Here is a 57,671-nt window from a genome sequence, read left to right on the forward strand (position 1 = left end):
GCTGGAGAGCCAGCGCACCGTGCGCATGGCCTCCCGCATCGGCACCCGCGTGTCGCTGCATTCGAGTTCGGTGGGCAAGGCGTGGCTGGCGACCCTGGCCGAGGACGCCCTGGAGCCCCTCCTCGCCCGCGCCACCCTGGTGGCCCACACGCCCCACAGCATCACCAGCCTCGACCGGCTGCGGGAGGAGATCGCCGAGACCCGCCGCCGCGGCCACGCCCTCGACCTGCAGGAGAACGAACTCGACATCTGCTGCTACGGCCAGGCGCTGCGGGGGGCGCACGGCGCGGTGCTGGGCTGCATCAGCGTGAGCCTGCCGCGCTACCGCTTCGAGACCCTGCCGCGCGAGACGGTGCTGGAGGCCATGCAGGCGTGCGTGGATGGGGTCGCGGGGCGGCGGGCGGCGGGGTGAGGGGCGGATGTTGCGCCGGCAGTATGCGTGACATCTCCCTGTCCCACTGCCTCAACAGTCCATATCGACAGAATTGTCCATTCTTTCGGCAAGGCAATCAGCAAGAAAAGTCATCTTTTCAGTAGAGATCATCGCGCGTCGGCATGTAATATCTCGGAGGCGGTGCAAGCCTTGACGGTCACGGATCGGCATGGTCGGCCGATCGATCAGCGGGGCGCCCGGTTGGCGCTGCCGGCACGCGGCAACAAGCAGGGAGGATCAACATGGATCTGGGATTGTCCGGCCGGAATGCCGTGGTGTGCGCGTCGAGCCAGGGCCTGGGGCGGGCCTGCGCCCTGGAGCTGGCGCGGGCGGGGTGCCGGGTCGTCATCAACGGGCGCGACGCCGCTGCCTTGGAGGCCGCCGCGGCGGAGATCCGGGCGGAGACCGGCGCCGAGGTGATCCCGGTCGCCGCCGATCTCGACACGCCCGAGGGACAGCAGGCGCTCCTCGCCGCCGTCCCGCAGGTCGACATCCTGGTCAACAACAACGGCGGACCGCCCTTCCGCGATTTCCGGCAGGTCGATCAGGCGGCCATGGTGGCCGGGCTGACCGCCAACATGATCACGCCGATCACGCTGCTTCAGCGCGTCATCGACGGCATGGTCGAACGCCGCTTCGGGCGGATCGTCAACATCACGTCGAGCTCCGTGAAGATGCCGCTGCCCGGGCTCGACCTGTCGAGCGGCGCCCGGGCCGGCCTGACGGGCTTCCTCGCAGGCGTGGCGCGCTCCGTGGTGCACGCCAACGTCACCATCAACTTCCTGCTCCCCGGCGCCTTCGACACCCGCCGCCTCCAGTCCGGCCAGGAGGCCGCGGCCCGGCAGCAGGGCGTCGATGTGGGCGTCGTGCGCGCGCAGCGGCGCGACGCCATCCCGGCCAAGCGCTTCGGCGAGCCGTCCGAGTTCGGGGCGGCCTGCGCGTTCCTGTGCTCGGCCCAGGCGGGCTACATCACCGGGCAGAGCCTGCTCATCGACGGCGGGGCCTATCCGGGCATCCTGTAGGCGGCGCCCGCCTCAGCGCGGCGTCTCCGCCAGGATCGACTCCACCACCGAGGTCCGGGCCGGCGTCCAGCCGAGTTCCGCCCGGGCCTTGTCGGCGCGCACGCGGCTGTTCGAACTCAGGCCGAACACCGCGAGTTCGCGGCCCCAGCGCGCGATCGCCGCGGCCGGATCCCAGTCCTGCGACGGACCGAGCCCGAGGGCCTGCCCGATCGCGTCGGTGATGGCCTTGAACGACGCCTCGCCGTTCTCCACGAAGTAGAAGCTGCCGGCCGGGGCCTTCTCCAGCGCCAGGGCGTAGAGGTCGGCGACGTCGGCGATGTGGACGTTCGACCAGCGATTGAGCCCGCGCCCGATATGCCGGGCGGTGCCGCTCTCCCGGGCCTGATCGACGAGGGGCGGGATCTGCACGCTGCGCGAGCGCGGCCCGAGCGGGGCGCCGTAGATCATGGTGTTGCACAGGACGACGCTGCGCACCCCCGGCGCGGCCGCGCGGACGAGATCGTTGATCGCGATGCGCGCGACCTTGTCGGGCGCCGGCACGATGGGCGTGTCCTCGGTGAAGATCGCGTCGGACGGCTCGCCGAGCGCCTCGTCCCCGACGAGGCTGCTGCCGCTGGTGTGGAGGAACGGCTTGCCCGACCCGGCGAGGCCGGCGAGCAGCGCCTCGACCGCGCCGCGGTGATCGCTGTCGGCGGCGTTGACGACGGCTTCCGCGCGCCGCGCCTCGGCGGTGAGCAGGGCCGCGTCGTCGAGGGAGCCGATCACGGGCTCGATGCCGAAGCCGCGCAGCTCCTCCGCGCGGGCGGGGTTGCGGATGAGACCGCGAACCGGATGGCCCGCCGCCGCGAAGCGCGCGGCGAGCGACCCGCCGATGAAGCCGCTCGCGCCGGTGACGAAGATCCTCATGTCGTAACCCTCTCGATCCGTGGAGGCGCCGGACGACCGTGTGCCGCCACCGTGGCGGGGCGTCCCTGCCGTGAGGCGCAAGATGGCGGGCGGGCCCGCACGGGAGAACCGGTGCGGCCTCCACAGCACTCGTGAAGCCACTTCACAAATCCGGCGGACGGGCCGATAGCTCCGGCCTCGGGGAGCGCCGCATGGACAACCGGATCGGCGAGATGCAGGTGTTCCTGCGCGTGGTCGAGACCCTCAGCTTCTCGGAGGCCGCGCGCTCGCTGCGGATGACCCCCTCGACGGTGAGCAAGCTGATCGCGCGCCTGGAGGCGCGGCTCGGCGTGAAGCTGATCGAGCGGTCGACCCGCCGGCTCGCCCTGACCGACGAGGGCCGCCTGTTCCACGAGCGCGCGGGCGCGCTCCTGGCCGATCTCGACGCGTTCGAGCGCGAACTCGCCGCGGGTGCCGGCACGCCCGACGGCACCATCCGGGTCAACGCCTCGGTGGCGTTCGGCACCCTGGGGCTGGAGCCGCTGCTGCCGGCCTTCTGGCAGGCCTATCCCCGCATCGTGGTCGATCTCTCGCTGTCGGACGAGATCGTCGACCTCTATCTCGACCGCACCGACGTGGCGTTCCGGGTCGGCCGCCTGTCCGATTCCAACCTGGTCGCGCGGCGGGTCGGCGTGGCGCCGCGCAAGATCGTGGCCGCGCCGGATTATCTCGCCCGGCGGGGAACGCCCCGGTCGATCGACGACCTCGACGGGCACAATTGTCTGGGCTTCAACTTCCGCCGCTCCGCGCCGGTCTGGCCGATCCGCTCAGGGGGACGGATCGTCGACCGGATGGTGACGGGCACGCTGCTCGCCAACAACGGCGAGACCGTGCGGCGCATGGCGGTGGCGGGCGCCGGCTTGGCGCGGCTGGGCGAGTATCACGCCCGCGCCGACATCGCGGCCGGGCGCTTGGTCGAGGTGCTGGCCGGGACCGGCGACGCGGAGGAGATCCACGCGCTCCATCTCGGTGGCCCGCTGGTGCCGCTGCGCGTGCGCGCGTTCCTCGATTTCGTGCTGCCGCGCCTCCAGGCCTTCCTCAGGGCGGGGCCGGCGGGATGAGGCCGGCGCCGCAGCCCATCTCGCCGGACCCGAGGCCGCGCGTCGCGGATCCTCCGGACGCCTCTCGCCTCACCTGCGCGCCTTCCGCCTGAGCCGGCCGGCGGGACAGGGGATCCCGAGCATCGCCGGAACCGCGTCCGCGCGCACGGGCGGGCTGATGAGGAAGCCCTGAACCTCGGTGCAGCCGGCCTCGCGCAGGTGCCGCAGCTGCTCGGGCGTCTCGACTCCCTCGCCGGTCGTGGTGATGCCGAGGCTGGTGCCGAGGCTCGTCACCGCGCGCACGATGGCGACCGCGTCGGGCCGTTCGGTCAGGTCGGCCACGAAGGAGCGGTCGATCTTGAGCTTGTCGAAGCGGAAGGCCCGCAGGTAGCTGAGCGACGAGTAGCCGGTGCCGAAATCGTCCATCGCGATCCGAACGCCCTGCCGCTGCAGGTCGTGCAGGATGGCGAGCGTCGCCGCGCTGTCCTGAAGGAGCACGCTCTCGGTGATCTCCAGTTCGAGCCGGCGCGGATCGAGGCCGGTCTCGGCGAGGATCGCGAGGACCGCCTGGGCGAGCGCGGCGTCGCGGAACTGCACCGGGGAGAGGTTGACCGAGACGCGGATGTCGTCGGGCCAGCGCACCGCCTGGCGGCAGGCGTCCCGCAGCACCCATTCGCCGAGCGGGACGATGAGGCCGGTCTCCTCGGCCACCGGGATGAACTCCGAGGGCGGGATCAGGCCGCGGACCGGATGGCGCCAGCGCACCAGGGCCTCGAAACCGGCGATCCGCTGCGTGGCGAGGGCCAGGACGGGCTGGAAGTGCAGCTCGAATTGCGGAGCGGCCACGGCCAGCCGCAGGTCGAGTTCGAGCGCCCGGCGCGCCTGGATGGCGGTTTCCATCTCGGCAGCGAAGAAGCAGCAGGTGCCGCGCCCGGCCGCCTTCGCGCGGTAGAGCGCCATGTCGGCCGCCCGCAGCAGCGTCGCCGGATCCGTCCCGTCGTCCGGCCCCAGGGCGATGCCGATGCTGAGCCCCACGCTGACGCGCTTGCCGTCGATGTCGTAATCGGGCCTGACCGCATCGATCAGGATCCGCCCGAGGTCGCCCGCCCGGCCGCGGGAGGTCTGCCGAAGGATCAGCGCGAACTCGTCGCCGCCGAGGCGGGCGAGGAGCGCCGTGCCGGCGGGCGCCGCGCGCGCGATCGCGCCGGTGAGCCGCGCCGCCACCTGCTTCAGGAGGAGGTCGCCGACCGCGTGGCCGAGCGTGTCGTTGACGGCCTTGAAGCGGTCGAGATCGAGGCAGAGGACGGCGGTCGCGCCGCCGGCCTGCCCGCAGGCCTCGGACAGGCCCTCGTGGAACAGGGCCCGGTTCGGCAGGCCCGTCAGCGCGTCGTGGCGGGCCATGTGGACGATCTGCGCCTCGGCCCGCTTGTGGGCGCTCACGTCCTCGTGCACCGTGACGAAGCCGCCATCCGGCGTCGGCGCGTGGGTGATGGCGATCGTCCGGCCGTCGCTGAGCGTCTGATCCAGCCGGTAGCAGACGCGGCTCATCAGACGCTTCGACACCTGGGCCCAGACCTCGTCCGGCTCCAGGCCGGGAAAGTTGCCGGCGGCGACGCGCTCGCGGATCAGCTGCTCTGCCGTGATGCCGGGCCGGACCGTCCCGGGCGACAGGCCATGGAGATCGAGGAACTGCCGGTTGACCACGGTGACCCGGTGGTCGGCGTCGAACAGGACGAGGCCGTGCGACATGTGCCGCAAGGCCGTATCGAGACGCCGGTTCTGCTCCGCCAGGCGGGCATCGGTGCGCTTGCGATCGGTGACGTCCTCGTAGAGGGCGAGGGTGCCGCCAGCCGGGATCGGGGCGAGGGTCCGGACCACCGCCCGGCCGCTGGGCAGGATCCGCTCGCGGCGAGCCGGCTCGCGGCGCGCCAACGCGGCCGCCTCCGACGCCCAGGCCTCGTCGGCCGTCATCCCCGGATAATTGCCGAGCGCGGCGCTCGCCCGGACCAGCGTCTCGGCCGTCATGCCGATCTGGAGGGCGTCCTGCGGCAGGTCATGGAGGTCGACGAACCGCCGGTTGAAGGCCGTGACGCGCAGCTCCGCATCCAGCACGACCAGCCCCTCGGCCATGTGGGCCAGCACGGTCTCGATGGACGGCCCGCCACCCGCGCCCTGCGGAAGGCCGCCCCCCTCCGCTTCCGGTGCGCCAGCCGCCGCGGCGCCAGCCGCCGTGATGTCGACGCAGACCCCCTGGAAGCCCAGGAACAGGCCCTCCGGCGAGAGCAGCGGCGCCCCGCCGAAGCGGAACCGCCGGGTTTGCCCGTCCGGGTGCCGGTGAGGCAGGACGATGTCGCGAAACGGCCGCCGGGCCGCGAGCGGGCCCGGATCGGGCGGGCCGGCGCCGAAGCCGGGCCAGGGCTGTCCCAGGCGATCATCGGGGCGCAGGCCGGTCAGTTCCTCGAAAGACCCATGCAGCCGGGTCAGGCAATCCCGGACATCGGTCTGCCAGCACCAATCCGCGGCGACTGAAGCAGGATCGTCGAGAAGCATGGACCGGTCTTCCGTGCGCAACGGAAGGCTGCCACCGATTTCCTGAGATTTCCTTGCTCGCCGAGGGCGGAATGAGCGCAACCCGTCCGCCGGAGCGGACGGGTGCCGGCGGGGCGTCACCAGCGGTAGGTGACCGAGCCGGTGACGCGCCGTCCCTCGCCGTAATTGCAGCCGACGAAGCCGATCTGCTGCGAGCAGGTGCCCACATAGACCCGGTCGAGCAGGTTGGTGGCCGCGACCTGGAAGCGCCAGTTCTCGTACTGGTAGCGGATCGAGGCATCGACCAGGAAGTAGTCGGGCACGCGGATCGTGTTCTGGGGATCGCCGAAGCTGTCCCCGATGTAGCGGAAGCCGGCGCCGAAGCCGAGGCCGCGCAGCGGCCCGCTCTGCACCGTATAGTCGGCCCAGGTCGCCGCGGTGAAGTTCGGCACCTGGATCGGACGTCGGCCCACGGCGCTCGGGAACCCGCTCGGCGGGCTGTCCTTCGTCACCTCGGCGCTGAGGACGGTCACCGAGGAGATCAGCTTGAATCCGGTCGTCAGGTCGACCGTCGCCTCGGCCTCGAAGCCCTTCACCGAGACCTCGCCGACTTGGTAGAAGGCCTGCTGCAGCGGGTCGCTCGGATCGAAGGTCAGGGCGTTGGTCTTCTTGGAATCGAAGACCGCGAACAGCACCGAGGTCGCCGCGCCCGGCGGCTGGAACTTCACGCCCGCCTCGATCGTCTCGCCCTTCTCGGGCTTGGCCGGCAGGATGTTGTAGGCGACCGGGACCGGGCCGATGCCCGGAACGTCCAGCGACGTGCTCTGCTGCACGTAGACCGGCAGCACGTTGAAGGATTGCGCCGCCGAGACGTAGGGGGTCAGGCCGTTGTCGAAGAGATAGGACAGACCGACCCGGCCGCTGAAGGCCTGGGCGTCCTGCTTGGCGCCGAAGGTGGTCGGGATGGCGTTGGGGATGCCGAAGGCGTCGAGCTGCTGGCGCACGGCGTCGATGGCCGGGTTGAGCGAGTTCGTCTTCGTCGTCACCCAATCGTAGCGGCCGTTGAGGCTGAGCACCCAGCGGTCCTCGAGCTTGATCTGGTCCTGGGCGTAGATGCCCACCTGTTCCTGATCGATGCGCGCGAAGCGCGTGCGCGGCAGCGGCACGATGCCCTGGCCGTAGACCGGGTTCAGCACGTTCAGCGGGCCGACGAGGCTCGAATAGCCGAGGAACGCCGAGGTGGGCCCGCCGAACTGATCGCTCTTGTTGTCGATCTTGCTGTAATCGACCCCGACCAGGGCGGTGTTCTTGACGATGCCGAACTGCGAATCGTGCTGGAGCTGCGTATCGACGGTGAAGACGCCGTATTGCTCGAGCCAGGTCTGGGCCGAGCGGCCGATGATGTTGGGCGTCGCCGGATCGCCGCTGGTCGCGTAGACGGCGTTGTAATCCGTCGCGACGTGGGCGTAGCGCAGGTTCTGGCGCACGGTCCAGGCATCGTCGAAGCGGTGCGAGAACAGGTAGCCGCCCTCGAAATGCTCGGCGAGGAAGCGCGAGAAATCGGGCTCGCCGAGGAAGCGGCTGCGCAGCTGCGCCCGGTAGGGGCTGCCGCCGTTGGTGTAGTCGCGCGGGATCGCCCGGAAGGTGTCGCCGGTGCGGTCCTTCTGGTAGTTGCCGAGCAGCGTCAGGCTCGTATCGGTGGACGGCACGAAGGTGATCGCCGGGGCGAAGTAGATCCGGTCCAGCGGCGTGTGATCGACTTGCGTGCCGCCCTCGCGCACGAGGCCGGTGAGGCGGTAGAGGATCGTCTTCTCCGGGTTGGCCGGGCCGCTCAGATCGAAGCCGAACTGCTTGCGATCGAAGCTGCCGTAGGAGCCGAAGACCTCGCGCAGCTCGATCGGCAGCGGCTTCTTGGTGACGAAGTTGACGAGCCCGCCCGGATCGTTGAGACCGTAGAGACCCGAGGTCGGGCCGCGCAGGATGTCGATCCGCTCGACCCCGTAGGGCTCGATGGGAAAGCCCGAGAAGCTCGTCTGCGGCAGGCGCATCCCGTCCTTGTAGATGCCGCGCTGCGTCTGGTCGAAACCGCGGATGATCAGCTGGTCGAAGCGCCCGTCCTGGCCCTGCGGAGCGGCGACGATGCCGGCGCTGTAGCCCAGGGCGTCGGAGAGGTTCTGGACGCCGCGATCCTCGATCTGCTTGGCGGTCACGATCGAGATCGATTGCGGGATCTCGCGCAGCGGCGTGTTGGTCTTGGTGCCGGTGCTGGAATCCGGCACCACGTAGGAGTTCTCCGCCGTGACCCCGCTGAGGTTGAAGCTGGCACCCGGCCCCGCACCCGGCCCGGCGCCCGCTCCGGCGACCGAGATGGTGTCGAGCGCGATCGTGCCGCCCCCGCCCGCATTCTGCGCCCGCGCCGGCCCGCTGCCGAGACCGGGCGCCAGGATGACCAGGGCCAGCGCCGAGACGCTCGTCGCCGCAGCCCGCGCGAGCCGTGCCGTCCGGGCACGGGCGGTGACGTCATGCTCTCCTGGGGGCTGCATGTCCTCGATCATGGGCGGCTTTCCGAAGGTCGGGTTTCAACGAACAGGGCGGCGGGGCCGGCGGGTTCCCGTGGGAGAACGACATGGCGGACGCGCTCCGGAAGTCCGGACCGCGTCCGCCATCGCTCTTCACTCTGCGTTGTCCTTCGTACACCGTCGGGCTGACGCAGCAATCCGACTGAGGTTTGCGGAGGCAGACTCTGGGGAATAGTTGCGGAGTCAGCACACAGCTTGATTATAATAACTAAAAATCGGAGCCCGCTCTTCGGCGGAGGAGCTGCATCATCAGGTAAGGTGCGCCGACGAGCGCCGCCACGAGGCCGGCCGGCAGCTGGTAGGGGAAGAACGCCATCCGGCCGGCGAAATCCGCCGCCACCATGATCGCGGCGCCCATCAGGGCGGATCCGAGGAGGTGCGGCCCGGCCCGGGAGAGTCCGGCGAGCCGCGCCATCTGCGGCGCCACGAGGCCGACGAAGCTCAAGGGACCGGCGACCAGGGTCCCGCCCGCGGTGAGGATGGCGGCGATCGTCAGGATCGCGAGCCGGCTCCGGGCGAGCCCGAGCCCGAGGGCCCGGCCGACGGGATCGCCGAGCGTCAGCAGATCGAGCCAGCGGAGCAGCGGCGGCAGGCCGACTGCCGCGAACGCCAGGACGGCCAGCGCCGCCCAGGCATCCTCCGGCGTGACCCGGGCCGTGGAGCCGGCGGCCCAGCCCCGCAGCATCACGATCGAGGGATCGCCGCTGACCATCAGGATGGTCAGGATCGCGCCGAAGCCCGTGGTGAGGGCGACGCCCGTGAGCAGCATCTGCTCGGGCACGAGCACCGCCCGCCGCCCGAGGGCGAGGATCGCGGCAAGCGTCAGCACGGCGCCGAGGCTGCCGGCGGCGAGCAGGATCGCGCGATCCGGCACGGGGATCGCGAGACTCGCCGCGATGAGGCCGAGCGCGGCGCCGGCGCCGATGCCCAGCATCTCGGGACTCGCCAGGGGGTTGCCGCTGAGGCGCTGGACCAGGGCTCCGGCCAGGGCCAGCATGGCCCCCGCGGCGAGGGAGGCGGCGACGCGCGGCAGGCGCCAGGGCATCGCCGCGTCGAACCGATCCCCGAGGCTGAGATGCCATCCGGCGGCGTCCTGGCCGAGGACGAGGGCGGCCCCCGCGATCAGGGCGAGAAGCGCTGCGCCCGTCAGGACGAGCCGCCAGGGCCGGGCGGAGCGGATCTCGGGCGCGCCGGCCGGCCGCGGGCTGCCGACGCCGCGCAACCGTGGCAGCAGCCAGAGCAGCAGCGGCACGCCGAGCAGGGAGGCGAAGGCGCCCGTCGGCAGCTGCACGAGGGGACTCAGCGCCTGCACGGCCGCATCCGTGAGCCAGAGCATCGTGCCGCCGAGGAGGGGCGCCGCCACGAGCCGGTCGCGCAGGCGCCGCGTGCCGGTGAGGCGCACGAGCACCGGTGCGGCAAAGCCGATGAAGCCGATGACGCCGACCCCGCTCACCACGAAGCCGCCGAGGGCCACCGCGACGGCGACGGCCATGAGCCGCACCGGCCCGAGGGCGAGCCCGAGGCTGCGCGCGCTCGCCCCGTCGAGATCGAGGAGGGCGAGGGGGCGCACCATCAGGGCGATGAGCCCGGCGGCGAGGGCGAGGCGCGGCGCCAGATAGGCCGGCGCGCTCCAGTCGTTCATGGCGAGCGAGCCGGCGCCCCAGACGAAGAGGCCGAACAGGCGCTCCTGATGCAGGACCACCAGCAGCGTCTCCACGGATCCGCAGAACAGCTCGACGACCAGGCCGGCGAGCAGCAGGCCGAGCGGGGCGAAGTCGCGGCCGCGGTTCAAGGCGAGCACGACGAGCACCGCCCCGGCGGCGCCGGCGAGCGCCACCGCCTCGCGCCCCTGCGCGAACAGGCCCGGCGCGAACAGCGAGGCGAGCGCCAGGGCGAGCTGCGCCCCGGCCGAGATCCCGAGCGTCGAGGGCGAGGCGAGGGGGTTGCGCAGCACCTGCTGCAGCACGGTGCCGGCGAGGGCGAGCGCCGCCCCCGCGAGCCACGCGGTGACGGCCCGCGGCAGCAGGCTCTCGTGCAGGATCACCTGGCGAAGATCGGCCCAGTCCGGGTTCCACAGGGCGGGGAGCGCCTGCGAGAGCGGAAGCAGCCCGGCGACCGCGTGCAGGCTGAGCAGGGAGGCGAGCAGCACGAGGCCGCCGACGAGGAGCGCCGTGCCTCCGGCGCGGCGGGGGGCGGACGGCACGGCCAGGGCTGCCTCACTCATGCGGGCAATCCTTCGTTCGCAGGTCGGCCATCAGGGTCGCGAAGCGCGCGATGGCGGGCAGGCCGCCATAGAACCAGACCGCCGGGATCGCGGCGAAGCGGTGCTCGCGCACGGCCGGCAGGCTCCGCCACAGCCGGCTCGCCGCGAGCGCCCGGGCGGCGTCCGACTGGATCGGCCCGACATGGACGATGTCGGCCCCGGCCCGGCCGGCGGCGAGCTGCTCGACCCCGATCACCGAGAAGCCGTAGGCGTTGCTGGGACCGCTCCAGGCATTCTCGACGCCGAGGCGGTCGAGCACCGTCTGGAACAGGCTGGTGCGGCCGTAGACCACGAGGTTGCGGTGGTCGATGATCCAGACGAGGTAGACCGGCCGCCGGTCGCCCGGGCAGGCGCGGGCGGCCGCGCGATCGAGCACGGCCTCGGTGCGCGCCTCCAGGGCCCGCGCAGACTCGGCGCGGCCGAGCCGCGTGGCGATCCGCATGGTCTCGGCCCGGGCCTGCGCATCGGGATGGCCGGACTGGGAATAGATCGACACCGCCTCCGTGGGCGCGATCCGCCGGAGGGAATCGCCCTGCGCCGCCACCTGGAGCGGGTTGGCCAGGATCAGGTCCGGCTTGAGGCTCGCCAGCAATTCGAGGTTGGGTTCGACCACGAGGCCGAGATCCACCACGCCCGCGGGCAGGGCGGGCTCGATCACGGCGCGGTTGTAGCCGTCCGGCTGCGTCACGGCGACCGGCACGATCCCGAGGCCGAGCAGCAATTCGGCAGCGCCCCAGTCGATGGCCGCGACGCGGGGCTGCGCCGGAGCGTCCGCCGCCCGAGCCGGCAGGGCGGCGAGGAGCGCGAACAGGAGCAGGCCGGCGAGCCGCCCCGTCCGAGGGCCCCATCCTCTAGCGCGCATCGGCGCTCACCAGCGCGGCGCCGGGGGCGGCGACCGTCTCCGGAGCGAGGCTCGCCCGGCGCAGGCTCGGCACCAACCCCGCGAAGGCGGCGGTGCCGAGGAGGGCGAGACCGCCGCCGGCCACCATGGCGAAGCGGGGCGAGGTCCAGTGCGCGGTCGCCCCCGCCTGCATGCCGCCGAGCGCCGGCCCGATCGATTCCTCGAGCACCCACAGGCTCGACACCCGGCCGAGCACCGCATCGGGGGTCGCGCGCTGGATCAGGGCCGCCCGCAGGATGCCCGCGAGGCTCGCCGCCGCCCCGAGGAGCGCGAGGCAGAGGAGCGCCTCGGCGAGGCCCCGGCTGAGGCCGAGGCCGAGGCAGGCGAGCGCCCAGACCGCCACGCAGACGAGGAGCCAGCGCCCCGCATGGGGGCTCGCGCCGGCCCGGCCCGAGCCGAGGGCGCCGATCAGCGCCCCGACCGAGGGAGCGGCGTAGAGGAGGCCGATGCCGTCGATGCCGGATCCCAGGTCCTGCGCGGCGAATTCCGGCAGCAGCACGTAGGGCACCGCCAGGACCAGGGCGACGAGATCGATGAGGAGCAGGCCGAGCACCAGGGGCGAGGCGGCGAGGAAGCGCCAGCCCTCGGCAGCCCCCGCGGGCGCGGCGGCCTCTCCGGATGGGGACGCGGCGGGCGGAAGGGGCGGCAGCAGGGCGAGGAAGACCGGCGGCAGGGCCGAGAGGGCGGCGACCACGCCGTAGGACGCCGTCAGGCCCGCCCGCGCGGTGATCGCGCCGGCGAGGAAGGGGCCCGCGATGGCGCCGATCTGGGCGGCCACCGCCGTCAGGGCGGCGGCGCCCGCGAGATGCGCCCGCCCGACGAGGACCGGGGTGACGGCCATCATCGCCGGCATGCCGAAGCCGAAGGTCGCGCCCCCGACCACGGCCGCCGCGTAGATCGGCCCGATCCCCGGCTCCGCGCGGGCGGCGTTGCCGGCCAGGATCAGGCTGGCGAGGAGATGGACGCCGCGGGACCAGACCATCACCGCCCGCCGGTCGAACCGGTCGGCGAGCCAGCCGCCCACGATCAGGGCGAGCGCCAGCGGCGCGGCGACGGCGGCGTTCAGCAGCGCCACCTGAAGGGAGGATTCGGTGAGCGTGTACATCTGCACGCTGACGGCGACGCCCAGGATCCCGAAGGCGAGGAACGAGGCCGCCCGGGCCGCGTAGAGCAGGCGGAAGCCCCGGCTCGCCCGCAGGGGCGTCAGGTCGATCAATCCGAAGGCGGCGCTCAATCGTGCTCCTCGTCCTCGCTCGCGCCGCGCCGCCAATAGGCCACGGCGAGGTGCCGGTCGCGCGGGAGGCCGCAGGTCCGGCGCCAATGCGCCCGCAGGGCCTTGAAGGTCTCGAATTCCGCCCCGGCCCAGGCGAAGACCGTGCGGTCGACGGGAAGCGGGATCGCCCGCACCGCGTCGGCGAGGAGCGTCGTGGTGCCGGGCGCCGCCCCGTTGCGGTGGAGCCAGCGCAGGGCGACGCCCTCGGGATGCACGAGGGCCTGCTCGTCGGCGGCGTCCTCCACCTCGATCACCGCCACCCCGGCGGCGGTGGCGGGCAGCCGGGCGAGGATCCGGCCGATGGCGGGCAGCGCGGTCTCGTCGCCGGCCAGGAGATACCATTCCGCTTGCCCGACGCTGCGCCCGCCGGGGCCGAGCAGCGCCACCACGTCGCCCGGGCGGGCCCGGTTCGCGAAGGCGGCGCCCGGACCGGCATCGGCGTGCATGACGAAATCGATGTCGATCTCGCCCGCCGCGACGTCGACCCGCCGGATCGTGTAGGTGCGCATGGCGGGAGCCGCCGGCCCCTGCGGCCAGACCGGGATGCCGTTCGCCCCCGGGACCGGCCATTGCGGCGGCTGGCCCTCCGGCGGGATCAGCAGATGGACGTGCATGTCGGCCGCGTCATAGCGCGCCAGATCCTCGCCGCCGAGGGTGATCCGGCGCAGGCGCGGGGTGATGTCGGCGACGCGGCGCACGCGCATCTCGCGCAGGCTCGGCAGGGTGGTGGCGCCGCAGCCGTCCCCCGTCCAGACGATCGCCGCCTCGGCGGCTCCCGGCTGCTCCTGGAGGTGCGAGGCGAGCATGAACTTGATCGCCGCGAGCGCGGTCTCGTCGGCCGCTTCCGCGCGCAGGACCAGCCGGTCGGCGGCCGCATCGAGGAGGCCGGTGCCGATGTCGAAGGCGATCCGCCCGCGTCCCGGGGCTTGATCGACCGGGAAATCGTGCTCGCGGAAATGCGCGCAGAGGTCGTCGACGTAGCGCGCGGCCTCGGCGAGGCGGATCTCGGCTTCGGACGCCAGGGCTGTCACGGCGGACACCTCCAGGTTCTCGCAGCGGACGGCAGGCCGGATCCCGCCGATCACGGCCGCGCCATAGCCGACCGGCCAGCGTTCGACAACCAATCAATCTGATTTTTTATTTATTCTAATCAGCGACATGTTGCGTAACGCTGCGTTCATGCCGGACAAAAGACCGATTTTCGACCGCGCTCTTGTCCGATCGCCGCGGCGGACATATCGGCAATTCGTTCCCGTCCGCCGCCGTCAGAGCCGAGACCGCCCTTGCCGCCCGCGTCCGCCCCCCGGCCGTCCCCGCTCGTCTTCGGGCGCCGTCCCCGCAACCCGGCCGCCGCCGTTCGGCTCGTCTGCCTCCCCTTCGCGGGCGGGAGCGCCACGGCCTATGCCGGAATCGAGGCCGCGCTCGCGGATGTCGCCGAGGTCCGCACGGCGGAGCTGCCGGGGCGCGGGATGCGCTTCGGCGAGGCCTTCGCCACCGACCTCACCGTCCTGGCCGCGCAGATCGCCGCCGCGGTCCTGGCGATGCCGGATCCCGGCAAACCGCTCGTCCTGTTCGGCCATTCGATGGGGGCGCTCCTCGCCCACGAGATCGCGCGGGCGCTGGCGCGGCAGGAGAACCCGCCGCGCCATCTCGTCCTCAGCGGCGCCCCGGCGCCCCAGCGCCGCTCCGCCGCCGCGCGACGGGCGCTGGCGGAGGAGACGCGGACCGATGCCGGGCTGGTGGCGCGCATGCGGCGCCTCGGCGGCACGCCGCCCGAGATCTTCGCGCAGCCCGACCTCCTCGCGCTCGTCCTGCCGGTGCTGCGGGCCGATTACGCGCTCGTCGCCGGCTACGCCCCGCCGGCCCTGCCGCCCCTGGCGGTGCCCGCCACCCTCCTCGGCGGCACCGAGGATGCGGAGACGCCGCCCGCGGACCTCGTCGCCTGGGCCGATGGGCTCGCGGGCTCCGTCGCGGTGGAGTTCTGGCCGGGCGGCCACTTCTTCATCCGGCCGAACGAGGCACGGCTCGCGGCCCTCCTGCGCGCCGCGATCCGGACGGCGGCCGGGGGGCCGTGAGACGTCTCATACGGTTTCCGGATGATCGCTTCGCGATGCGGAAACCGGCCTCGCTCAGGCGCCGCGCGGGCTCGTGATACGGTTTCCGAAAGTGATCGTCCGGAAACCGGATCAGGCGGCGGCGGCGCGGCACAAAGCCGTCCCGTCGCGGATCATGACGTTCACCAGGGTCGGCGAGACGCCGATCTCGCGGGCGAGTTCCTTCTGCGGCACGCCGTCGATGCGGTGCGCGAGCAGGACGCGCCGCGTCCGGGCCGGGGTCGCCGAGAGGGCGGCCATCACGGCGCGCAGCGCCTCGCATTGCTCCAGGCGCTCCTGCGGGCAGGTGCAGGGCGCGATCACCGCATCGGCCTCGTCCGTGAAGCGGCAGCCCTCGCGGGCGGTGCGGCGGGCGCAATCGATGGCGGCGTTGCGCACCATGCGGCGCAGGTAGTGGAGCGGGGCGCCGATCCCGCCGCCGCCGCGCGCCTCGCAGAGCTTCACGGCGACCTCCTGAACCACATCCTCGGCGGAGGCCCGGTCCCTCAGGATCCGTGCCGCGTAGTCGACGAGGGTTCTCTGCTCGCGCACCAACGCGGCGAGCAGAGACGCGTCCTCCGGGACGGAGCCAGTCGAAGCGACTGTGCGTGTCATGAGCGGTCTTTCTCGGGCAGTCGGTCTCGTCGGTCGTGGACCGCGGCGATCGCGCCCCGTCTCCCGGCACCGAAAGCACGCGGGATGAGGCCGATTCCGATGGAGCGCCGGACCATGACGCTGACCCGCCATGAATATCAAGGGAAATCTCTAGATTTGATTCTATATTAGAGGAATTAAAATGTCATATTGATGTATTCACATCGTGTCTCGGCCAACTATGTGCATCCCCGACAAGCAAAACGGCCCTGTTGCCGGCGCATCACGAATGAAATCTCCTCCAAAAGGACGAGGGACGGCATGAGACGGTTCGCGTTCGCGGAATTGCTCGAGACCCATCTCCGGGTGCAGGCGGGCTGCTACGTCTCCGGCGTCGAGGCCGGGCCGGCGGGAGCGCGCTACCTGTGGTCGGGCAGGATCGCGGAGCCCGGCCTCAACCTCGCGGTCGGGACGGGCGATCTGGGCTGGGTCCGGGCGGTGGCGGGGCGACACGGCCGTCAGCCCGCCATCCTGGCGGCCGATGCCGCGGAGGCCGGGCGTTTCGACGGACACCCGGCCCTGCGGGCCGCCGTCCCGACCCGCTGGATGATCCGGCCCTGCGCGCCGGCCGGGGCGGCCGCTCTGCCGGGCGGCATGGCTGTCACGGTGGAGTGCGGCCCGGCGCCGGGCGAAGCCTACCTGTCCGTCTGCCGCGCGCTCTATCCGGACCCCGCGATCAACGCCGCAGCCGAGGCGGTCTACCTCCCGGTGCTGCGGGAGGCCCGCGCGGTCGAGGGCGTCGAGACGCACCACCTCACCCTGAGCCGGAACGGCCGGCCGGTGGCCTGCGCCTCGGTCTACCGGAGGGGCGATCTCGCGGGCCTCTACAATGTCGGCACCCGGGCGGAGGAGCAGGGGCGCGGCCTCGGCGCCCTCGCGACCCGCCTCGCGGTCCGGATCGCCGGGGCGGCCGGGGCCGCGGCGCTGATGCTGCAATGCCGAGCCGGCACGCATGTGGAGCGGCTCTATGCCGGGCTCGGCTTCACGGTGGCGGAAAGCCCGAGCCTTCTCGTCTTCGCGGCGGATCGGGAGCCGGAGGAGGGCTGATACGGTTTCCGGACGATCACTTTCGGAAACCGGATCACGAGCCCGCGCGGCGCCTGAGCGAGGCCGGTTTCCGCATCGCGAAGCGATCATCCGGAAACCGTATGAGGCGCCGGCGGGGGCGTCCGGGCGCTCGGCCCGGACCTCACGCCGCCCGGTCCGGCCGCCCGGCCGGTGCCGCCAGACGGGCCGCGAAGCTGTCGTGGAACTGCGCCGAATCGACGATGGCCCGGTGGCTCACGCCGGGGATCACGTCGGTGCTGAGCACGCGCCGCGAGTAGCGCGTCCAGTCGACGTGATTGAGCCCGCGGGCGATCGATTCTCCCGCCAGCCAGACCCGGATCGGGCAGTCGAACGGCTCGGCCCGGTAGCGTCGGTACAGGATCGTGTTGTCGACGAAGGTCCAGAGTTCGTATTCCTTGCTGCCGATGGCGGGGCCGTCGGCGGGCAGCGGGCCGGTCGCCTTCACGTAGGCGAGGAACTGCGCCTCCAGCTCCGCGTCCATGCGGCGGAAGAGATCCTCCCAATCGGCCCGCATGGGCGAGCGTTCGAGCCAGGCCGCCACCGTCTCCTGCAGGTGGCGCGTCTCGCCGGGCGACAGGCCGGGCAGCGCGCCGACCGCGAAGGTCGTGTCGAGGGCGCAGACATCGAGCATGCCGACGAAGCCGAGGTCGATCTCGCTCCCCAGCATCCGGGCCGCCTCGTAGGCGAGGACCCCACCCCAGGACCAGCCGAGCAGGGTGCAGGGCCGGCCCCGGCACTCGTCGCGGATGGTCTCCGCGTAGCGGGCCGCGATGGCCTCCACCGACACGAAGCTCTTGCGGGCCTCCGTCAGCGAGTAGCAGACGAAGCCCGTCACCGGCTGGTCCGGCCCGAGACGGCGCACGAGCGGCGCGTATTCGCGGGTGTTCACCATCAGGCCGGGGAAGCAGTAGAGCATGGGCCGCTCCCCGCTGCGGCTCAGGCGCACCACCTGCGCCGTCCCGACATCGTCCGCCGTGAGGGCCGCGGCCAGGGTCTCGACGGTCTGGTTGTTGAACAGGTCGGCGATGGTGGGGCTGCGGTCCGGAAAGGCGGCGGAGAGGGCGCCGAGAACCCGCAGCGCCAGGAGCGAGTTGGCGCCGGCCTCGAAGACATTCCGGTCGGGCGCGATGGAGGTCAGCCCCAGCGCCTCCGCCCAGATCCTCGCGACCACCGCCTCCGTCGCGCTCAACGCGCGCTGCCCCACCCCCGCATCCTCTTCCCCGGACGGATCCGGCAGCGCTGACCGGTCCAGCTTCCCGTTCGCCGTCAGCGGCAGGCCATCCAAAGCCACGATCCGCCACGGAACCATGTAGTCCGGCAGGCGCCGCGCCAGCTCCGCCCGCAGCGCCCCCGCATCAACCCGCGCCCCCGCCGCCGCCACCACGTACCCCACCAGACGGCCCCCGCCCGGGCCCGCCTTCACCGCAGCCGCCGCTCCCGACACCGTCTCCTGCGCCAGAAGCGCCGCCTCGACCTCCCCCAGCTCGATCCGGAACCCCCGCAGCTTCACCTGCGCGTCCGCCCGCCCCAGATACTCAACCGTCCCGTCCCCCCGCCACCGCGCCAGGTCCCCGGTCCGGTACAGCCGCGACCCCGGCGCCCCGTACGGGTCCGGCAGGAACCGCGCCGCCGTCTGGCCCGGCCCGCCCAGGTAGCCCCGCGCCAGACCCGTCCCCGCGAGGTACAGCTCCCCCGTCACCCCCACCGGCACCGGTTCGAGCCAGGCGTCCAGGATCAGCGCCCGCCGCGACCCCACCGCCCGGCCGATCGGCGCATAGGCGCCCTCCACCGCCGCTTCCGGTCCCACCTTCCAGACCAGGGGCGAGATCACCGTCTCGGTCGGGCCGTAGCCGTTGATCAGGAAGCGCGGCGACAATGCCCGGCTCACCAGCGCCAGGCTCTCGCGCGAGAGCGCCTCCCCGCCGCAGGCATAGGAGCGCGGCGACGGCGCCGGGCCGGCGGCGGCCTCCAGCGCCAGCGCGTGCATGTAGGCGGTGGGAAAGCCCGCATGGGTGACGCCGTGGCGCTCCATGGCGGCGAGCGCCTCGCGGGGCGACCACAGCCCGTCGGGCTTGAGCACGACGGCGCCCCCGAAGGCGAGCGGCACCATCCAGCGCTCGTGGGCGCCGTCGAAGCTCATCGACAGGACGTGCAGCTCGCGGGTTCCGGGTCCGGTCTCGTAGACGGCGCCGGTGGCGCGGACATGCATGGCCAGCGGCCCGTGCGGGACGGCGACGCCCTTGGGCGCGCCGGTCGAGCCGGAGGTGAAGATGACGTAGGCGAGCTGGTCGGGGTGGAGGGGGATGGCGGGTGCGGTGGCGGGCTCGGCGGCGAGGTCGAGGGTGTCGAGTTCGAGGATCTCGGGCCCGTCGGGCAGGCGGGGCCGGGTGGCGGTGTCGGTGAGGAGGAGGGGGGCGCTCGCTTGATCGATGAGGGCGCGGAGACGGGCCTGGGGGAGGGCGGGATCGAGGGGGAGGAAGGCGGCGCCGGCGCGCAGGACGGCGAGGAAGGCGGCGATCTGGGTGGCGGAGCGGGGGAGGGCGACGGCGATGCGGGTCTCCGGGGGGAGGCCGCGGCGGGCGATGATGTGGGCGATGCGGTTGGCGCGGGCGTCGAGGTCGGCGAAGGAGGTGGTGTGGTCGCCGGCGATGATGGCGGGGGCGTGGGGATCGGCGGCGGCGGCCCGGGCGATGAGGTCGGGCAGGAGGGCGTCGGCGAGGGGGAGGGGGCCGGGATGGGGGGCCGAGAGGCGGGTGCGCGCCTCGGCCGGAACCAGCGGCAGCGTCGCGAGGGGGCGGGACGGATCGGCGATGGCTCCGGACACGAGGAGCAGGAACCCGTCGCGCAGGCGCTCCATCGTCGCGCGCTGGAACAGGTCGCGGGCGTAGCCGAAGGTGCCGTGCAGCCCGCCCTCGGCCGTCTCCACCGTCTCGAGGACGAGATCGAACTGGATCCCCCCGGTCTCGCGGCCGAACGGCTCCACCGACAGCCCGGCCACAAGGCGGGGCGAGGGGCCGTCGATCCGGTGGCTGTGCATGACCTGGACGAGGGGCGTGTGGCTGACGCTGCGGCGGGTCTGCAGGGCCTCGACGAGGCGCTCGAAGGGCAGATCCTGGTGCGCCTGCGCGTCGATCATGGCCGCGCGCACCGCGCGAACGAGATCGAGGATGCTCGCCGCCGGATCGACCGCGACCCGGATCGCCAGGGTGTTCACGAACAGCCCGACGAGGTGCTCGGTCTCGGGCCGGTTGCGGTTGGCCACCGGGACGCCGATGCGCAGGTCCCGCTCCCCGGTCAGGCGCTGGAGCAGCAGGGCGAGGGCGGCGAACAGCACCATGGCGGTGGTGGCGCCGGCCGCCTGCGCGAGGGCGCGCAGGCCGGAGGCCAGGGCGGGCTCCACCGCGAAGGAGACGGCCGCACCGCGAAAGCTCTGCACCGCGGGCCGCGGCCGGTCGGTGGGCAGCGGGATCACCGGATCGCCCGTGCCGAGGCGCGCGCGCCAGCCGTCGAGCTGGCGCTCGCCCTCGCCCGCCTCCAGCCAGTCGCGCTGCCAGCGGGCGTAATCCGGATAGGCGATGGGAAGAGGCGGCAGTTCGGCCGCCGGCCCCTCGGCGTAGAGCCGCATCAGGTCGGACAGCAGGATCTCGACGGAGCGCCCATCCGAGATCAGGTGGTGCATGGTGATGAGCAGGACGTGGCTATCCGCGGCGAGGCGGACGAGCCGCACGCGCAGGAGCGGCGGCGCGGCGAGATCGAAGGGCGCCCGCGCCTCCTCGCGCGAGAGCGCCGCCAAACGCTCCTCCTGCGCTCCGGCCGGCAGATCGCCGAGATCGTCCATCCGCAGCGGCGTCGCGACGGCCGCCCGCGTGACCGCCTCGACCCGCTCGCCATCCCCGGCGCGGAACCCCGTGCGCAGGCTCGGATGCCGGGCGACGAGGGCGGCGAGCGCCCGCTCCAGGGCGGCGCGGTCGAGGGGGCCGGCGAGGCGCAGGCCGCCCGCGATATGGAGGAGGGCCGGATCGCCCCCCATCCGACCGATCGTCCAGAGGCGGTCCTGGGCATAGGAGAGCGGGGAGGCCCCATCCTCCGCGGGAACGATCGGCAGGCGCGCGAAATCGATCCCGCGCTCGGCGAGCGCGGCGAGGAAGAGCCGGCGCTTCTCCGGCGGCAGGCGGCTGAAGCGGCGGCTGAGGTCGGCGGCTTGATCGGTCACGCGAGCGTTCACTCAGGTCTCCAGATCGGCGAGGAGATCGTCCATGGCGGCGAGGTCGGCGGCCCGGCTCTCGTCGGCCCCCGTCTCCGGGACGGCGATGGCCTGGGCGAGCCCGCGCAGGGTCTGCGCCTCGAACAGGGTGCGGATCGGCACGCTCGTCCCGAGGCGCTGGCTCGCCCGCATGGCGACCTGCGCCGCCGTGAGGGAATGGCCGCCGAGGGCGAAGAAGTTGTCGTCCCGGCCGATGGCGGGGATGTCCAGCACCTCCCGCCAGATCGCCGCCAGAGCCTGCTCCACCGGCCCCTCGGGGGGGGCGGAGCCGGCCTCCGGCCCCGCCACCGGCGCCGGCAGGGCGGCCGCGTCGAGCTTGCCGTTGGGGGTGAGCGGCAGGTGAGGCACCGCCACCACATGGGCCGGGACCATGTGCTCGGGCAGGCGCCGCGCGAGGGCCCGGCGCAGGGCCGCGCCGTCGAGCCCGGTGCCGACCGCGTAGGCGACGAGCTGCCTGCCCCCCGCGCCATTCCGCAGGAGGACGGCGGCATCCGCCACGCCCGGCTCGGCGCGGAGCGCCGCGGCGATCTCGCCGGTCTCGATCCGGAAGCCGCGCAGCTTCACCTGCCCGTCCGCCCGGCCCAGATAGGCGAGGCTGCCGTCCGGCCGGCGCAGGGCGAGGTCGCCGCTGCGGTAGAGCCGCGCCCCCGGCGGGCCGAAGGGATCGGGCACGAAGCGCGCCGCCGTGAGGCCGGGGCGCCCGAGATAGCCCTGCGCGAGGCCCGCCCCGCCGACATGGATCTCCCCCGGGACGCCGTCCGGCACGGGATCGAGATTCGCGTCGAGGAGGTGCAGGACGAGGTCGGGCAGGGCCTCGCCGATGGGGCTCACCGCCGCGGCGGCATCGGACGCGGCGAGGGGCCGGAGCGTCACGTGCACGGTCGTCTCGGTGATGCCGTACATGTTGACGAGGCGGGGCGCCGCATCGCCGAACCGGGCGAACCAGGGCGCCAGCGCGGCAACATCCAGGGCCTCGCCGCCGAAGATGACCGCGCGCAGGCGCAGGTCCGGCGCCCGGCGCCGGCCGAGGGCGGCTTGCATCAGCGGCCGGAAGGCGGAGGGCGTCTGGTTGAGGATCGTGACCTCCTCGGCGACGAGGAGGTCGAGGAAGGCGTCGGCGGTGCGGGCGACGTCGCGCGGCACGACGACGAGCCGCCCGCCATGGCAGAGCGCGCCGAAGATCTCCCAGACGGAGAAGTCGAAGCCGTAGGCGTGGAAGAGCGTCCAGACGTCGGCCGCGCCGAAGCGGAAGGCCGCTTCCGTCGTCGTCAGGAGCCGGGCCACGTTGGCGTGCGTGACGACGACGCCCTTCGGCCGCCCGGTGGAGCCGGAGGTGTAGATCACGTAGGCCGGCTGATCGGGATGGGGCGCGTCCGGCAGGGCGACGATCTCGGTCTCGTCCGGGAGCGGCCCGTCGAGCCGGATCGCCCGCGGAACCCCCGACGCGGGAGCGGGCAGGAGATCGTGCAGGCCCGCCGCGACCAACACGTGCCGGGCTCCCGAATCCGCCAGCATGAAGGCCAGCCGCTCGGCCGGGTAGCCCGGATCGAGGGGCAGGTAGCCGGCCCCGCTCTCGAGGATGGCGAGCAGGCCCACCACGAGGTCGATGGAGCGCTCGGCGCAGATTCCGACGAGGTCGCCGGGCCGCACGCCCTCGCGCACGAGGCGGCGGGCGAGGCGCGCGGCGCGGGATGCGAGCTCCGCGTAGGTGATCCGCTCGGTCCCGCAGGTCACCGCGACGGCATCGGGGCGGCGGCGCGCCTGCTCGGCGATCCGCCGGTGGATCGCCGGCTCGGCCGGCGCGGGACGAACGGCGCGAGCGCGGGCGCGGGACGCCGCGACCTCCTCCGGCAGGGCGAGACCGAGGGCGCCGAGGGGGTCCCCGGCCCCGCTCACGAGGGCGTCGAGCGCGTGCAGCATCTGCGCGGCGAGCCGCGCCACCTCGGAGCCCGCGATCAGCGCCCGGTCCGCGCTCCAGCTCAGGCGGGGCGCGTCGTCGAGGAGGACCGAGAGCGTCAGCGGGACGTCGGTGGCCTCCAGCGTGGTGACCGGGCCGAGGCGCAGCCCCCCGAGCCTGCGCTCGCGGACGATCGCGTCGAGGGGGTAGTTCTCCACCACCAGCAGGCTGTCGAAGAGCGGCTGCCCGCTGCGTCCCGCCCAGGCCTGGATGTCGACGAGCGGCGCGAGGCCGTGCTCGCGCAACGCCGCCGCCTCGGCCTGAAGGCCGCGCAGCCAGTCGCCCAGATCCGCCTGTCCGGGCAGCGCGACGCGGCGCGGCACGGTGTTGATGAACAGGCCGAGCACCGCGTGCATGTCCCGATCCTCGGGCGGGCGGCCCGAGACCGTGATCCCGAACGCGACGTCCGCGCGGCCGGTGAAGCGACCGAGGGTGAGGGCCCAGGCCGCCTCGAACAGGGTCGCGACGGTCACCCGCTCACGGCGGGCGAGAGCGTGCAGGCGTTCCGCCCGCGCCGCGCCGAGATCCGTCTCGATGACCGCGTGCCCCCTTGCCCCCGCCTCGCCGGAGAGGGCGGGGACGAGGAGGGTCGGCGCGTCGAGGGAGGCGAGGCTGGCGGTCCAGAACGCCGCATCGGCGGTGCGGTCGCGCTGGCTCAGCGCCGCGACGTGGTCGCGGAACAGGCGGGCCGGCGGCGCTACCGCCTCGCCCGCGTAGGTGCGCAGCACCTCGGAGACGAGACGGGCATTGCTCCAGCCGTCGAGCAGGAGGTGGTGGCAGGTCCAGATCAGGTGATGGCGCCCGCGCCCGAGATCCACGAGCAGGAGCCGCATCAGGGGCGGTGCCGCGAGGTCGAAGCCGCGCGCCCGCTCGGTCGCGGCGAGCCGCGCGAGATCCGGCTCGGCCGCGTCCGGGCGAGCGAGCCGGGTGACCGGCAGCTCGGCCGCGGCGTGCACCACCTGGAGCGGCGCGTCGAGGTCGCCGGTCCACAGGAAGCCCGTGCGCAGGATCGGGTGGCGCGCCACGGCCGCCCGCCACGCCGCGAGGAAACGGTCCGGGTCGAGCCCCTCGATGGCGACGCTCAGCTGGTTGACGTAGAGGCCGGATTCCGGCGCGGCGAGGGCGTGGAACAGGATGCCGGCCTGCGTCGGCGTCGGCGGATAGAGGTCGCTCACCGCACGCGGGTCGAGCCGCAACCCGTCGAGCCGGGCCGGGTCGAGGCCGGCGAGCGGCACGTCGGACGGGGTGAGCGCCCCGGCTCCGGGAGCGTCGCCGTGATCGGCCAGGGCGACGAGTTCCGCCCGCAGCCCCTCGGCGAAGGCCGCCATGGTCTCGGGGCGGAAGCGCGCGCCGCTGTAGCTCAGGCGCAGGCTCAGCGCGCCGTCACGGACGAGGCTGTCGATGGTGAGTGCGGCGCCGAGCGGCGCCTCCGGATCGGCACAGAGGCGCATCGCCTCCGCATCGAGCGCGAACAGGCCGCCCGCCCCCGTCCCGGCGACGCTGCCGAGATGGTTGAAGGTGACCGGCGGCACCGGCAGGGCGGCGAGCCGCGCCCGCGCAGCCTCCGGGCCGCCCTGGCGCAGGAGGCCGAAATCCCGCCCGTCGCCGGGCAGCGCGCGCAGCGCCTCCTTCACCGCCTTGCAATCCCCGGCGAGGTCGCCCGCGGTTTCGAGGCGCACCGGCACCAGCGTGGTGAACCAGCCGATCGCCCGGTCGAGGGGCAGGGCCGCGTCGTCGCGGCCGTGGCGCTCCACGGTGACGGACAGCGCCCGCTCCCCCGTCCAGGCCGCGACCGCCCGGGCGAGGCCGGTCAGCAGCATGGCGTCGAGGCGCATGCGATAGGCCGCGCAGGTCCGCTCCAGCCGGGCCGTCAGGCCGGCGTCGAGGTGCAGGCGGATCTCCCGCGCGACGCGGTGCGTGGCGGCGCCGTCGGGATCGTCGGCGGGAAGGAGCGCGCCGGGCCCCGCGAGGGATGCGGCCCACCGCCCGGCGGCCTCCTCCGGCAGGCGCGCCGCGCGTGCAGCGAGGTGCTGCGCCCAGGCCCGGAAGGGCGTCGCGGGGGGCAGCTCCGCCCGCGCATCGGCGTAGAGGCGTTCGAGATCCGCCACCAGGATGCGCCAGGACACGGCATCGACCACGAGGTGATGCGCCGTGAGAAGGAGGCGCGGAGCCGCCCCCGGCACGTGCGCCGCCACGGCGGCGAAGACCCGGCCGCTCGCCAGATCCAGGCTCGCCTCGGCCGCCCGGAAGCGCGCGCGCATCTCGGCCTCCGAGGCCGCCTCGACGAGGCTCAGCGGATCGGGCAGGCCGTCCAGCGGGACCGGGGCCTGCTGCCAGGTCCCGTGCCCGTCGCGGGTGAAGGCGAGGCGCAACGCCTCGTGATGCCCGATCAGGCGCCGCAGCGCTTCGGCCAGCCGGGCGGAATCGAGGGGCGCCGTGGTCGTCAGCTCGATGGACTGGTTCCAATGGTCGCGCCGCGGCACGGACGTGCCCATGAACCAGGCCTGGATCGGCGTCAGCGGCGCCGGCCCCTCCGGCGCGGGCAGGGCGGCGGCTCCCGCGACGGGCCGCAGCACGCGGGCGAGGGCGGCCACGGTCTGGTGCTCGAAGATCTCGCGCGGGCTTGCGGAAAGGCCCGCCTCGCGCAGCCGCGCGACGATCTGGAGGCTGAGGATCGAGTCGCCCCCGGCCTCGAAGAAGTTCCGGTCGGGCGCGATGGAGGTCAGCCCCAGCGCCTCCGCCCAGATCCTCGCGACCACCGCCTCCGTCGCGCTCAACGCGCGCTGCCCCACCCCCGCATCCTCTTCCCCGGACGGATCCGGCAGCGCTGACCGGTCCAGCTTTCCGTTCGCCGTCAGCGGCAGGCCATCCAAAGCCACGATCCGCCACGGAACCATGTAGTCCGGCAGGCGCCGCGCCAGCTCCGCCCGCAGCGCCCCCGCATCCACCCGCGCCCCCGCCGCCGCCACCACGTACCCCACCAGACGGCCCCCGCCCGGGCCCGCCTTCACCGCAGCCGCCGCTCCCGACACCGTCTCCTGCGCCAGAAGCGCCGCCTCGACCTCCCCCAGCTCGATCCGGAACCCCCGCAGCTTCACCTGCGCGTCCGCCCGCCCCAGATACTCAACCGTCCCGTCCCCCCGCCACCGCGCCAGGTCCCCGGTCCGGTACAGCCGCGATCCCGGCGCCCCGTACGGGTCCGGCAGGAACCGCGCCGCCGTCTGGCCCGGCCCGGCCAGGTAGCCCCGCGCCAGACCCGTCCCCGCGAGGTACAGCTCCCCCGTCACCCCCACCGGCACCGGTTCGAGCCAGGCATCCAGGATCAGCGCCCGCCGCGACCCCACCGCCCGGCCGATCGGCGCATAGGCGCCCTCCACCGCTGCCTCCGGTCCCACCTTCCAGACCAGGGGCGAGATCACCGTCTCGGTCGGGCCGTAGCCGTTGATCAGGAAGCGCGGCGACAATGCCCGGCTCACCAGCGCCAGGCTCTCGCGCGAGAGCGCCTCCCCGCCGCAGGCATAGGAGCGCGGCGACGGCGCCGGGCCGGCGGCGGCCTCCAGCGCCAGCGCGTGCATGTAGGCGGTGGGAAAGCCCGCATGGGTGACGCCGTGGCGCTCCATGGCGGCGAGCGCCTCGCGGGGCGACCACAGCCCGTCGGGCTTGAGCACGACGGCGCCCCCGAAGGCGAGCGGCACCATCCAGCGCTCGTGGGCGCCGTCGAAGCTCATCGACAGGACGTGCAGCTCGCGGGTTCCGGGTCCGGTCTCGTAGACGGCGCCGGTGGCGCGGACATGCATGGCCAGCGGCCCGTGCGGGACGGCGACGCCCTTGGGCGCGCCGGTCGAGCCGGAGGTGAAGATGACGTAGGCGAGCTGGTCGGGGTGGAGGGGGATGGCGGGTGCGGTGGCGGGCTCGGCGGCGAGGTCGAGGGTGTCGAGTTCGAGGATCTCGGGCCCGTCGGGCAGGCGGGGCCGGGTGGCGGTGTCGGTGAGGAGGAGGGGGGCGCTCGCTTGATCGATGAGGGCGCGGAGACGGGCCTGGGGGAGGGCGGGATCGAGGGGGAGGAAGGCGGCGCCGGCGCGCAGGACGGCGAGGAAGGCGGCGATCTGGGTGGCGGAGCGGGGGAGGGCGACGGCGATGCGGGTCTCCGGGGGGAGGCCGCGGCGGGCGATGATGTGGGCGATGCGGTTGGCGCGGGCGTCGAGGTCGGCGAAGGAGGTGGTGTGGTCGCCGGCGATGATGGCGGGGGCGTGGGGATCGGCGGCGGCGGCCCGGGCGATGAGGTCGGGCAGGAGGGCGTCGGCGAGGGGGAGGGGACCGGGATGGGGGGCCGAGAGGCGGGTGCGCGCCTCGGCCGGAACCAGCGGCAGCGTCGCGAGGGGGCGCTCGCCATCCCCGGCGAGACCGGCGAGCAGCGCCCGGAAGCCCTCCTCGAAGCGCGCGATGGTCTCGCGATCGAACAAGGCCTCGGCATACGCGAAGGTGCCCGCGAGCGCGCCGTCCTCCTCGGCGACCTCCAGCACGAGGTCGTAGGGCGGTTCGCCGGTATCCTGGCCGAAGGCCTCCAGGGCGAGCCCCGCCGCGTGGCCGAGCGCGCCGAGCCCGGCCGGCTGCTGGCTGATCATGACCTGTGCGAAGGGAGCGCGCCCGGCGACGCGCTCCGGCTGGAGCGCCTCGACGAGGCGCTCGAAGGGGAGATCCTGGCGCGCCTGCACCGCGGTGAGGGCGGTCCAGACCTCCCCCAGGAAGTCCCGCCCGCTCCGCGCCGGATCGACGCGCAGCGGCACCACCAGCGTGTTGACGAAGACGCCGACCAGATCCTCGGTCCCCGGCCGGTGGCGGCCGGCCACCGGCATGGCGATGCGCAGGTCGCGCGCACCGCCGAACCGGTGCAGAACCAGCGCGAAGGCCGCGAAGAGCACCGCGAAGGGCGAGGCGCCGCGGGCGCGCGCCTCCTCCCGCACCCGGCGGCTCATCTCCGCGCCGATGGCGAAGCGGTGGCGCAGCACCCGCCCGCCCGGCGCGCGGGGGCGGTCGCTCAGGGCGAGGTCCGGCTGCGGCCCGCCGAGGCGCTCCCGCCACCACGCGAGATCCTCCGGCGCCTCCGCCTCGGCACGCTGGCGGATCGCGAGGTCCGCGGGCTGGATGGTGAGCGCCGGCAGGGCGGCCTCCCGTCCCTCGGCGGCGGCGGCGTAGAGGGCGGGCCACTCGCGCAGCAGCACCCGCATCGACCAGCCGTCCGAGACGATGTGGTGCATCGTCACGAACAGGACGTGGCGCTCCGCCGCGAGCCGGACCAGCCGGAAGCGCGCCAGGGCGCCGCCGTCGAGATCGAAGGGCTGCGCGGCTTCGTCCCGGCCGATCCCGGCGAGCGCCGCCGCGCGCTCCTCCTCGGCGAGGTCCGCGAGGTCGGTGACGGGCAGGTCCAGATCCGCGGCCGGCGCGATCCGCTGCTCGGCCCGTCCATCGGCGCGCCGCCGCAGCCGCGTGCGGAACGCCTCGTGCCGGGCGACCAGCCCTGCGAGGGCGACGGCGAGGGCGGCGCGGTCGAGGGGGCCGTCGAGGCGAAGGCCGCCGGCGATGTGGTGCCGGACGCCGTCGCCGAACTCCGCCTCGAACCACAGGCGCTCCTGGCTGAAGGACAGAGGCAGCGCCCCGTCCCGGGAGGCGGCCGGGCTGCCGATGGCGTCGGGGGCGGAAGCCGCGAGGCGGTCGACCGCCGCGGCCAGCTCGCCGAGGCGCGGATGGGCGAAGAGCGTCGGGGCCGGCACGACCCGCCCCGTCGCGGCGCGGATCGCCGCGATGAGCCGGATCGCCGCGACGGAATCGCCGCCCAGCGCGAAGAAATGGCTCTCCCGGCCCGGCGCCTCGGAACCCAGGATCTCGGTCCAGAGGCGGGCGAGCAGGGCCTCGGTCGGCGTGAGCGCCGCCGCCGGGACGGGCGCCGGAGCGGGCCCGCCGACGAGCCGGCCGTCCTCGATCACCGCGTAGGAATCGAGGGAGCCGGCCTCCCAGCCGCGCCGGGTCGCCGCGCGCTGGATCTTGCCGCTCGACGTGCGCGGCAGCCCGCCCGGGTTGAGCAGCACGACCACGCGGGCGGTCTCGAGGAAGGCCTCCGCCACCGACTCGGCCACCAGGGCGGCGAGGGCGCGCGGCTCCACCAGCTTCTGGACGGCGCGCGAGACCTCCACGGCGACGCCGATGCCCTCGCGCCCGTCGCGCTCCACCGCGAAGGCGGCGATGCGGCCCTGGCGCAGGATCTCGACGCCCGCCTCGACGGCGGCCTCGACGTCCTGCGGATACACGTTCTGGCCGCGCAGGATGATCAGGTCCTTGGCGCGCCCGACCAGGAACAGCCGGCCCGCATGCAGGAAGCCGAGATCCCCGGTCCGCAGGGTGCGCCGGCCGTCGACGGTCACGAAGGCCGCCTCGGTCGCCGCCGGGTTGCGCCAGTAGCCGCGGGCGAGGCTCGGCCCGGAGACCAGCACCTCGCCGATGGTGCCGTCGGGCAGCGGGCCGCCGTCCGGGGCGGCGATGCGGATCGGGTGGTCGGGCTGCGCGACGCCGCAATCCACGAGGCGGGTGCCCGCCTGCGCCGGCACCGCCCGGCCCCGCGCCAGCGTCGCGGGGTCGAGATCGAGGCTCAGCATCCCCTCGCCGCGCCGGCCCGTCGACACGAACAGGGTCGCCTCGGCGAGGCCGTAGCAGGGCCTGAGCGCGCGCGCGTCGAGGCCGGCGGCGGCGAAGCGCCCGGCGAAGGCGGCCATCGTGCCCGCGCGCACCATCTCGGAGCCCGCGAAGGCGAGCTGCCAGCACGACAGGTCGAGGCGGTCCGCCGCCGCGTCGTCGATCCGGTCGAGGCAGAGGCGGAACGCGAAATCGGGGCCGCCGCTCACCGTGCCGCGGAAGCGGTCGACCGCCTCCAGCCAGCGGATCGGCCGGCCGAGGAAGTGCTTGGGCGACATCAGCACGGCGGGGAAGCCGGTATGGATCGGCTGGAGCAGGCCGCCGATCAGGCCCATGTCGTGGTAGAGCGGCAGCCAGCTCACCATGACGTCGCGGGGCCCGAGGCCGAAGCCGTCGCGGATCAGGCGCTCGTTGGCGATCAGGTTGGCGTGCGTGACCACGACGCCCTTCGGGCTGGCGGTGGAGCCCGACGTGTATTGCAGGAAGGCCGCCGCCTCCGGATCCGGCGCCGTCTCGCGCCACGCCGCCGCCTCCGCGGTGGCGATCGCCTCGACGGCGAGGATGTGCGCCGGGCCGGCGGCCGGCACGCCCGCGACGCCGTCGCGATGCGCGAGGATCACCGCCGGCTCGGCATCGGCGATGACCGCGGCGATCCGGGCCTGATGCTGGGCGCGGCGCGGCTCGGGCGGGAACAGGGGCACGGCGATCAGCCCGGCATAGAGGCAGCCGAAGAAGCCGGCGACGTAGTCGAGTCCGGTCTCCAGCATCAGGCAGACCCGGTCGCCGGGCGCGGCCAGGGCTTGCAGGCGGGCGGCGATGGCCCGGCTGCGCCGGTCCAGGGCCGCGTAGTCGAGCTGCACCTCGCCGGCTTCCGGATCGTCGAGGAAGCGCAGGGCCGGCACCGCGGGATGGTTCGCGGCGAGCCAGCGCAGATGGCGGACGAAGTCCGTCGCGGTCGGGGCCTCGATCGGCTCGCGCTGCACTCCGTCGGTCATCGGGCGTCCTGTCTCGGCTTCGGTCTCGGATGCGGGGCGGGGCGGGCGGTCAGGCCCGCGCGTCGGCGGCGAGGGCGCGCCGCAGGGAGGCCGGGCGCATGTCGGTCCAGACCTCGTCGACATGGGCGAGGCACGCGTCCTTGGGGCCGGAGAAGCCGGTCGCGGTCCAGCCCTCCGGCACCGGGCGGAAGGCCGGCCAGATCGCGTATTGCTCCTCGCCGTTGATGACGACGAGGAAGGTCGTCTCGCTGTCGTCGATCGCCATCGTCTGCTGCTCCCTGCGGGATCGGGTCTCGGAGGGCAGGACGGATCGGGCGGGCGGAAATTTAGGGGTGCGCCGCAAAAAAATTCGGCGCTGCCCCTGAATCGGCGGGCCGCGCCAGCGTCCTGACGGGCAGAAGGCTCCTCCGCTCCCGGGCGGGGAGGGCTCGCGCCAGGGATGACGAGGCCGATGGTGATGAGAGATCCGTTCCGCAGCGGGGAGGCGCCCGGCTGTCCCGTCGAGGTGTTTCGCGACGGCGACCGGCTGAGCGTCGTGTCCGATGGCCGCGTCGGCCTGCGCCTGCGCCTCGGCGAGCAGAAGGGCCGGCCGCGCCTCGTCATCGAGGAGGCGGGCGAGGCCGCCCCGGCCGGTTTCCCGTTCGGGATCGCCGCGGCGCTGGAGGCGCTGACCGCGACGCAGGACGGAGCCGAGCGCATCGACCTCGACCCGGTGAGCTTCGCGAGCCTGGCGCCGCCCCTCTGCGAGCGCGGCTTGGCGCTGCGCGATGCGGACGGGGGGCTGTTCGTCCATTCCGGCATGCTCTGGCAGCGCCCGGAGCCGTGGCTGTCGCACCTCGCCCGCCGGGACTATCCGGCCCTGCCGGTGATGACCGAGGGGCGCCGCCACCCGCGCCGGCCCCCGAAGCCGACCGGCACGCTGTATTCCCGCTTCCTCCCCTGGCTCGGGCTGTCGATCGCCTTCCGGGCGGCGAGCCTCGCCGATCTCGACCAGCTGCACCGCTGGATGAACGATCCCCGCGTCGACGCGGTCTGGGGCGAGGCGGGCCCGCGCGAGAAGCACGCGGCCTATCTGGCGGGCCTGATCGCCGACCCGCACATGATCCCGCTCATCGGCAGCTTCGGAGGCGAGCCCTTCGGCTATTTCGAGATCTACTGGGCCAAGGAGAACCGCCTCGCGCCCTTCTACGACGCCCACGACTACGACCGCGGCTGGCACGTGCTGATCGGGGAGGAGCGGTTCCGCGGCCGGCCCTACGTCTCGGCCTGGCTGCCCTCCCTGATGCACGCGCTGTTCCTCGACGATCCCCGCACCGACCGGATCGTCGGCGAGCCCCGGGCCGACCACGCCCAGCAGTTGCGCAACCTCGAACGCTCCGGCTTCGCCCGGATCAAGACCTTCGATTTCCCGCACAAGCGCGCGGCCCTGGTGACGCTCTCGCGCGAGCGCTTCTTCGGCGAGCGGCTGTGGGCGCCGAACCCAGCCCAGGTCCGGCCTGCGGCCGAGGAACCGGCCCGGCCTGCGGCCGAGGAATCCGGAGCGGCGGCATGACGGACGTGTTCGACAGGGTCGTGCGGCCCTCCCGCCGGCACGAGAGCCCCCCGGCGGATGACGGGCTGCCGGCGGCGCGGGCGCCCCGGCCGGGGCTGGTCCACGACGTCATCGGCATCGGCTTCGGGCCCTCCAACCTCGCCCTCGCCATCGCCCTCGAAGCGGCCGGGCGCGAGGAGGGGCGCCCGCTGCGCGTGCGCTTCCTCGAACGCCAGCCCGAATTCCTCTGGCACGGCGGCATGCTCCTGCCCGACAGCGGCATGCAGATCTCCTTCCTCAAGGATCTCGTGACGCTGCGCGATCCGACCAGCCCCTACAGCTTCATCAACTACCTGCACGTCCACGGCCGCCTGAGCGACTACATCAACCGCAAGTCGTTCTACCCGAGCCGGATCGAGTTCAACGACTATCTGCGCTGGGTGGCGGGCCACTTCGCGGCGCAGTGCGACTACGGGGAGACCGTGGTCGCGGTGGAGCCCGAGGGCGGCGGCGAGGCCGTCCGTCATCTCGTGGTGCGCTCGGTGAACGCGGCCGGCGAGGCGCAGACCCGGCTCACGCGCGCCGTGGTGCTCGCCACCGGCGGCGAGCCGCGCATCCCCGATGCCTTCGCGGCCCTGCGCGACAGCCCGCGGGTGTTCCACTCGGCCTCCTACCTCGCCCGCATCGGCGCGGTGCCGTGGCCGGAGCGGAGCCCGACGCGCGTCGCGGTGATCGGCGCCGGCCAGACGGCGGCCGAACTCTTCCTCGACCTGCAGAGCCGGCTCCCGGACGTCTCGGTCGACATGATCTTCCGCGGCCACGCCCTGAAGCCCGCCGACGACAGCCCCTTCGTGAACGAGATCTTCAATCCCGCCTTCACCGACTTCGTCTACGGGCGGCCGGAGACCGGGCGCAGCGCGATCCTGGAGGAGTTCCGCGGCACCAACTACTCGGTGATCGACGGCGCGCTGCTCACGCGGATCTACGACATCCTCTACCAGCAGAAGGTGTCGGGCCAGCGCCGCCACGCCCTCCATCCGCGCACGACGGTGCGGGCCGTCGAGGAATCCGGGGATCAGGTCCGACTCGACCTCACGGACGCCACCGACGGCAGCACCCGCTCGGCGCGCTACGACGCGGTGATCCTCGCCACGGGCTACCGCCGCGACCGGCTTCACACCCTGATGCCGGACCTGACGCCCCATCTGGCGGAGCGCGGCATCGGCCGGGACTACCGCCTCGCCACCCGTCCGGGCTTCGAGCCCGCGATCTACTCGCAGGGCTTCAGCGAGGAGAGCCACGGCCTCAGCGACACCCTCCTGTCCATCCTGGTTGTCAGAGGGCACGAAATCGCGCAATCGATCCTCCGCCGGGCGGGCGAGCCGCGTGCCTCCCTCTGAGGCTTCGCGTCCGGGAGGGTCGATGATGCGACATGCGCAACCCGAGGCGATCCGCCCGGAGGAGAGCGACGGGGCGAGCTACGCGCTCGACGGCGTCTCCTTCACGGTGGCGGGCCGCACCCTGCTCGCGCCGCTGAGCCTGACCCTGCCGGCGGGGCGCGTGATCGCCCTGATCGGCCATAACGGCTCGGGCAAGTCCACGCTGATCAAGCTCCTGGCCCGCCAGCAGCGCGCCAGCACGGGCGAGATCCGCTTCCGCGGCCGCGCCATCGAGGCCTGGGGCGACCGCGCCTTCGCGCGCGAGGTCGCCTACCTGCCCCAGGCCACCCCGGCGGCGCCCGGCATGCTGGTGCGCGAACTCGTCGCCATGGGGCGCTATCCCTGGCACGGGGCGCTCGGCCGCGTCGGGCCCGAGGGCCACCGGCTCATCGCCGAGGCGATGGCGCTGACCGATGTGCTGCCCTTCGCCGACCGGCTCGTCGACACCCTGTCGGGAGGCGAGCGCCAGCGGGTCTGGCTCGCGATGCTGGTGGCGCAGGATGCGCGCTGCCTCCTGCTCGACGAGCCGATCTCCGCCCTCGACGTCGCCCACCAGATCGAGGTGCTCGCCCTCGTGCGCCGCCTCGCCGACGAGCGCGGCCTCACCGTGGTCGTGGTCCTGCACGACGTGAACGTGGCGGCCCGGTTCTGCGACGAGATCCTGGCGCTCCACCGCGGCCAGCTCATCCGGCGCGGGCCACCCGAGGCGATTCTCACCGAGACGAGCCTGGAGACCATCTACGGGATCCGCATGGGCGTCTTCCGGCATCCCGACACGGGGCAGCCGGTCAGCTTCGTGCGCTGACCGGGGCTGCTCCGTCGTAGACACCGTCAAGTCGTGGACACCGTCAACAGGAGAGTGCGTCCCGGTGGCGGGTCGAGCGTGGCTGCGGTAGCCTCCGCTTCACCAAGCACCCTGCAAGGCTTGGTCTCCGATCCGAGCCCGACCGAGGAGGAAGGATGCCGATCCGTCCCGAGCATCGCTTCTTCTACCCCATCGACTGGCCCCAGCTCTCCGAGGCGATCCGCTTCCGCCGGGCGCGCGGGCGGTGCGAGGCCTGCGCGCGCCCGCATCTTCAGCGGGTCTGCCACCTCGGCGACGGGCGCTGGTGGGATGCCGAGATCGGCGCGTGGCGGGACGGAACGGGGCGGCGGCTGCGCGGCCGTCCGAAGATCGGGGACCTGATCGACCGCGTCCGCACCACCCGGGTGGTGCTCGCGACGACCCACCGGGACCACGATTCGTCGAACAACGCGGACGACAACCTCGCGGCCTTCTGCCAGCGCTGCCACATGCTGCATGTCCGCGAGGAGCATCGGCGCCGGCGGTCGCGGACGCTGTTCCGGTGCCGGGCGGTGGGCGACCTGTTCCAGGGGAGATATCCCGAGGCCGTTTGGCATTGAGGCTTTCGGTCTGCGGGGCCCGCAGGCATCACCGCGATGGTGGCGCTCCCTGCGACCGTCACGGCCCCCGGCGGGCCATCGCGAGCCTGCGGAGAGAGGCGGCTGCGGTGGCCGTTCGGCCCTGGCGAGAGCCTGAGCGCGGAGGGCGGCGACCCGGTCGCGCAGGGGCCCGGTCCGCTCGTCTCCGCGCGATGGAGGCCCCTCGATCCCGGACGCCGCGCATGACGACAACCCACTCCGGAATGCCGTGATGATCAGGGGCGCGTCGCCGTCCTGCAGATCCCGGCGGCATCCCGCTTCCGCTGGCCGGGTCTGGTGGCCGTTCGCGGCGAGCGCGAACGGCCGCGGCGTCGTGGAACGAGCCGCTCGGAAGCCGCGCCGCCCGACGGATGGAAAGCTTCTCAAGCTCTTCGATTTTGCTCGACCACGCGAGGCGGTGCCGCTCGGCATATCGATCGGTCGCTCGGGCACGGTGACCCCCTCTCCCGAGTGGGAGAGGGGGGAGCAGCCCACGGTCACCCTGTCCGGCCAGGGACGACGGATGGTCGGGACCTCACCCTTCGACCGTCCAGGTCGTCGTCCCGTCCTTGTTGTCCTTGAGCGTCACGCCCATCGCCGCGAGCGCGTCGCGCAGGCGATCGGATTCCGCCCAGTTCCTGGCCGTGCGGGCGGCCTTGCGCTCGGCGATCAGCGCCTCGACGGCGGCAACGTCGACCCCGGAGGCCGCCACCGCTGCCTGCGCGCGCTCCGACCGGGTGGAGCCGAGGAGTCCCATCAGCCGGGCGCCCGCCTTCAGGGCGGCCGGATCGTCGAGCCGGTGCAGTTCGCCGAGCGCCGCCGGCGTGTTGAGATCGTCGAGCAGCGCGTCGCGCACCCCTTCCGGCACCGCATCGGCCGGGCCGGCGTCGCCCACGGTCTCGTACCAGCGCTCCACCGTGCGGCCAGATTCCTCCAGGGCGCGCAGGGTCCAGTCGATCGGCTGGCGGTAATGCGTGCGCAGCATCGCGAGCCGCACCACCTCGCCCGGCCAGTCCGCCAGCACCTCGCGCAGGGTCACGAAGTTGCCGAGGGACTTCGACATCTTCTCGCCCTCGACCTGCAGAAAGCCGTTGTGGAGCCAGACATGGGCCATCACCGGCGTGCCGAAGCAGCAGCGCGACTGCGCCACCTCGTTCTCGTGGTGCGGGAAGACGAGGTCGATGCCGCCCGCATGGATGTCGAAGGTCTCGCCGAGATGCTTCCACGACATCGCCGAGCACTCGATGTGCCAGCCCGGCCGGCCCGGGGCGGCGATCCCGCACGGGGAGGGCCAAGCCGGCTCGCCCGGCTTCGCGGGCTTCCAGAGCACGAAGTCGAGGGGCGAGCGCTTGTAGGGCGCCACGTCGACCCGCGCGCCCGCCTCCATCTCGTCGAGCGGGCGCTTCGAGAGTGTGCCGTAATCGGGCATCGAGGGCACGTCGAAGAGGACGTGCTCCTCGGCGACGTAGGCGTGGCCGGAGGCGACCAGCCGCTCGATCATCGCCGCCATCTCGGCGATGTGGTCGGTGGCGCGCGGCTCGATGAAGACCGGCCGCTGCCCCGGCCGGTTCACGTCCGCCGGCATCAGCACGCCGAGCCGGCGCAGGTCCGCGTGGAAGGCGGCCAGCGTTTCGTCGGTGAGGGCACGGATCGTGATCCCCCGCTCGGCCGCCCGGGCGTTGATCTTGTCGTCCACGTCCGTGACGTTGCGGACGTAGGTGACGGCGGCCTCGCCGTAGAGATGACGCAGCAGGCGGAACAGCAGGTCGAAGACGATGATCGGCCGGCCGTTGCCGATATGGGCCGCGTCGTAGACCGTCGGCCCGCAGGCATAGATCCGCACGTTGCCCGCATCGATCGGCGCGAACGGCTCCTTGGCCCGGGTGAGCGTGTTGTAGAGGCGCAACAACGGGGCCATGAAACACCTTCTCGCTCTGGCGGCGGGGCGGCGCTGCCACGCTGTCCCGCCACGCTTCTAACGCGTTGAGCCGCCGCGGATCCCCGCATCCGATCGCACCCGGAGGACGCCCCTGGCCGGGGCGACCGTTTCGGCCCGGTGTTGCAACCGCGAGACGCCGCGGACGGCGGATCCGGGTTAGCCCAATTCGGCGCGGTTTTCGAGGATTCGGAGCGGGCGGTCGCCCTCGCGGGGGCAAGTCCTTCCGCTCGAAGCCGTTTCGGGGCCGCGCGCCGCCTCCGTTGAGGTTTTGTTTACCGACGCCACCCAGTGTCGGTCCCAAAAGCGTTTTGATCCAGAAGGCAGTCCCATGCGACGCTCCCTCGCCGCTCTCGCCCTCGCCGGTCTCGGCATCATCGGCCCCCTCGCGTCGGCGGCTCCCGCTCTGGCGGCGGAACCGACCGCGGCCGGCGTGGAGAAGACCTTCCTGATCCCCTCGAGCGACGGCTACGGCGTGGCCGAGTGCCTGAGCAGCGGCACCGGCGAGTGCGGCAAGGTCGTCGCCGACGCGTGGTGCGAGTCCCAGGGCTATGCCAAGTCGGCCTCGTTCGGCGTCGCCGCGCAGGACGAGTACACGGGCGCCATCGACGCTCCGCCCGCGCCCGCCTCCCGTCCCGCCGACCGGCCGATCCGCATCACCTGCAGCGACTGATCGCAGCGTCCGGCCTTCAGCCCTTGAGGAAATCGCCGCATTTCGGCGGCGGTTCGGTCCCCCAGGGCATCAGCGGCACGGTCGAGGTGGAGTTCTTCGGCGAGCCCTCGATCACCTTGTCGGAATACACCATGTAGATGAGGGTGTTGCGCTTGGCGTCGCAGCCCCGCACGATCTGCATGCTCTTGAAGATCAGCGAGCGCCGCTCGCTGAAGACCACCTCGCCCTGGGACAGCTTGCGCTTGAACTGCACCGGCCCGATCTGCCGGCAGGACAGCGAGATGTCGGAAACCTGCTCGGCCAGACCGAGGGTGCCCTTGATGCCGCCCTTCTCCGGCAACGTGTAGTGGCAGGCCACGCCGGCCACGTCCGGATCATCGATTCCGTACACGACGAGCTTGTCGTTCGGCGTCAGCGGACGCCACACGGTCGACTTGTCGAAGATCCGGTCGGGCTCCTCGGCCAGGGCCGCCGTGCCGAAACCTGCGCACAGCCCCACCACCAGCCCCGCCCACCTGAGACGCCGACGCCACACCATTCCGCGATCCCCGTCAAAACATCGTTAACGTATGTAGGGAGGCTGTCGCGGAACAGCGAGGGCAGGTAGAACGGCCAAGTCCCGCGGCGTCGATGCGGGGCTCCGCCGGCCCGCCGCCCCCGCGGCCGCCTCGTACCAGACCATCGCCGGAACGCCATGACGCTGTCCCGCCTGCTCGCCCGGTGCTTCGCCGGTCTCGCCGCTGCGGTCGCCCTCGTTCAGGGCGCCGCGGCGGAGCCGAACCCGGCTGCGTGCCAGCGCTACCGGGCCGAACTCGCCAACCTGCAGCGGGAGTCGAACCGGGGGCAGGTCGAGGAGATCCAGCGCCTCGTCGCCTACCGCAATTCCATCGGCTGCGAGGGCGGGAAGTTCCTGTTCTTCGACATGCGCCCGCCGCAATGCGCGCAGGTGGAGCAGCGCATCCGCGCCCTGAACAGCGGCTACGGAGCGGGAAACACCCAGGTGGCGGATGCCCGGCGCGAGCAGCTCGTCGCGGCCGTGAAGGATTCCTGCTCCGGCCTGCCGACCACGCCCGCGAAGACGCTCGACGGCTACGCCCGCGGCGGCGGCCAGGTGATCTGCGTGCGGATGTGCGACGGCGCCTATTTCCCGATGCCGAACCTGCCGGACGGCCGCGAGGGCGCCGACGAGATGTGCAAGGCGCTCTGCCCCGGCACGGAGGCGGCCGCCTACTCGATGCCCGCCACCGACAACGGCCTGCACCAGGCCGCCGCGGTCCAGACCAAGCGCGCCTACACGGCCCTGCCGAACGCCTTCAAGTTCCAGAAAGCCTTCGTGCCGAACTGCTCCTGCAAGGGCGGCCAGACCTGGGCCGAGGCGCTGGTGAAGGCCGAGAGCATGCTGGTGCGCCACAAGGGCGACATCTTCGTCACCCCGGCCCAGGCCGAGGCGCTGTCGCGGCCGAAGGTGCGCCTCACCCTGGTCGGCCGGGCCGACCGCTCGGCCGCGACGGTCGCGGCCTCGGCCGCCGCCCGCAACGGCCTGGAGGAGCCGCCCGGCACCGAGGTTCCGGTGACGGCCGCGCATCCGGCCGGACCCGACGAGCGGCCGGCGGTGCGGATCATCGCCCCGACCATCATCCCGGTGCCGCAGCAGGCCCGGATCGATGGCCCACAGGCGGCCACACCGGCCGCGGCCGCGGCTCAGCCGGTCGCGACGCCCTGAAGGTCGTGACCCGCCATCCCGGCACGCCTTCCCGAAAGACCGGGGAGTGATACGGTTTCCGGAAGATCACTTTCGGAAACCGTATCACGAGCCCGCGCGGCGCCTGAGCGAGGCCGGTTTCCGCATCGCGAAGCGATTATCCGGAAACCGTATGAAGTGGAAGGAGATCCGGGAAGGAGAGGAAGCGGATCGCGATCTGTTCCGCGCGATGCGCGGAGCCGCCCCATCATCAAGGCGATGGTCTGATCAAGGCGATGGTCCTGGCCCCTCTCCGGCGAGGCTCGTCATCGGGTTGAGCTGCGGGTCGATCGCCGGGAAGCTGCGGGTGCGCTTGCCCATCCACAGATCCGCCACGGCCCCGATGTCGATCACCACGGCGCCGGAACGCTTGAGCTTGGCGCCGTAGATCTTGCCGAGGATGCCCGCCGCGACGAGCCAGATCTGGCCATGGCGGTCGCCCCGATCGAGTTCCGCGCAGATCGCCTCGTAGCGATCCGGCCAGTGCCGGCCCTGCGCGGCGGCCGGCCCGAGGGTGTCGGCGTGGATCTGCTCGCCCGGCACCTTGATGAACGCCATCTCGGCGATGCCGTAATGGCGCTGCAACGCCGGAGCGAGTTCGCCGTGGCAGCTGATCAGCCCCGCCGCGCGCCGGCCCTGCAGGATGCGCCCGAGCGCGCCGCTCACGAGCAGGTGCTGGTGGATGTGGACGTCGCAGACGAGGGTGCGGCGCGCGGCATCCGGATCCCGGTCGGCGAATTGGTGGAGCTTGCGCAGGGTGTTGACCATCCAGGTGACCACCATGGGGGTCGTCATCCGGTAGGCGTGATCGATCAGCGCGTCGTTGACGGCACCGATGCAATCGGCATCCGCGATGGCCGCGTTGAAGGTCGCGATCGTCGTGCGGTAGCGCGGATCGTCGAGCAGCGCCGGATCCCGATACCAGACATTGACCATCTCGCGCCGGTTCTGCCGGTAGATCGCGGCGAAGTCCTCCTCGTCCTGCGGATCGAGCACGATGTGCGACGCCTCGCCGTCGCCGAGCCGCACGACGAAGAAGGGGCGGCCCGCATCCGCATGGGCGATGATCGCCCGCTCCACATCCTCCGTCCCGGCTTGGCGGAAGCGGGAGCGGACCGCGTGCAGCAGCCGCACAGCCTCCGGCTTGCCGTAGGCGTCGATCATGCGCACGAACTGACGGGTGACGGCGGCCTCCGCCTCCAGGCCCGGATCGGTTTCCACCGCCTCCGCGATCAGGGCGAGGGCGTCGGCGGCCCGTCCGCAATGGGCGTATTGGACGGCGGCGAACAGCTTCAGATTGTTGCGGATGCTCTCGTGCTGCCGGGTGAGGTCGATGCACTCCGCCGCCGCCGCGTGCCGGCCCGCATAGGCGCAGAGGGACAGGAGTTCGTACAGGGCCGGCACGCGCAGTTGCGGATCGTCGAGGCAGGCGCGCAACGCCTCCTCGGCCGCCCGCTCGTGGCCCGCCTGGCGCAGGAAGACGCCGATCCGGTGCAGGAGCAGGACCTCGCCGGATCGCCGCGCGCGCTGCCGCAGCTCGGCCAGCCTCGCCGTGCGGGCGGCGTCGTCCGCCGCGGCCCAGGCGGTCGCCAGCGAAGCGACGGCAGCCTCGGAGAGGAAGAACGACGGATGCGTGCGCGCAGTGAACACGCAGCCCGGGTTGAGCCGGACCACGATCCTGTCGATGTCGATGGTCTCGCCGCCGGTCTCGGCCGTCAGCACGAAGCCGGTGATGCTCCTGTCCTGCCCGTGCGCGGCCACGACATCCAGCCGCTCGCTGGTCCGAAGCGACAGGGCCAGACGACGTCCGTCGTGGAGGATCTCGGGCGAGAGATGGTTCGCCCAGCCGGCAATCGTCAGCCGTCCGGGCACAAGATCGATCGCGTCGATATGGCCGAGACAACGGGCGCGACCGTCAGGTTGTCCCGCCAGCGCCCGCAGCCCGCGGCGGAAAAGCCTGAACATTCGTGATCCGGATCCAGGAATACAGGGATGCGGCAGGGTAGGAACGCGGCGGGAGCCTGTCAATTTCGCCGCGCGGCGCGGTCCGCCGGACCGGGGCCGGCCGGGCGGGCGGGAGCCGCGAGTTCCGGCTCCGGCGCTGCGGTCGCCCCGCCGGGGCGCCGCAGGAAGTCCGGCACCGCCTCGCCGAACACCGCCTCCGCCGCCGCCCTGTCGTTCTCCGCCACGGCCGCGTGCAGGCGGGCGAGCCAGCGGTCGAGCTGCGCCCGGTCGGCGAAGATGGGCTTGGCCGCCATCACCCCGTCGATCCCGTCGAGATTCACCATCGGCTCGTCGCGGGCGAACAGGATCTCGTTGAGGCGCTCCCCCGGCCGCGCGCCGGTGACGGCGACCTCGATATCGGTGCCCGGCTCGAAGCCGGCGAGCCGGATCATCCGCTCGGCCAAGTCGCGGATGCGCACCGGCTGGCCCATCTTGAGCACGTAGACGGCGGCGCGCTGCTCGTCCCCCGCCGGGGCGCGGCCCTCGCGGTCGGCGTGCGAGGCGGCGGTGAGCACGAGGTCGCAGGCCTCGCGCACCGTCATGAAGTAGCGCACCATGTCCGGATGCGTGACGGTGACGGGGCCGCCCCGGGCGATCTGCGCCTTGAACACCGGCACCACCGAGCCCACCGAGCCGAGCACGTTGCCGAAGCGCACGGCCACGAGCCGGGCCGCGCCGCCCGCGGCATCGAGGGCCTGGGCATACATCTCGGCGAAGCGCTTGGTGACGCCGAGCTGCGAGACCGGCTCGATCGCCTTGTCGGTGGAGATCATCACCAGCGCCCGCGCCCCGGCCGCGAGGGCGGCGTCGGCCACGTTCACCGAGCCGAACACGTTGGTCTTGATGCCCTCGGTCCAGTCCCGTTCGAGATAGGGCACCTGCTTGAGGGCCGCCGCGTGGAAGACCGCGTCCGGCCGGAACTCGCGCAGGACCGCGAAGAGCCGCTCGCGGTCGCGGATGTCGGCGATGACGCCGCGCACCTCCGCGTCGCTCTCGGCCAGCGCCGGGCGGGTCAGGACGCCGTGCAGGGCCGGCTCCGAATTCTCCACCACGAGGAGGGCGGAGGCCCCGAAGGCCACGGCCCGGGCGCAGATCTCCGAGCCGATCGAGCCGCCGCCGCCCGTGACCACGATGCGCTGGCCGGTCAGGAAGCGCTCCAGGCGCGGCCGGTCGATGGGCACGGTGGGGCGCAGCAGCAGATCCTCGATCTCGAGGGGCGCCAGTTCCGCGTCGCGCAGGCCCTCGCCGAGGGCGGTGACGCGGGCGAGCGGCAGGCCGAGGCGCCGGGCCTGCGCCAGCAGGGTGTCCGGATCGGCCTCGGGCGCCAGCGCGCTCGGCGTCGCGACGAGGCGGCGCACCGGCACGCCGCGGGCGGCGAGGTCGCCCACCACGCGCTCCAGGTCGCGCAGGCCGCCGAGCACCGGCACGCCGCGCAGCGTCTGGCCCTGCTCCTCGGCCCGGGGCGAGAGGATGCCCTCCGCCGAGAGCTTGCGCATGGTCCCGGCCTCGATGGCGCGCAGCACCACCTCGATGTCGTGGCCCCGCCCGAGCAGCAGCGCCGGGGTCGTGGCCGCCCGGGCGTGGTTCTGGCGCGAGCGGCTGTATTTCAGATAGCGGAAGGCGAGGCGCGGGCCACCGAGCAGGAAGAGTTGCAGGACGAAGTAGAGGCCGATGGCGATCTTGCCGAAGTAGTAGACCCCGAACAGGACCGGCGAGACCACCACGTAGTCGAGCAGCAGGAGCGTCAGCGTCAGCACCGCCACCGCCCGCACGATGCTGGCGAGGTCGGGCAGGGAGGCGAAGCGCCACTTGGACCGGTAGAGCCCGAACCAGCGATAGACGAAGCCGGCGAAGACCACGAAGGGCGGCAGCAGCACCGGCAGATGCGCGACGCGCTCGGCCAGCATCGCGCCGTCGAAGCGGATCAGGAAGGTGAGGATGACGGCGAGCGCCGTCGCCACGAGGTCGTGGGCGACGATCACCGCGCTCTTGAGGGTGGGTCTGCGCATGGGGAAGCCGGCGCGGGTATCGGCCGGGCTTTCCCGGGTGTCAACGCGCCGGTCCGGCAGAGGTGGCCGTCACGCCCCCTCCCGCTCCGGCTTGCCCGCCAGCGCGACGTAGAAGCCGAGGCCGTCCTGGGCCGGCAGGGTCTGGAGCCGGTCGACCCAGCCGCGGCGCTTGGCCTCCAGCAGCAGCCGGCCGATGGGCTGGAACAGCGTCTCGCCGCCGCCCGGAACCGGCGCGTCGAAGCGCACCGCCACCGTCTTGCCCTTCGCGAAGCGGCTGCGCTCCAGCATGTCGGTGAGCGAGGCCTCGGCCTTGGGGCGCGGGGTGCCGCGCAGGTCGAGAACGGATTCGGCATCCGTCACCCCGAGCGTGCCGCGCAGCTTGTTGGCGTAGAATTCGTCGAAATGAGGCAAGGGCGGACCCGCGATCAGGTGTGGAGACCGGCATGGAGGGATGCGACCGGCACGCGGCCGGCGAGATCCGGCAGGTCGATGACGTCGTCGAGGCCGAGCGCGCGGAGCGTCCAGTTCGGGCCGTTGCCGCGCGGCCAGACCTCCACGCGCGGCTCGTCCCGATCGACGATCAGGAAGGACCGCAGGGTCTGGAGCGACGGGTCGAGGGCGGCCTTGCGCCCGCGGTCGTCGTGCAGGGCGGAGGGCGACAGCACCTCCGCCGCCAGGAGCGGGTCGCCGGCGGAACCATCGGCGAGGAGCGGTCCGCAGCGCACCACGGGATCGGGAATCGGCGCATCATCGTCCACGAACTCGTTGCGCGAACCGAGACCGGGCAGCGCCCGGCAGCCGAGCCGGCCGGCGAGAGAACCGATCCGCCGGATGAGGGTGCTGACGATCTGCCGGTGGCGCTCGCCCTGCGGCGCCATCGGGACGGGCTCGCCGTCGAGCAGCTTCCAGCGCTCCTCGTCGGGGCGCGCCCGGGTCATGGCGAGGAAATCGGCGAACCGCAGGCGCGGCTCGCGGCGCAGGGCGAGGGACATCGCAGCTCCGGTCCGTCGCGCGATCGTAGCACCGGAGGACCAAGCGGGACAGCCTGCGACGCCCCTGCGGCGCTGCGGCAAGATTGGGCGCGGCGCTCACCCGGAGCGCCGCGCCCCGCTTCTCGTCCGGTTTCCGAACGGATCGTCCGGCAACCGTATCAGTTGTGCACCAGCACGTTCCGGAACTGCCAGGGATCGCTCTCGTCGATGTCCTCCGGGAACAGGCCGGGGCGGCCGGAGAGCGGCGTCCAGTCCGTGTAGACCCCGACCACCGGGCCGAGATACGGGGTCTGGACCTCCAGGCAGCGGCGGAAGTCGATCTCGTCGGCCTCGACGATGCCGGCCTCCGGGTTCTCCAGCGCCCAGACCATGCCGGCGAGCACGGCCGAGGTCACCTGCAGACCGGTGGCGTTCTGGTAGGGAGCGATCTCCCGCGTCTCCTCGATGGAGAGCTGCGAGCCGTACCAGTAGGCGTTCTTCGCGTGCCCGTAGAGGAGCACGCCGAGTTCGTCGATGCCGTCGACGATCTCGTTCTCGTCGAGGATGTGCTGCTTCTCCTGCACCTGGCCGGCCTTGCCCCACATCTCGTGCAGCGACAGCACGGCGTCGTTGGCCGGGTGGTAGGCGTAGTGGCAGGTCGGGCGGTAGACCGCCTCGCCGTTCTCGCGGACCGTGTAATAGTCCGAGATCGAGATCGCCTCGTTGTGGGTCACGAGGAAGCCGAACTGCGCCTGCGCGGTCGGCACCCAGGTGCGCACGCGGGTGTCGGCGCCGGGCTGGAGCAGGTAGATCGCGCAGCGCGAGCCCTTCTCCTGCTGGCGGGCATTCTCCGGCATCCAGGTCTCGTGCGTGCCCCAGCCGAGCTCGGCCGGCTGGTTGCCCTCGGACACGAAGCCCTCGACCGACCACGTGTTGACGAACACGCCCATCGGCTTGGGGTACTTGGCGCGCTGGGTGTCGCGCTCGGCGATGTGGATGCCCTTGACGCCGAGTTCGCGCATCAGCGCGGCCCAGTCCTCGCGGGTTTTCGGCTCCGGCGTGGTCGAGCCGGTGTCCTTCGCGATGTTGAGGAGCGCCTGCTTGACGAACCACGACACCATGCCGGGATTGGCGCCGCAGCAGGACACCGCGGTCGGGCCGCCCGGCGCGGCCCGGCGCGCCGCGAGGATGTTCTCGCGCAGGGCGTAGTTGGTGCGGTCGGCCTGGCCCAGGGACTTGTCGAAGTAGAAGCCGGCCCAGGGCTCGGCCACCGTGTCGATGTAGAGCGCGCCGAGTTCGCGGCAGAGTTCCAGGATGTCGCGCGAGGAGGTGTCGACCGACAGGTTCACGCAGAAGCCCTGGCCGCCGCCCTCGGTGAGGAGGGGGGTGAGCACCGCGCGGTAGTTCTCGGCGGTCAGCGCCACCTGCTCGAAGCGCAGGCCGTGCTTCTCCGCGAGAGCCTTGTGGGCGTCCGAGGGCTCGACCACCGTGAAGCGCTTCTTGTCATAGGTGAAGTGGCGCTCGATCAGGGGCAGGGTGCCCCGTCCGATCGACCCGAAGCCGATCATCACGATGGGGCCGCTGATGTGGCCGTGGACGGGCCAGTCGGTCATGGAACATGCCTCCGTTCGAGAGAAATTGCGCGTCGTTAGCCGAACACGGTGACGGGTTGGCGACGGCTGATTGGTGGGGCCGGTCCGCGGCGTCAACCGGCGGATGGCGGTGAACGAAACCTTGCCGCGGCCATGCTGCACCCGCATGGCTCCGCTGCGGCCGGAGCTCTTTGTGTGCGGTGCATTACACACCATATTGCGTTGCAACAAGACCAATGGAAACGCCCGCGCGCACAACTCTCGTAGGAGTTCACCATGCTCGCGGTACTCAGCCACACCCTGTCCGCCTCCACCCCCTCCGTGTCCGAATCCGAGCCCGGCTTCTTCGCGCTCGTGAGCCGCATCGTGCAGGCCGTGCATGCCGAGCGGATGCGCCGTCGCGATGAGCAGATCGGCGTCTTCATCGAAGCCCGCGGCGGTCGCATCACGGACGACCTGGAGCGGAAGATCGGTTCCTTCTTCTGCTGATCCGGTCCGCACCACCCGCCGGTGCGCCGGATGAACAAAGGCCCGCCCTCCCCACCGGGAGGGCGGGCCTTTGCTTTGGTCTCGCTGCTACGCCGCCAGGGCGAGCGGACGGGCGGCCTCGGCGGCCGCGAGATCCGGCACCGGTGCGGGCCGGCCGGTCGCCTGGACGAGGCCGTCGGCGCCCGCCAGCGCCCCCGGGACCAGTTCCAGCCCCTGGAAGCGGTCGCGGGCATAGGGGCCCGGCAGACACAGGGTGCCGACCGCCTCCGTCGTGAAGCCGAAACGGGCGTAGTAGGGCGCATCGCCCACCAGGATGACCGAGCGGTGGCCGAGGGCCGCCGCGCGCGCCAGCGCCGCGCGCATCAGCCTGCCGCCGACGCCGTGCCCCTGGAGGTCCGGCTCGACCGCGAGCGGCCCGAGCATCAGGGAGGGGCGGTCCGGGCCGGCGGCGACGTTCCACAGCCGCACGGTGCCGACGACGCGCCCGTCCAGCTCGGCCACGAGGGCGAGCCCCTCGGCCGGCAGGCGGCCCTCGCGCAGGCGCTCGCAGGTCTTGGTGAAGCGCGCCTCGCCGAAGCAGGTGTCGAGAAGCCGCTCGCGGGCGGCGAGGTCGGCGATGGTCTCTTCGCGAATCTGGATCACGGCCGTGCCCTCCCGAAGCCAAAGGGGAAGAAACAGCCCTCGCACCCGCGGGCGCTGGCGCGCCGCAGGCCGTCCGGGACCGATGGGGTGGTGCGGGACGCCCCGGCCCTCAGCCGAGCGAGGCTGGTGGCCGGCGCGAGGATCGCGGCGCCCTCGGCGGCACCGCGCGGGCGCCTCCCGGCGCCGTGATCGTCAGATCACGTAGGACTGGAGGGGCGGGAAGCCGTTGAACGCCACCGCCGCGTAGGTGGTGGTGTAGGCCCCGGCCCCCTCGATCAGCACCTTGTCGCCGATGGAGAGCGACACGGGCAGCGGGTAGGGGGACTTCTCGTAGAGCACGTCCGCCGAGTCGCAGGTCGGGCCGGCGAGCACGCAGGGGACCTTGCGGTCCTCGTCGTGGTCGGTGCGGATGGCGTAGCGGATCGACTCGTCCATCGTCTCGGCGAGGCCGCCGAACTTGCCGATGTCGAGATAGACCCAGCGCACCTCGTCGGCGGCGTCGGACTTCTTCGAGACGAGGACGACCTCGGCCTCGATGACGCCCGCGTTGCCGACCATGCCGCGGCCCGGCTCGATGATCGTCTCCGGCATCCGGTTGCCGAAGTGCTTGGTGAGCGCCCGGAAGATCGCGTTGCCGTAGGATTCCACGCCCGGCACCTCCTTGAGGTACTTGGTCGGGAAGCCGCCGCCGAGGTTGACCATCGACAGGCTGATGCCGCGCTCCGCGCATTCGCGGAAGATCATCGCCGCCGAGGCCAGCGCCCCGTCCCAGGCCTCGGTGTTGCCCTGCTGCGAGCCGACGTGGAAGGACACGCCGTAGGCGCGCAGGCCCTGCCGGTGCGCGTGCTCCAGCACGTCCACCGCCATCTCGGGCACGCAGCCGAACTTGCGCGAGAGCGGCCACTCGGCGCCGGCGCCGTCGCAGAGGATGCGGCAGAACACCTGCACGTCCTCGGCCGCGACGCCGGCCGCCTCGGCCGCGCGGGCGATCTTCTCGACCTCGGCCTGGCAATCCACCGCGAACAGGCGTACGCCGAGTTCGAGGGCGCGGGTGATGCAGCGCTCCTTCTTGATGGTGTTGCCGAAGGAGATGCGATCGGCGGTGGCGCCCGCCGCGAGGGCGAGCTGGATCTCGACCACCGAGGCGGTGTCGAAGCAGGAGCCGAGGGAGGCGAGCAGGCCCAGCACCTCCGGCGCCGGGTTCGCCTTCACCGCGTAGAACACGCGGGTGTCGGGAAGCGCGCGGGCGAAGGCATCGTAATTGTCGCGGACCACGTCGAGGTCGAGGACCATGACCGGACCCTCGTCCCGGCCCAGGTCACGGCGCGCGCGCAGGAAATCGCGGATGCGATCGGTCATGATCATCCCCACCAAAGGCTCAAGGGGGCCCCGCGCGGGAACCCGATGTCGAAAGATCAGACGGCGCGAGGGCCGTCCGGCGTCAGGGGGCGATGCGACGCGCCGCGGGCGAGCTGTGGAGACACGCCGCGCGGCACGGGCGCAGAGCACCCGGAAGCTGCCTTGGATTGGAACGGGATGACCCGAACCGCACATGGGGCAAGGAGAAACAAGCCTCTTCGGTGTCGACCTTTGGAGGGCCGACGAGACCAAAAAAGCCCGTTCGTCGTTGCTTTAAGCTGCGTCCCCCGTGGAGAGCGGGGTTCGCCGGTTTCGCCTCCGGCTGCCGGTTGTTGTCGGGGTCCGGTGTCGCCACCTGGATGCCGGCCGGAGGGATCCACCCTTTCCGACCATCGATCCTTTAAGACCCCTGGCGGCTGTCCGGCCTCTTGTCCGGATGCCCACCAACCGGCACGCGGCCACAGGCACGTGCGAAATTGGGCAAGGCGGTAGATACGGACGACGCCCCCGGATCGCAACCCCGAAATTGCGGATTCCAGCGGAATTCGGGCCGGGTGGCGGATCGGCCACGCCGTCGCGCGGCGCCCGCACGCGAGCCCCCTTCTCAAGCCGCCGGGAAGCGTTCATTCACCGGGTCCCGACGGAAAGGAAACTTGAGCACGATGCCGATCGACCCTTCGCGCCGCGCGCTGCTGGCGGGCCTGCTCGCGGGCACCGCCTTTCCCGCGTCGTCCGCGCGGGCCCAGGTCGGGCCGACCCAGCCGGGCCCGAGCGCCCTGCCGGCGGCGCCGCCCGCCGGCCCCACGCCGTTCCGGTTCGACGACGTGGTCCGCCGCGCCCGCGACCTCGCCGCGGCGCCGTTCGATGCCGGCCTGCCGGCGCTGCCGCCGGCCCTGGCCGATCTCGATTACGACGGCTGGCGCGACATCCGCTTCCGGCCCGACAAGGCGCTGCTCGGCGACCAGGGCGGGCCGTTCCGCCTCCAGCTCTTCCATCTCGGCTTCCTGTTCAAGCGGCCGGTGACCGTGAACGTGGTGCGCGAGGGCGTGCCGACGCCGGTCCCCTACCAGACCAGCCTGTTCGATTTCGGCCGCACCAAGCTCGGCGGGCCGCTGCCGCTCAATCTCGGCTTCGCGGGCTTCCGCCTGCACTATCCCCTCAACAAGCCCTCCGTCCTCGACGAGCTGATCGCCTTCCTGGGCGCCAGCTACTTCCGCTTCCTCGGGCGCGACCAGCTCTACGGGCTCTCGGCGCGGGGGCTCGCCGTGAACGTCGAGGCCGCGGGCGGTCCCGAGGAATTCCCCTTCTTCCGCGAGTTCTGGATCGAGCTGCCGCCCAAGCACGCCGACCGGGCGGTGATCTACGGCCTTCTCGACAGCGCCGCCTGCACGGGGGCCTTCCAGTTCCTGGTCTATCCTGGGGACGAGACGGTGGTGGACGTCCGGGTCTCGCTGCATCCGCGGCGGGAGGTGGCGGGGATCGGGATCGCGCCACTCACCTCGATGTTCTTCATCGGCGAGAACGACCGGCACCGCTCGGACGATTACCGGCCCGAGCTGCACGATTCGGACGGGCTGCTGATGCAGTCGGGCGGAGGGGAGTGGATCTGGCGGCCCTTGCGCAACCCGAAGGAGCGCTGGATCTCCTCCTTCCAGGACCGCGACCCGAAGGGCTTCGGCCTGATGCAGCGCGACCGGGTGTTCGAGAACTACCAGGATCTCGAAGCCTTCTACCACCGCCGCCCGAGCTACTGGGTGGAGCCGCAGGGCGGCTGGGGCGAGGGGGCGGTGCACCTCGTGGAGCTGCCCACCGGCAACGAGACCCACGACAACGTGGTCGCCTACTGGCAGCCGCGCACGCCCTACGCGCCGGGCCAGCCGGTCGAACTCTCCTATACCCTGCGGGCGCTCGGCGAGAGCGAGGGCCTGCATCCGGGTGCCCGGGTGGTGAACACCTACGTGGCGCGCAGCGCGGCGAGCGGCGGCTCGGGCGAGGCCCCGGACCCGCTGGCCCGGCGCTTCCTCATCGACTTCTCGGGCGGCGACCTCGCCTACTGGCTGTCCGACCCGAAGGCGGTGGAGATCGTGCCCTCGGCCACGCAGGGCCGCATCGTCGCGACCTCGCTGGTGCCGAACCTGCACGTGAAGGGCTTCCGCGCCGCCCTCGACGTGGTGCTCGACCAGCCGGGCCAGTCGACGGATCTGCGGGCCTTCCTGCGCGCCGGCGGGCGCACGCTCTCCGAGACCTGGACCTTCCCGTGGACGGCCGCGTGAGCGCGGCCCTCTCCGATCCGGCCGCGCGGGTGGCGATCCGCCCCGCGACGCGCGCCGATCTCGACGCCCTCGTCGCCCTGGAGGCGGCGGCCTTCGCCGGCGACCGGGCGGAGCGCCGGGCGATCCGCCACGCCATCGATTCGCCGACCATGTCGGTGCTGGTGGCCCTCGACGGGGCCGTGCTGGTCGGGGCCGCGACGATCGAGCGGCGGCGCACCAGCCGGGTCGCGCGGCTGAGCTCGATCGCGGTGGCGCCGAGCCGGGGAGGGACCGGGCTCGGCCGCATCCTGCTCGACGCCGTCGAGGCCGAGGCGCGCCGCCACGGCTGCGCGCGCCTGCGCCTGGAAGTGCGCGAGGACAACGGCCCCGGCATCCGCCTCTACGAGCGGGCGGGCTATCGGCGCTTCGCCACCGTTCCCCGCTATTATGAGGACGGCACCACGGCGTGGCGCTACGAGAAGGCGCTCGGCGGCGAGGCCGGGTGATCCGGTTTCCGGATGATCAGTGCGCGAACCGCATGATACGGTTTCCGGAAGATCACTTTCGGAAGCCGTATCACGAGCCCGCGCGGCGCCTGAGCGAGGCCGGTTTCCCGCATCGCGAAGCGATCATCCGGAAACCGCATGACATCCTCCCTCCCATCCTGACGGGCCATCGGCGATGCGCATCCTCCTCACCGGATCCTCCGGCTGGCTCGGCCGCGCCCTGGCGCCCCGCCTGCGCGCCGCCGGCCACGCGGTCACCGGTCTCGACGTCGCACCCGGTCCCGGGACGCAGGCGGTCGGCTCCGTCTGCGACCGGGCGCTCGTCGCCCGCACCCTCGCGGGCGAGGGCATCGAGGCCATCATCCACGCGGGGGCCCTGCATAAGCCCGACATCGCGCGGGTCGGGCCCCAGGCCTTCCTCGACGTGAACGTCACCGGGACGCTCACCCTGCTGGAGGCGGCGGTCGCGGCCGGCCACGACCGTTTCGTCCTCACCTCCACCACCTCGCTGATGATCTCGGAGGCGATCCGCGCGCGGGCGGGTGGTGCGGCCGTCTGGCTCGACGAGGAGGCCGGCCCGCTCGCGCCCCGCAACATCTACGGGGTGACGAAGCTCGCCGCCGAGGGCCTCTGCCGCCTGTTCGCGCGCGAGCACGGGCTCGGCTGCGTGGTGCTCCGCACCGGCCGCTTCTTCCCCGAGGAGGACGACAGCGACCACGCCCTGCCGGGGCCGAACCTCAAGGCCAACGAGTTCCTGCACCGGCGCCTCACCGTCGAGGACGCGGCCGCGGCGCATCTCGCCGCCCTGGAGCGCGCCCCGTTCCTCGGCTTCGGCCTCTTCCTCGTCTCGGCGCCGACGCCCTTCCGCCGGGACGATGCGGCGGCGCTCGGGGAGGATGCCGCCTCCGTGGTGGCGCGCCTGTTCCCCGATGCGCCGGATCTCTACGCGGCGCGGGGCTGGCAGCTCCCGCGCCGGATCGGCCGCGTCTACGATGCGGGCTTGGCCGAGCGCGTCCTCGGCTTCCGATGCCGGACCGATTTCGCGGCGATCCTGGACGCCCTGCGCGAAGGGCGGGATCCGCCCTTCGCGCATGATCCGGCCTACGCGTCGCCCTGGGCCTCGCGCGGCGCGATCGGCGCCGGCGCGCTGCCGCTCACTCCCGGGGGACGAGCCGGCCCGTAAAGCTCAGGGCGATGCAGAGGGCGCCGAGGGCGAATTGCCAGCGGCGGATGTCGCCGCCGATCGAGGCGACGACCGCCTGGCCGATCAGGACGACGCCGATGAGCGGCGGCAGGACCGTCAGGGCGAGGCGCAGCGGCGTGCGCCAAGTCATGGGCAGGTCATGGGCAGGTCATGGGCAAGTCGCGGGCAGGTCGCGGGAGCGGCTCAGCGCTGGGTGTTCGTGGCCGTCTGGCCGAACATGATCTGCTTGGCCTCGTCGGACATCGTCGGCTGCTGGTTGATCTCCGCCGCCCGGGCGTAGGCGGCCTTGGTGGCCGGGCGCTCGGCGACGGCCTGGAACCAGCGCTTCAGGTTGGGATGATCGTCGAGGTTCTGGCGCTGCCGCTCGTGGGGCACGATCCAGGGATAGATCGCCATGTCGGCGATGCCGTAGGCCTCGCCCGCCACGAAGGGCCGGTCGGCGAGGCGCCGGTCGAGGACGCCGTAGAGCCGGTTGGTCTCGTTCACGTAGCGGTTGATCGCGTAGGGGATCTGCTCCGGCGCGTACTGGACGAAGTGATGGTTCTGGCCGGCCATCGGACCGAGGCCGCCCATCTGCCAGAACAGCCATTGCAGAACCTCGGCCCGGCCGCGCAGGTCGGCGGGGATGAAGCGCCCGGTCTTCTCGGCCAGATAGAGCAGGATCGCCCCGGACTCGAACAGCGACACCGGTGCGCCGCCGCCCGCGGGCTCGTGATCGACGATGGCCGGGATGCGGTTGTTGGGGGCGATCTTGAGGAAGTCGGGCTGGAACTGCTCGCCCTTGCCGATGTTCACGGGCTTGATCGCGTAGGGCAGGCCCGCCTCTTCCAGGAACATCGTCACCTTGTGACCGTTCGGCGTCGTCCAGTAGTAGAGGTCGATCATCCTTGGCTCCGCGGCTTCCGTCCGGGTCGGGACGCCGCGGAAGTGGTGTGCGGTGCGGCCGGGGTCAAGCTCGCGGCCGCCGGCTCCGGCACGGCTCAGAGATAGCGCGTGATGAAGCGCTCCCAGGCCAGGCCGATCAGGATCATGCTGCCGCCGACCACGAACACGTAGAGGGCCGACGCTTCCGTGGCGTATTCCGGATAATAGGCCGCCCGGAACAGCATGATCGAGTTGGAGACCGGATTCCACAGCATCGCGTGGTAGACTTCGGCCGGCATCCCCTCGGGCAGGAAGAACACGCCGCTCAGGCCGTAGAACAGGATGACGAAGAGGGCGAACCCGATCTGGAACGGCGGAAAGACGACGACGATGTTGCAGGCGATGAGGCCGGTGCCGAAGGCGAAGACGACCGCGGTGAGGAAGGCGACGAGCGCAGCGAAGTTGTCGTCCGGGAACGGGTCGGCGCCGAAGGCGAGCAGGATGGCCATCACGATGACCGTGCTCATGCAGGCGTTCAGCACTTCGATGATGCCGCGCGACAGGCAGACATCGAGGAGCTTGACGTCGGGGAAGGATAGCAGCGGCTTGTTCATGCCGACCCCCTCCATCATCTTGCGCGCCAGATAGATGAAGACCAGCATCGGCATCATGCCGGTGAAGATGAACCGGGCGAGGCTGTCCCCGATCGCCGCCGGCATGTGACGCACGGTGAAGATGGTGATCAGGACGAAGAGGTGCGCACAGGGCCAGAGCACCACGATCGCGTAGCCCCACATGGTGCGGCCGAAGCGGGTGCGGATGTCGCGCAGGATGAGCGCGTGCAGGACCTGGAACTGCACCTGCAGCGCGGATTGCTTGCGAAGCGCGACGGTTTGATCGGCGAAGAGGGACAAGGTCGGGGCTCCGGAGGTCCAGCCGCGGTGACCGCGCGCGGGATCTGCCCTGGCATTGCGGCGAGCGAGAGGCGGCGATCCGCTTGCGGCTCCGGCCCGGAACCGGTACAGCACCAGGGCCGTAGCCGGCGTCGGGGCGTAGCGCAGTCTGGTAGCGCATCTGGTTTGGGACCAGAGGGTCGCTGGTTCGAATCCGGCCGCCCCGACCAGCGGCTTGCCCAGGAACAGACACCGCATGGCCAGCGCCCGCATCTACAAGCCCGCGAAGGATCCCTCGCAATCCGGCATGGCCCGGACCAAGCAGTGGGTGCTGGAATTCGACCAGACCGCCCCGCGCGAGACGGATCCGCTGATGGGCTGGACCTCGTCCTCCGACATGCTCCAGCAGGTGCGGCTCGAATTCGACACCAAGGAGGAGGCGGTGGCCTACGCGGCGCGCGAGGGCATCGCCTACCGGATCGAGGAGCCGAAGCCGCCCCTGCGCAAGGGCCTCTCCTACGCGGACAACTTCAAGTTCAACCGCTCCGCGCCCTGGACCCACTGAACCGGATTCAGAAGGCGTAGCGCACCCGGCAATACGGGAGTTCCTCCGCCAGGAGGCGGCGGAACCGGTCGAGCCAGCGGCCCTTCCAGCCGCTGCGGTAGCGCAGGTTCTCCTGGCCGCCCTCCGAGCGCTTGCTCTCCTGGATGTCCGGCCGCCAGAGCCACTCCTCGGCCCGCGGATGCCAGCGCAGGTTCACCGCGTGCAGGCCGGCATTGTGGGTGAGGAAGATGATCTCCGCCGCGAACTGGGCCCGGGCGGGCGCGCCGATGCCCGCATCGAGGCTGCGGAAGAGGTCGCGCCAATCCGCCTCCCAGCCCTCGTAGAGGATCACCGGCGAGAAGTTGACGTGGACCTCGTAGCCGGCCCGGACGAAGTCGTCGATCGCGGCGATGCGCGCGGGGACCGGTGAGGTCCGCACATCCACCACCTTCGCGACCCGCTCCGGCATCAGCGAGAAGCGGATCCGCGTCCGGCCCTGCGGCGCGTAGGCGAGGAGGTCGGGATTGACGAACTTCGTGGCGAAGGAGCCCTTGGCGTTGGGCAGGCCGCGGAAGAGGGCGACGAGGTCGCGCACGCTGTCGCAGACCAGCGCATCCACCGAGAGGTCGCCGTTCTCGCCGATATCGTAGACCCAGGCGCCCTCGTCGATCTGGTCCGGCGCGGGAAGCGGCCCCTGCCGTGCGGCGTGCCGGGTGATGGCGCGGCCGATCTCCCCGGTATTGGCGAAGAGCGTGATCGGGTTGGCGTAGCCCTTGCGGCGCGGCACGTAGCAATAGGCGCAGGCCATCGCGCAGCCGTTGGAACTCGACGGGGCGATGAAATGCGCGCTGCGCCCGTTGGGCCGCAGGCCCAGACCCTTCTTCACGCCGAGAACGAGGGTGGAGCGCTTGATCCGCAGCCAATCCTCGGCCGATCCGGCATTGCCGTGCAGCTCCGGGATGTTCCAGTGCGAGGCGACCGGGATGCGCCGCGCCTGCGGGAAGCGCGCGAGGATCTCCTGCCCGCGCGGAAGGGTCCCGGCGGCGGGTTCGAGATAGATGGTGTCGATGGCGAGCGGCGAGGGGGACAGGGCGAAGGCTCACGGGTGGGAGGTGCCCCACCCGATATGGAGCGCCGGAGCCGCGGCCGGGCAGCGCCCTAAAGCCGCGCCAGCAGCTCGCTCTTCTTGGCCGCGAACTCGGCCTCGCTCACCACGCCCTTGCGGTGAAGCTCCGCGAGGCGCTCCAGGATGCCGAGGACGTCCTCGGCCGGGGCCGGAGCTGGGGCCGGGGCCGGAGCTGGGGAGAAGGCCGGGGCCGGCACCTCCGCGGGAGCCGGCGGCGGGGCGACGGGCGACGGGGCGAAGGACGGCGCGGGAGGAGCGGCATGGCCCGCGCCCGACACGACGGTCAGGCTCTCCAGCGGCACCGCGCCGTACTGGCTCGTCAGCAGCAGGCTCTGCCCGGACCCCTGCTGCTGCGACACGCCGCCGATCAGGTGGTCGCCGGTGTCGTAGACGGTGAGCCGGCCGGCCGATTCGACGGCGAGCCGCCGGGTCTCCGGAAAGACGGCGTAGCGCATGGCGTTCTGGGCGCCCGCCGAGGAGGGCCGCCCGAGCTCCGCCGGCCACCAGCCGCCCGAGGCGGTGCCGCCCCCCGCGCCGGCCGTTCCGGCCAGCGGCGCGAGTTCGGCGCAGAGCGCCGCCACCCGCGCCTGGAGGCCGGTGTTGAACATATCGCCGATCATGATCATGCCGCCCGACCACTGCCCCATCCCGCCGAGTTCCGGATGGTTGAACTGGGCCTGCGTGCCGCCGCCGAGCGCGAGGGCGTCGAGCAGATGGCGGGCGGCTTCCACGGAGAAGCCATGGCGGGCGGCGATGGTGGCGAGGTCGGACATCGGGGCGTTCCGGTCAGGCGATGGATTTGCGCAGCAGCACCGCGAGCGCGAAGGCCACGGCGGCCCCCGCCACCACGCAGCCGATCCACAGGCTGCGCAGGGGACGCTGCGCCGATTGCGGCAGGATCGGCTCCACCACGACGCTGAAGAACTCGATCTGGCGGTCGGCGATCATCCGGGCGCGCTCCCGCGCGGCGATGACGAGCCCGTAGAAGGTCTGGGCGTTCTTGCGGTCGACGTCGAGCTGCTCGAAGCGCGTGAGGGCGTCCGCCAGCGCCCGCCGCTGGTTCGGGTCCTGGGTCGTCGCCTCGCGCTCCAGGCGGGCGATGGTGCCGTCGAGCTGGGCGATCTGCGCCTTCAGGTCCTGGATGCTGCGCGCATCGTCCTTGAGGTCGCGCTGCAGGAGCGTCAGCTTCACCGCGAGGTTGATGCGCTGCTCGCGCACCTGCGCGACCATCTTGACGTTGGCCTCGTTGGTCTTCTGGGCGTCGAGCACGCCGTCGCGGTTGCGCAGGTCGCGCACCGCGAGCTGGAGGTCCATCAGGCGCGCCTCGGCGCGCTTCAGCTCGCGCTCGCTCTCGGCGAGGGCGTCCTGCCGGGCCTTGGCGGTGAGATCGTTCACCATCCGCTCGCTCTCGGCGAGGATCGCCTTGTTGATCGCCACGGATTCCTGCGGGTCGAACGCGTTCACGGTCACCGAGAGGATGCCGGACGTGCCCTCGATCTTCACCTCGACCCGGCTCCGCCAGTAGCGCACGAGCTTCTCGATCGGCTTCTCCGGGTCGAAGCGCGAGAAGAAGTCGATGCTATCGCGGGAGAACATCTCGCGCAAGGGAAGCTTGCGCTCGATCGCCTCCACCATCGGCCGGCTCATGATGTATTCGGAGACCAGGAGCGTGTCCTGGGCGATCATCTCCTTGGGGATGCCGGCCGAGGTGCCGACATTGTCCTTGGCGGTGTTCTCGGCGGCGCCGATGGCCGGGCGGATCGCGAAATGC

General features: G+C 72.7%; 42 protein-coding genes and 1 tRNA gene (2 of these 43 cut by a window edge). 17 read left to right on the forward strand and 26 right to left on the reverse strand.

Annotated elements, in window-relative coordinates; all coding sequences use genetic code 11:
* Both ACE101_RS09400 and ACE101_RS09405 read left to right on the forward strand, forming a co-directional pair.
* Positions 1 to 412, forward strand: the 3' portion of a protein-coding gene (locus ACE101_RS09400; protein ID WP_379128341.1) for an IclR family transcriptional regulator. 383 nt of this gene lie to the left of the window's left edge; only the last 412 of its 795 coding nucleotides appear in the window; the start codon falls outside the window, past its left edge; it ends in the stop codon at positions 410 to 412.
* 263 nt (positions 413 to 675) lie between these two features.
* Complete coding sequence (locus tag ACE101_RS09405) at positions 676 to 1,455, forward strand: SDR family oxidoreductase (RefSeq protein ID WP_379128344.1); 780 nt, start codon at positions 676 to 678, stop codon at positions 1,453 to 1,455.
* A gap of 12 nt (positions 1,456 to 1,467) precedes the next feature.
* On the opposite strand, the gene ACE101_RS09410 is transcribed toward ACE101_RS09405, so the two are convergent.
* On the reverse strand, positions 1,468 to 2,361 hold the full coding sequence (locus tag ACE101_RS09410) for an NAD-dependent epimerase/dehydratase family protein (RefSeq protein WP_379128346.1): 894 nt from the start codon (positions 2,359 to 2,361) through the stop codon (positions 1,468 to 1,470).
* 191 nt (positions 2,362 to 2,552) lie between these two features.
* Here ACE101_RS09410 and ACE101_RS09415 point away from each other — a divergent pair, with 191 nt between their 5' ends.
* Positions 2,553 to 3,461, forward strand: coding sequence for a LysR family transcriptional regulator (locus tag ACE101_RS09415; protein WP_379128348.1), 909 nt, complete (start codon positions 2,553 to 2,555; stop codon positions 3,459 to 3,461).
* A 69-nt stretch (positions 3,462 to 3,530) separates the two neighbouring features.
* On the opposite strand, the gene ACE101_RS09420 is transcribed toward ACE101_RS09415, so the two are convergent.
* The 6 genes from ACE101_RS09420 to ACE101_RS09445 all read right to left on the reverse strand — a co-directional run bounded on the left by ACE101_RS09420 (position 3,531) and on the right by ACE101_RS09445 (position 14,025).
* The gene (locus ACE101_RS09420; RefSeq protein ID WP_379128351.1) at positions 3,531 to 5,990 is read right to left on the reverse strand and encodes a sensor domain-containing protein; all 2,460 of its coding nucleotides are present in this window, start codon (positions 5,988 to 5,990) and stop codon (positions 3,531 to 3,533) included.
* A 116-nt stretch (positions 5,991 to 6,106) separates the two neighbouring features.
* Complete coding sequence (locus tag ACE101_RS09425) at positions 6,107 to 8,524, reverse strand: TonB-dependent siderophore receptor (RefSeq protein ID WP_379128353.1); 2,418 nt, start codon at positions 8,522 to 8,524, stop codon at positions 6,107 to 6,109.
* A gap of 232 nt (positions 8,525 to 8,756) precedes the next feature.
* Positions 8,757 to 10,772, reverse strand: coding sequence for a Fe(3+)-hydroxamate ABC transporter permease FhuB (gene fhuB, locus ACE101_RS09430; protein ID WP_379128356.1), 2,016 nt, complete (start codon positions 10,770 to 10,772; stop codon positions 8,757 to 8,759).
* Entirely contained in the window at positions 10,765 to 11,673 is a 909-nt protein-coding gene (locus tag ACE101_RS09435; protein ID WP_379128359.1) for an ABC transporter substrate-binding protein, read from the reverse strand. Before ACE101_RS09435 ends, fhuB begins: the two co-directional genes overlap by 8 nt.
* Positions 11,663 to 12,946 (reverse strand): MFS transporter, encoded by a 1,284-nt coding sequence (locus ACE101_RS09440; RefSeq protein ID WP_379128361.1) that lies wholly within the window; start codon positions 12,944 to 12,946, stop codon positions 11,663 to 11,665. Before ACE101_RS09440 ends, ACE101_RS09435 begins: the two co-directional genes overlap by 11 nt.
* Positions 12,943 to 14,025 carry a siderophore-interacting protein gene (locus ACE101_RS09445; protein ID WP_379128363.1) on the reverse strand — a complete coding sequence of 361 codons (1,083 nt, stop codon included), beginning with the start codon at positions 14,023 to 14,025 and terminating at the stop codon, positions 12,943 to 12,945. Before ACE101_RS09445 ends, ACE101_RS09440 begins: the two co-directional genes overlap by 4 nt.
* Before the next feature lie 243 nt (positions 14,026 to 14,268).
* On the opposite strand from ACE101_RS09445, the gene ACE101_RS09450 reads away from it, so the two are divergent.
* Positions 14,269 to 15,060, forward strand: coding sequence for a thioesterase II family protein (locus ACE101_RS09450; RefSeq protein ID WP_379128366.1), 792 nt, complete (start codon positions 14,269 to 14,271; stop codon positions 15,058 to 15,060).
* A gap of 111 nt (positions 15,061 to 15,171) precedes the next feature.
* Here ACE101_RS09450 and ACE101_RS09455 read toward each other — a convergent pair whose 3' ends face one another.
* Complete coding sequence (locus ACE101_RS09455; protein ID WP_379128368.1) at positions 15,172 to 15,693, reverse strand: sigma-70 family RNA polymerase sigma factor; 522 nt, start codon at positions 15,691 to 15,693, stop codon at positions 15,172 to 15,174.
* A gap of 300 nt (positions 15,694 to 15,993) precedes the next feature.
* Between ACE101_RS09455 and ACE101_RS09460 the strand changes: the two genes are divergently transcribed.
* Positions 15,994 to 16,779: a GNAT family N-acetyltransferase gene (locus ACE101_RS09460; protein WP_379128371.1), complete on the forward strand. Its 786-nt coding sequence runs from the start codon at positions 15,994 to 15,996 to the stop codon at positions 16,777 to 16,779.
* A gap of 142 nt (positions 16,780 to 16,921) precedes the next feature.
* Here ACE101_RS09460 and ACE101_RS09465 read toward each other — a convergent pair whose 3' ends face one another.
* From ACE101_RS09465 to ACE101_RS09475, 3 genes are read right to left on the reverse strand one after another with little or no spacing between them, the layout of a single operon-like run.
* Positions 16,922 to 21,013 carry a non-ribosomal peptide synthetase gene (locus ACE101_RS09465; RefSeq protein WP_379128373.1) on the reverse strand — a complete coding sequence of 1,364 codons (4,092 nt, stop codon included), beginning with the start codon at positions 21,011 to 21,013 and terminating at the stop codon, positions 16,922 to 16,924.
* Positions 21,014 to 21,025: 12 nt separating this feature from the next.
* Entirely contained in the window at positions 21,026 to 30,703 is a 9,678-nt protein-coding gene (locus ACE101_RS09470) for a non-ribosomal peptide synthetase (RefSeq protein WP_379128376.1), read from the reverse strand.
* Between the two features lie 49 nt (positions 30,704 to 30,752).
* Entirely contained in the window at positions 30,753 to 30,968 is a 216-nt protein-coding gene (locus tag ACE101_RS09475; RefSeq protein WP_379128379.1) for an MbtH family protein, read from the reverse strand.
* Between the two features lie 192 nt (positions 30,969 to 31,160).
* Here ACE101_RS09475 and ACE101_RS09480 point away from each other — a divergent pair, with 192 nt between their 5' ends.
* The 4 genes from ACE101_RS09480 (at position 31,161) to ACE101_RS09495 (ending at position 35,077) form a co-directional block, all read left to right on the forward strand.
* On the forward strand, positions 31,161 to 32,255 hold the full coding sequence (locus ACE101_RS09480; protein ID WP_379128381.1) for a GNAT family N-acetyltransferase: 1,095 nt from the start codon (positions 31,161 to 31,163) through the stop codon (positions 32,253 to 32,255).
* Positions 32,252 to 33,634 (forward strand): lysine N(6)-hydroxylase/L-ornithine N(5)-oxygenase family protein, encoded by a 1,383-nt coding sequence (locus tag ACE101_RS09485; RefSeq protein ID WP_379128384.1) that lies wholly within the window; start codon positions 32,252 to 32,254, stop codon positions 33,632 to 33,634. The genes ACE101_RS09480 and ACE101_RS09485 overlap by 4 nt, the downstream gene beginning before the upstream one ends.
* Positions 33,635 to 33,659: 25 nt before the next feature.
* Positions 33,660 to 34,478: an ATP-binding cassette domain-containing protein gene (locus ACE101_RS09490; RefSeq protein ID WP_379128387.1), complete on the forward strand. Its 819-nt coding sequence runs from the start codon at positions 33,660 to 33,662 to the stop codon at positions 34,476 to 34,478.
* A 155-nt stretch (positions 34,479 to 34,633) separates the two neighbouring features.
* On the forward strand, positions 34,634 to 35,077 hold the full coding sequence (locus tag ACE101_RS09495; protein ID WP_379128389.1) for a hypothetical protein: 444 nt from the start codon (positions 34,634 to 34,636) through the stop codon (positions 35,075 to 35,077).
* 553 nt (positions 35,078 to 35,630) lie between these two features.
* Here the strand turns inward: ACE101_RS09495 and cysS are convergent.
* Positions 35,631 to 37,013, reverse strand: coding sequence for a cysteine--tRNA ligase (gene cysS, locus ACE101_RS09500; protein WP_379128391.1), 1,383 nt, complete (start codon positions 37,011 to 37,013; stop codon positions 35,631 to 35,633).
* Between the two features lie 349 nt (positions 37,014 to 37,362).
* On the opposite strand from cysS, the gene ACE101_RS09505 reads away from it, so the two are divergent.
* A complete protein-coding gene (locus tag ACE101_RS09505) occupies positions 37,363 to 37,704 on the forward strand; it encodes a hypothetical protein (protein ID WP_379128394.1) in 342 nt (113 codons plus the stop codon).
* Positions 37,705 to 37,720: 16 nt separating this feature from the next.
* Here the strand turns inward: ACE101_RS09505 and ACE101_RS09510 are convergent, their stop codons facing one another.
* Positions 37,721 to 38,242, reverse strand: a complete 522-nt coding sequence (locus tag ACE101_RS09510; protein WP_379128397.1) for a CreA family protein — start codon at positions 38,240 to 38,242, stop codon at positions 37,721 to 37,723.
* Positions 38,243 to 38,398: 156 nt separating this feature from the next.
* On the opposite strand from ACE101_RS09510, the gene ACE101_RS09515 reads away from it, so the two are divergent.
* Positions 38,399 to 39,427: a DUF2865 domain-containing protein gene (locus ACE101_RS09515; protein WP_379128400.1), complete on the forward strand. Its 1,029-nt coding sequence runs from the start codon at positions 38,399 to 38,401 to the stop codon at positions 39,425 to 39,427.
* Positions 39,428 to 39,673: 246 nt separating this feature from the next.
* Here the strand turns inward: ACE101_RS09515 and ACE101_RS09520 are convergent, their stop codons facing one another.
* The 5 genes from ACE101_RS09520 to ACE101_RS09540 all read right to left on the reverse strand — a co-directional run bounded on the left by ACE101_RS09520 (position 39,674) and on the right by ACE101_RS09540 (position 46,042).
* Positions 39,674 to 41,410, reverse strand: coding sequence for a hypothetical protein (locus tag ACE101_RS09520; RefSeq protein ID WP_379128402.1), 1,737 nt, complete (start codon positions 41,408 to 41,410; stop codon positions 39,674 to 39,676).
* 59 nt (positions 41,411 to 41,469) lie between these two features.
* Positions 41,470 to 43,458, reverse strand: a complete 1,989-nt coding sequence (locus tag ACE101_RS09525; protein WP_379128405.1) for an SDR family NAD(P)-dependent oxidoreductase — start codon at positions 43,456 to 43,458, stop codon at positions 41,470 to 41,472.
* 69 nt (positions 43,459 to 43,527) lie between these two features.
* Positions 43,528 to 43,869 carry a hypothetical protein gene (locus tag ACE101_RS09530; RefSeq protein WP_379128408.1) on the reverse strand — a complete coding sequence of 114 codons (342 nt, stop codon included), beginning with the start codon at positions 43,867 to 43,869 and terminating at the stop codon, positions 43,528 to 43,530.
* Positions 43,870 to 43,883: 14 nt separating this feature from the next.
* Entirely contained in the window at positions 43,884 to 44,450 is a 567-nt protein-coding gene (locus ACE101_RS09535; RefSeq protein ID WP_379128410.1) for a Uma2 family endonuclease, read from the reverse strand.
* Between the two features lie 158 nt (positions 44,451 to 44,608).
* A complete protein-coding gene (locus ACE101_RS09540; RefSeq protein WP_379128413.1) occupies positions 44,609 to 46,042 on the reverse strand; it encodes a homospermidine synthase in 1,434 nt (477 codons plus the stop codon).
* Positions 46,043 to 46,297: 255 nt separating this feature from the next.
* On the opposite strand from ACE101_RS09540, the gene ACE101_RS09545 reads away from it, so the two are divergent.
* A complete protein-coding gene (locus tag ACE101_RS09545; protein WP_379128415.1) occupies positions 46,298 to 46,510 on the forward strand; it encodes a hypothetical protein in 213 nt (70 codons plus the stop codon).
* 87 nt (positions 46,511 to 46,597) lie between these two features.
* Here ACE101_RS09545 and ACE101_RS09550 read toward each other — a convergent pair whose 3' ends face one another.
* On the reverse strand, positions 46,598 to 47,152 hold the full coding sequence (locus ACE101_RS09550; protein ID WP_379128419.1) for a GNAT family N-acetyltransferase: 555 nt from the start codon (positions 47,150 to 47,152) through the stop codon (positions 46,598 to 46,600).
* 192 nt (positions 47,153 to 47,344) lie between these two features.
* On the reverse strand, positions 47,345 to 48,511 hold the full coding sequence (locus ACE101_RS09555) for a type III PLP-dependent enzyme (protein ID WP_379128422.1): 1,167 nt from the start codon (positions 48,509 to 48,511) through the stop codon (positions 47,345 to 47,347).
* A gap of 662 nt (positions 48,512 to 49,173) precedes the next feature.
* On the opposite strand from ACE101_RS09555, the gene ACE101_RS09560 reads away from it, so the two are divergent.
* From ACE101_RS09560 to ACE101_RS09570, 3 genes are all read left to right on the forward strand, one after another.
* Positions 49,174 to 50,784: a glucan biosynthesis protein G gene (locus ACE101_RS09560; RefSeq protein WP_379128424.1), complete on the forward strand. Its 1,611-nt coding sequence runs from the start codon at positions 49,174 to 49,176 to the stop codon at positions 50,782 to 50,784.
* A complete protein-coding gene (locus tag ACE101_RS09565; protein ID WP_379128427.1) occupies positions 50,769 to 51,269 on the forward strand; it encodes a GNAT family N-acetyltransferase in 501 nt (166 codons plus the stop codon). The genes ACE101_RS09560 and ACE101_RS09565 overlap by 16 nt, the downstream gene beginning before the upstream one ends.
* A gap of 175 nt (positions 51,270 to 51,444) precedes the next feature.
* Complete coding sequence (locus tag ACE101_RS09570) at positions 51,445 to 52,452, forward strand: NAD-dependent epimerase/dehydratase family protein (protein ID WP_379128430.1); 1,008 nt, start codon at positions 51,445 to 51,447, stop codon at positions 52,450 to 52,452.
* On the opposite strand, the gene ACE101_RS09575 is transcribed toward ACE101_RS09570, so the two are convergent.
* The 3 genes from ACE101_RS09575 to ACE101_RS09585 all read right to left on the reverse strand — a co-directional run bounded on the left by ACE101_RS09575 (position 52,424) and on the right by ACE101_RS09585 (position 54,251).
* Complete coding sequence (locus ACE101_RS09575) at positions 52,424 to 52,603, reverse strand: hypothetical protein (RefSeq protein ID WP_379128433.1); 180 nt, start codon at positions 52,601 to 52,603, stop codon at positions 52,424 to 52,426. The genes ACE101_RS09570 and ACE101_RS09575 overlap by 29 nt on opposite strands.
* 53 nt (positions 52,604 to 52,656) lie before the next feature.
* Positions 52,657 to 53,358: a glutathione binding-like protein gene (locus ACE101_RS09580; protein WP_379128436.1), complete on the reverse strand. Its 702-nt coding sequence runs from the start codon at positions 53,356 to 53,358 to the stop codon at positions 52,657 to 52,659.
* Between the two features lie 95 nt (positions 53,359 to 53,453).
* The gene (locus ACE101_RS09585) at positions 53,454 to 54,251 is read right to left on the reverse strand and encodes an ABC transporter permease (RefSeq protein ID WP_379128439.1); all 798 of its coding nucleotides are present in this window, start codon (positions 54,249 to 54,251) and stop codon (positions 53,454 to 53,456) included.
* A gap of 132 nt (positions 54,252 to 54,383) precedes the next feature.
* On the opposite strand from ACE101_RS09585, the gene ACE101_RS09590 reads away from it, so the two are divergent.
* Positions 54,384 to 54,460 (forward strand) — tRNA-Pro (locus tag ACE101_RS09590).
* Positions 54,461 to 54,486: 26 nt separating this feature from the next.
* Positions 54,487 to 54,795, forward strand: coding sequence for an ETC complex I subunit (locus ACE101_RS09595; RefSeq protein WP_379128441.1), 309 nt, complete (start codon positions 54,487 to 54,489; stop codon positions 54,793 to 54,795).
* Positions 54,796 to 54,802: 7 nt separating this feature from the next.
* Here ACE101_RS09595 and ACE101_RS09600 read toward each other — a convergent pair whose 3' ends face one another.
* The 3 genes from ACE101_RS09600 to ACE101_RS09610 form a co-directional block, all read right to left on the reverse strand.
* A complete protein-coding gene (locus ACE101_RS09600) occupies positions 54,803 to 55,864 on the reverse strand; it encodes a spore photoproduct lyase family protein (RefSeq protein WP_379138571.1) in 1,062 nt (353 codons plus the stop codon).
* A gap of 68 nt (positions 55,865 to 55,932) precedes the next feature.
* Positions 55,933 to 56,673, reverse strand: a complete 741-nt coding sequence (locus ACE101_RS09605) for an SHOCT domain-containing protein (RefSeq protein WP_379128444.1) — start codon at positions 56,671 to 56,673, stop codon at positions 55,933 to 55,935.
* 13 nt (positions 56,674 to 56,686) lie between these two features.
* Positions 56,687 to 57,671, reverse strand: partial view of a KpsE/RkpR family capsule polysaccharide export protein gene (locus tag ACE101_RS09610; RefSeq protein ID WP_379128446.1) — the 3' portion only. It continues 257 nt past the right edge of the window; 985 of the gene's 1,242 nt are visible here — the last part of the coding sequence; its start codon lies beyond the right edge, outside the window; the stop codon is at positions 56,687 to 56,689.

Origin of the sequence: Methylobacterium carpenticola (assembly GCF_042748905.1) — a bacterium.
Taxonomy (GTDB): domain Bacteria; phylum Pseudomonadota; class Alphaproteobacteria; order Rhizobiales; family Beijerinckiaceae; genus Methylobacterium; species Methylobacterium carpenticola.

What these genes read in the sequence shown, in the direction of transcription:
- ACE101_RS09405 (WP_379128344.1), top strand. Translation starts at nt 676, where the DNA reads ATGGATCTGGGATTGTCCGGCCGGAATGCCGTGGTGTGCGCGTCGAGC.
- ACE101_RS09410 (WP_379128346.1), bottom strand. Translation starts at nt 2,361, where the DNA reads ATGAGGATCTTCGTCACCGGCGCGAGCGGCTTCATCGGCGGGTCGCTC.
- ACE101_RS09415 (WP_379128348.1), top strand. Translation starts at nt 2,553, where the DNA reads ATGGACAACCGGATCGGCGAGATGCAGGTGTTCCTGCGCGTGGTCGAG.
- ACE101_RS09420 (WP_379128351.1), bottom strand. Translation starts at nt 5,990, where the DNA reads ATGCTTCTCGACGATCCTGCTTCAGTCGCCGCGGATTGGTGCTGGCAG.
- ACE101_RS09425 (WP_379128353.1), bottom strand. Translation starts at nt 8,524, where the DNA reads ATGATCGAGGACATGCAGCCCCCAGGAGAGCATGACGTCACCGCCCGT.
- fhuB (WP_379128356.1), bottom strand. Translation starts at nt 10,772, where the DNA reads ATGAGTGAGGCAGCCCTGGCCGTGCCGTCCGCCCCCCGCCGCGCCGGA.
- ACE101_RS09435 (WP_379128359.1), bottom strand. Translation starts at nt 11,673, where the DNA reads ATGCGCGCTAGAGGATGGGGCCCTCGGACGGGGCGGCTCGCCGGCCTG.
- ACE101_RS09455 (WP_379128368.1), bottom strand. Translation starts at nt 15,693, where the DNA reads ATGACACGCACAGTCGCTTCGACTGGCTCCGTCCCGGAGGACGCGTCT.
- ACE101_RS09460 (WP_379128371.1), top strand. Translation starts at nt 15,994, where the DNA reads ATGAGACGGTTCGCGTTCGCGGAATTGCTCGAGACCCATCTCCGGGTG.
- ACE101_RS09470 (WP_379128376.1), bottom strand. Translation starts at nt 30,703, where the DNA reads ATGACCGACGGAGTGCAGCGCGAGCCGATCGAGGCCCCGACCGCGACG.
- ACE101_RS09475 (WP_379128379.1), bottom strand. Translation starts at nt 30,968, where the DNA reads ATGGCGATCGACGACAGCGAGACGACCTTCCTCGTCGTCATCAACGGC.
- ACE101_RS09480 (WP_379128381.1), top strand. Translation starts at nt 31,161, where the DNA reads ATGAGAGATCCGTTCCGCAGCGGGGAGGCGCCCGGCTGTCCCGTCGAG.
- ACE101_RS09485 (WP_379128384.1), top strand. Translation starts at nt 32,252, where the DNA reads ATGACGGACGTGTTCGACAGGGTCGTGCGGCCCTCCCGCCGGCACGAG.
- ACE101_RS09490 (WP_379128387.1), top strand. Translation starts at nt 33,660, where the DNA reads ATGCGACATGCGCAACCCGAGGCGATCCGCCCGGAGGAGAGCGACGGG.
- ACE101_RS09495 (WP_379128389.1), top strand. Translation starts at nt 34,634, where the DNA reads ATGCCGATCCGTCCCGAGCATCGCTTCTTCTACCCCATCGACTGGCCC.
- cysS (WP_379128391.1), bottom strand. Translation starts at nt 37,013, where the DNA reads ATGGCCCCGTTGTTGCGCCTCTACAACACGCTCACCCGGGCCAAGGAG.
- ACE101_RS09505 (WP_379128394.1), top strand. Translation starts at nt 37,363, where the DNA reads ATGCGACGCTCCCTCGCCGCTCTCGCCCTCGCCGGTCTCGGCATCATC.
- ACE101_RS09510 (WP_379128397.1), bottom strand. Translation starts at nt 38,242, where the DNA reads ATGGTGTGGCGTCGGCGTCTCAGGTGGGCGGGGCTGGTGGTGGGGCTG.
- ACE101_RS09515 (WP_379128400.1), top strand. Translation starts at nt 38,399, where the DNA reads ATGACGCTGTCCCGCCTGCTCGCCCGGTGCTTCGCCGGTCTCGCCGCT.
- ACE101_RS09520 (WP_379128402.1), bottom strand. Translation starts at nt 41,410, where the DNA reads ATGTTCAGGCTTTTCCGCCGCGGGCTGCGGGCGCTGGCGGGACAACCT.
- ACE101_RS09525 (WP_379128405.1), bottom strand. Translation starts at nt 43,458, where the DNA reads ATGCGCAGACCCACCCTCAAGAGCGCGGTGATCGTCGCCCACGACCTC.
- ACE101_RS09535 (WP_379128410.1), bottom strand. Translation starts at nt 44,450, where the DNA reads ATGTCCCTCGCCCTGCGCCGCGAGCCGCGCCTGCGGTTCGCCGATTTC.
- ACE101_RS09540 (WP_379128413.1), bottom strand. Translation starts at nt 46,042, where the DNA reads ATGACCGACTGGCCCGTCCACGGCCACATCAGCGGCCCCATCGTGATG.
- ACE101_RS09545 (WP_379128415.1), top strand. Translation starts at nt 46,298, where the DNA reads ATGCTCGCGGTACTCAGCCACACCCTGTCCGCCTCCACCCCCTCCGTG.
- ACE101_RS09555 (WP_379128422.1), bottom strand. Translation starts at nt 48,511, where the DNA reads ATGACCGATCGCATCCGCGATTTCCTGCGCGCGCGCCGTGACCTGGGC.
- ACE101_RS09560 (WP_379128424.1), top strand. Translation starts at nt 49,174, where the DNA reads ATGCCGATCGACCCTTCGCGCCGCGCGCTGCTGGCGGGCCTGCTCGCG.
- ACE101_RS09570 (WP_379128430.1), top strand. Translation starts at nt 51,445, where the DNA reads ATGCGCATCCTCCTCACCGGATCCTCCGGCTGGCTCGGCCGCGCCCTG.
- ACE101_RS09575 (WP_379128433.1), bottom strand. Translation starts at nt 52,603, where the DNA reads ATGACTTGGCGCACGCCGCTGCGCCTCGCCCTGACGGTCCTGCCGCCG.
- ACE101_RS09580 (WP_379128436.1), bottom strand. Translation starts at nt 53,358, where the DNA reads ATGATCGACCTCTACTACTGGACGACGCCGAACGGTCACAAGGTGACG.
- ACE101_RS09595 (WP_379128441.1), top strand. Translation starts at nt 54,487, where the DNA reads ATGGCCAGCGCCCGCATCTACAAGCCCGCGAAGGATCCCTCGCAATCC.
- ACE101_RS09605 (WP_379128444.1), bottom strand. Translation starts at nt 56,673, where the DNA reads ATGTCCGACCTCGCCACCATCGCCGCCCGCCATGGCTTCTCCGTGGAA.